This window comes from Bifidobacterium asteroides, from assembly GCF_030758775.1.
Classification (GTDB): Bacteria; Actinomycetota; Actinomycetes; order Actinomycetales; family Bifidobacteriaceae; genus Bombiscardovia; species Bombiscardovia kimbladii.
In genome coordinates, this window is the sequence record NZ_CP132384.1 from 1,782,424 (window position 1) to 1,840,094 (window position 57,671).

The 57,671-nt window shown below is 60.8% G+C and carries 49 protein-coding genes, 2 tRNA genes and 1 pseudogene (2 of these 52 only partly in view); 20 read left to right on the top strand and 32 right to left on the bottom strand.

What is annotated here, in order from left to right; genetic code table 11:
* A protein-coding gene (gene spxB / locus RAM15_RS07300) for a pyruvate oxidase (RefSeq protein WP_306221347.1) crosses the window boundary here: on the bottom strand, positions 1 to 688 show its start. 1,067 nt of this gene lie to the left of the window's left edge; 688 of the gene's 1,755 nt are visible here — the first part of the coding sequence; the start codon lies at positions 686 to 688; its stop codon lies off the left edge, out of view.
* Between the two features lie 288 nt (positions 689 to 976).
* Positions 977 to 1,052: transfer RNA gene (locus RAM15_RS07305), tRNA-Arg, on the bottom strand.
* A gap of 364 nt (positions 1,053 to 1,416) precedes the next feature.
* Here RAM15_RS07305 and RAM15_RS07310 point away from each other — a divergent pair.
* Positions 1,417 to 2,046, top strand: coding sequence for a hypothetical protein (locus tag RAM15_RS07310; protein ID WP_045925151.1), 630 nt, complete (start codon positions 1,417 to 1,419; stop codon positions 2,044 to 2,046).
* Between the two features lie 18 nt (positions 2,047 to 2,064).
* On the opposite strand, the gene RAM15_RS07315 is transcribed toward RAM15_RS07310, so the two are convergent.
* From RAM15_RS07315 to RAM15_RS07325, 3 genes are all read right to left on the bottom strand, one after another.
* Entirely contained in the window at positions 2,065 to 3,030 is a 966-nt protein-coding gene (locus tag RAM15_RS07315; protein ID WP_306221349.1) for a co-chaperone YbbN, read from the bottom strand.
* A gap of 117 nt (positions 3,031 to 3,147) precedes the next feature.
* Positions 3,148 to 4,179 carry a hypothetical protein gene (locus RAM15_RS07320; RefSeq protein WP_306221350.1) on the bottom strand — a complete coding sequence of 344 codons (1,032 nt, stop codon included), beginning with the start codon at positions 4,177 to 4,179 and terminating at the stop codon, positions 3,148 to 3,150.
* Positions 4,179 to 5,255, bottom strand: coding sequence for a hypothetical protein (locus RAM15_RS07325; protein ID WP_306221351.1), 1,077 nt, complete (start codon positions 5,253 to 5,255; stop codon positions 4,179 to 4,181). Before RAM15_RS07325 ends, RAM15_RS07320 begins: the two co-directional genes overlap by 1 nt.
* 82 nt (positions 5,256 to 5,337) lie before the next feature.
* Between RAM15_RS07325 and RAM15_RS07330 the strand changes: the two genes are divergently transcribed.
* Positions 5,338 to 6,273 carry an FKBP-type peptidyl-prolyl cis-trans isomerase gene (locus tag RAM15_RS07330; protein WP_306221352.1) on the top strand — a complete coding sequence of 312 codons (936 nt, stop codon included), beginning with the start codon at positions 5,338 to 5,340 and terminating at the stop codon, positions 6,271 to 6,273.
* Between the two features lie 88 nt (positions 6,274 to 6,361).
* Here the strand turns inward: RAM15_RS07330 and RAM15_RS07335 are convergent, their stop codons facing one another.
* The 15 genes from RAM15_RS07335 to RAM15_RS07405 form a co-directional block, all read right to left on the bottom strand.
* Positions 6,362 to 7,273, bottom strand: a complete 912-nt coding sequence (locus RAM15_RS07335; protein ID WP_306221353.1) for a cysteine ABC transporter substrate-binding protein — start codon at positions 7,271 to 7,273, stop codon at positions 6,362 to 6,364.
* Positions 7,274 to 7,359: 86 nt separating this feature from the next.
* Positions 7,360 to 8,232 (bottom strand): amino acid ABC transporter ATP-binding protein, encoded by an 873-nt coding sequence (locus RAM15_RS07340; RefSeq protein ID WP_045924876.1) that lies wholly within the window; start codon positions 8,230 to 8,232, stop codon positions 7,360 to 7,362.
* A complete protein-coding gene (locus RAM15_RS07345) occupies positions 8,225 to 8,899 on the bottom strand; it encodes an amino acid ABC transporter permease (RefSeq protein WP_306221354.1) in 675 nt (224 codons plus the stop codon). Before RAM15_RS07345 ends, RAM15_RS07340 begins: the two co-directional genes overlap by 8 nt.
* Positions 8,886 to 9,539: an amino acid ABC transporter permease gene (locus RAM15_RS07350; protein WP_306221355.1), complete on the bottom strand. Its 654-nt coding sequence runs from the start codon at positions 9,537 to 9,539 to the stop codon at positions 8,886 to 8,888. Before RAM15_RS07350 ends, RAM15_RS07345 begins: the two co-directional genes overlap by 14 nt.
* 395 nt (positions 9,540 to 9,934) lie before the next feature.
* A complete protein-coding gene (nrdH, locus tag RAM15_RS07355; RefSeq protein WP_024626874.1) occupies positions 9,935 to 10,177 on the bottom strand; it encodes a glutaredoxin-like protein NrdH in 243 nt (80 codons plus the stop codon).
* Positions 10,178 to 10,402: 225 nt separating this feature from the next.
* Positions 10,403 to 11,206 (bottom strand): endonuclease NucS, encoded by an 804-nt coding sequence (nucS, locus tag RAM15_RS07360; protein ID WP_306221356.1) that lies wholly within the window; start codon positions 11,204 to 11,206, stop codon positions 10,403 to 10,405.
* Positions 11,207 to 11,293: 87 nt separating this feature from the next.
* The gene (locus RAM15_RS07365) at positions 11,294 to 11,590 is read right to left on the bottom strand and encodes a F0F1 ATP synthase subunit epsilon (RefSeq protein WP_306221357.1); all 297 of its coding nucleotides are present in this window, start codon (positions 11,588 to 11,590) and stop codon (positions 11,294 to 11,296) included.
* 2 nt (positions 11,591 to 11,592) lie between these two features.
* A complete protein-coding gene (gene atpD / locus RAM15_RS07370; RefSeq protein ID WP_045924881.1) occupies positions 11,593 to 13,077 on the bottom strand; it encodes a F0F1 ATP synthase subunit beta in 1,485 nt (494 codons plus the stop codon).
* Positions 13,078 to 13,085: 8 nt separating this feature from the next.
* Positions 13,086 to 14,036, bottom strand: coding sequence for a F0F1 ATP synthase subunit gamma (locus tag RAM15_RS07375; protein ID WP_045924882.1), 951 nt, complete (start codon positions 14,034 to 14,036; stop codon positions 13,086 to 13,088).
* Positions 14,037 to 14,039: 3 nt separating this feature from the next.
* Positions 14,040 to 15,698: a F0F1 ATP synthase subunit alpha gene (gene atpA, locus RAM15_RS07380; protein ID WP_045924883.1), complete on the bottom strand. Its 1,659-nt coding sequence runs from the start codon at positions 15,696 to 15,698 to the stop codon at positions 14,040 to 14,042.
* Between the two features lie 46 nt (positions 15,699 to 15,744).
* Positions 15,745 to 16,572: a F0F1 ATP synthase subunit delta gene (locus tag RAM15_RS07385; protein WP_306221358.1), complete on the bottom strand. Its 828-nt coding sequence runs from the start codon at positions 16,570 to 16,572 to the stop codon at positions 15,745 to 15,747.
* A gap of 51 nt (positions 16,573 to 16,623) precedes the next feature.
* A complete protein-coding gene (locus RAM15_RS07390; protein ID WP_306221360.1) occupies positions 16,624 to 17,166 on the bottom strand; it encodes a F0F1 ATP synthase subunit B in 543 nt (180 codons plus the stop codon).
* 50 nt (positions 17,167 to 17,216) lie between these two features.
* Positions 17,217 to 17,444 (bottom strand): ATP synthase F0 subunit C, encoded by a 228-nt coding sequence (atpE, locus tag RAM15_RS07395; protein ID WP_015022486.1) that lies wholly within the window; start codon positions 17,442 to 17,444, stop codon positions 17,217 to 17,219.
* Between the two features lie 131 nt (positions 17,445 to 17,575).
* Entirely contained in the window at positions 17,576 to 18,391 is an 816-nt protein-coding gene (gene atpB, locus RAM15_RS07400) for a F0F1 ATP synthase subunit A (RefSeq protein WP_045924886.1), read from the bottom strand.
* 191 nt (positions 18,392 to 18,582) lie between these two features.
* Positions 18,583 to 19,629, bottom strand: coding sequence for a homoserine O-succinyltransferase (locus RAM15_RS07405; protein ID WP_045924887.1), 1,047 nt, complete (start codon positions 19,627 to 19,629; stop codon positions 18,583 to 18,585).
* 95 nt (positions 19,630 to 19,724) lie between these two features.
* Between RAM15_RS07405 and RAM15_RS07410 the strand changes: the two genes are divergently transcribed.
* Positions 19,725 to 19,801, top strand: a tRNA-Met gene (locus RAM15_RS07410).
* A 115-nt stretch (positions 19,802 to 19,916) separates the two neighbouring features.
* On the opposite strand, the gene RAM15_RS07415 is transcribed toward RAM15_RS07410, so the two are convergent.
* A complete protein-coding gene (locus tag RAM15_RS07415) occupies positions 19,917 to 20,312 on the bottom strand; it encodes a hypothetical protein (protein WP_306221361.1) in 396 nt (131 codons plus the stop codon).
* 1,561 nt (positions 20,313 to 21,873) lie between these two features.
* On the opposite strand from RAM15_RS07415, the gene RAM15_RS07420 reads away from it, so the two are divergent.
* Both RAM15_RS07420 and RAM15_RS07425 read left to right on the top strand, forming a co-directional pair.
* Entirely contained in the window at positions 21,874 to 22,311 is a 438-nt protein-coding gene (locus RAM15_RS07420; RefSeq protein WP_306221363.1) for an aldo/keto reductase, read from the top strand.
* Between the two features lie 278 nt (positions 22,312 to 22,589).
* On the top strand, positions 22,590 to 22,790 hold the full coding sequence (locus RAM15_RS07425; protein WP_306221364.1) for a hypothetical protein: 201 nt from the start codon (positions 22,590 to 22,592) through the stop codon (positions 22,788 to 22,790).
* Between the two features lie 347 nt (positions 22,791 to 23,137).
* Here the strand turns inward: RAM15_RS07425 and RAM15_RS07430 are convergent, their stop codons facing one another.
* A complete protein-coding gene (locus tag RAM15_RS07430; protein WP_306221365.1) occupies positions 23,138 to 27,031 on the bottom strand; it encodes an LPXTG cell wall anchor domain-containing protein in 3,894 nt (1,297 codons plus the stop codon).
* Positions 27,032 to 27,188: 157 nt separating this feature from the next.
* Between RAM15_RS07430 and RAM15_RS07435 the strand changes: the two genes are divergently transcribed.
* The 6 genes from RAM15_RS07435 (at position 27,189) to RAM15_RS07460 (ending at position 30,524) form a co-directional block, all read left to right on the top strand.
* The gene (locus RAM15_RS07435; protein WP_101432914.1) at positions 27,189 to 27,680 is read left to right on the top strand and encodes an inorganic diphosphatase; all 492 of its coding nucleotides are present in this window, start codon (positions 27,189 to 27,191) and stop codon (positions 27,678 to 27,680) included.
* Between the two features lie 148 nt (positions 27,681 to 27,828).
* The gene (locus RAM15_RS07440; protein WP_121915011.1) at positions 27,829 to 28,275 is read left to right on the top strand and encodes a DUF3290 family protein; all 447 of its coding nucleotides are present in this window, start codon (positions 27,829 to 27,831) and stop codon (positions 28,273 to 28,275) included.
* Positions 28,276 to 28,278: 3 nt separating this feature from the next.
* A complete protein-coding gene (locus RAM15_RS07445; protein ID WP_024626892.1) occupies positions 28,279 to 28,923 on the top strand; it encodes a DUF421 domain-containing protein in 645 nt (214 codons plus the stop codon).
* Positions 28,924 to 29,194: 271 nt separating this feature from the next.
* On the top strand, positions 29,195 to 29,380 hold the full coding sequence (locus tag RAM15_RS07450; RefSeq protein ID WP_306221369.1) for a type II toxin-antitoxin system RelE/ParE family toxin: 186 nt from the start codon (positions 29,195 to 29,197) through the stop codon (positions 29,378 to 29,380).
* Between the two features lie 48 nt (positions 29,381 to 29,428).
* A complete protein-coding gene (locus RAM15_RS07455) occupies positions 29,429 to 29,743 on the top strand; it encodes an addiction module antidote protein (RefSeq protein ID WP_024626894.1) in 315 nt (104 codons plus the stop codon).
* A 217-nt stretch (positions 29,744 to 29,960) separates the two neighbouring features.
* The gene (locus RAM15_RS07460) at positions 29,961 to 30,524 is read left to right on the top strand and encodes a manganese efflux pump MntP (RefSeq protein ID WP_306221370.1); all 564 of its coding nucleotides are present in this window, start codon (positions 29,961 to 29,963) and stop codon (positions 30,522 to 30,524) included.
* A 1-nt stretch (position 30,525) separates the two neighbouring features.
* Here the strand turns inward: RAM15_RS07460 and RAM15_RS07465 are convergent, their stop codons facing one another.
* Positions 30,526 to 31,188: a hypothetical protein gene (locus RAM15_RS07465; protein WP_306221371.1), complete on the bottom strand. Its 663-nt coding sequence runs from the start codon at positions 31,186 to 31,188 to the stop codon at positions 30,526 to 30,528.
* Positions 31,189 to 31,348: 160 nt separating this feature from the next.
* Between RAM15_RS07465 and RAM15_RS07470 the strand changes: the two genes are divergently transcribed.
* The 5 genes from RAM15_RS07470 (at position 31,349) to RAM15_RS07490 (ending at position 42,996) form a co-directional block, all read left to right on the top strand.
* Complete coding sequence (locus RAM15_RS07470) at positions 31,349 to 32,179, top strand: winged helix-turn-helix transcriptional regulator (protein ID WP_306221372.1); 831 nt, start codon at positions 31,349 to 31,351, stop codon at positions 32,177 to 32,179.
* Between the two features lie 61 nt (positions 32,180 to 32,240).
* A complete protein-coding gene (gene nth, locus RAM15_RS07475; RefSeq protein ID WP_306222272.1) occupies positions 32,241 to 32,888 on the top strand; it encodes an endonuclease III in 648 nt (215 codons plus the stop codon).
* Between the two features lie 10 nt (positions 32,889 to 32,898).
* The gene (locus RAM15_RS07480; RefSeq protein ID WP_306221373.1) at positions 32,899 to 34,431 is read left to right on the top strand and encodes an ABC transporter substrate-binding protein; all 1,533 of its coding nucleotides are present in this window, start codon (positions 32,899 to 32,901) and stop codon (positions 34,429 to 34,431) included.
* 44 nt (positions 34,432 to 34,475) lie between these two features.
* A complete protein-coding gene (valS, locus tag RAM15_RS07485; RefSeq protein ID WP_306221374.1) occupies positions 34,476 to 37,217 on the top strand; it encodes a valine--tRNA ligase in 2,742 nt (913 codons plus the stop codon).
* A 292-nt stretch (positions 37,218 to 37,509) separates the two neighbouring features.
* Positions 37,510 to 42,996 carry an RCC1 domain-containing protein gene (locus RAM15_RS07490; protein WP_306221375.1) on the top strand — a complete coding sequence of 1,829 codons (5,487 nt, stop codon included), beginning with the start codon at positions 37,510 to 37,512 and terminating at the stop codon, positions 42,994 to 42,996.
* Between the two features lie 65 nt (positions 42,997 to 43,061).
* Here RAM15_RS07490 and RAM15_RS07495 read toward each other — a convergent pair whose 3' ends face one another.
* A complete protein-coding gene (locus tag RAM15_RS07495) occupies positions 43,062 to 43,418 on the bottom strand; it encodes a chorismate mutase (RefSeq protein WP_306221376.1) in 357 nt (118 codons plus the stop codon).
* A 166-nt stretch (positions 43,419 to 43,584) separates the two neighbouring features.
* On the opposite strand from RAM15_RS07495, the gene RAM15_RS07500 reads away from it, so the two are divergent.
* The 3 genes and pseudogenes from RAM15_RS07500 to RAM15_RS07505 all read left to right on the top strand — a co-directional run bounded on the left by RAM15_RS07500 (position 43,585) and on the right by RAM15_RS07505 (position 47,334).
* Positions 43,585 to 45,261 carry an RCC1 domain-containing protein gene (locus tag RAM15_RS07500; RefSeq protein WP_306221377.1) on the top strand — a complete coding sequence of 559 codons (1,677 nt, stop codon included), beginning with the start codon at positions 43,585 to 43,587 and terminating at the stop codon, positions 45,259 to 45,261.
* Positions 45,262 to 45,339: 78 nt separating this feature from the next.
* Positions 45,340 to 45,420, top strand: a pseudogene (locus tag RAM15_RS08565) (hypothetical protein); the annotation flags it as partial.
* Positions 45,421 to 45,489: 69 nt separating this feature from the next.
* Positions 45,490 to 47,334 carry an RCC1 domain-containing protein gene (locus RAM15_RS07505; protein ID WP_306221378.1) on the top strand — a complete coding sequence of 615 codons (1,845 nt, stop codon included), beginning with the start codon at positions 45,490 to 45,492 and terminating at the stop codon, positions 47,332 to 47,334.
* Between the two features lie 162 nt (positions 47,335 to 47,496).
* Here the strand turns inward: RAM15_RS07505 and rho are convergent, their stop codons facing one another.
* A complete protein-coding gene (gene rho, locus RAM15_RS07510; protein WP_372338655.1) occupies positions 47,497 to 49,353 on the bottom strand; it encodes a transcription termination factor Rho in 1,857 nt (618 codons plus the stop codon).
* 221 nt (positions 49,354 to 49,574) lie between these two features.
* On the opposite strand from rho, the gene RAM15_RS07515 reads away from it, so the two are divergent.
* Complete coding sequence (locus tag RAM15_RS07515; RefSeq protein WP_306221380.1) at positions 49,575 to 50,237, top strand: TetR/AcrR family transcriptional regulator; 663 nt, start codon at positions 49,575 to 49,577, stop codon at positions 50,235 to 50,237.
* A 61-nt stretch (positions 50,238 to 50,298) separates the two neighbouring features.
* Here the strand turns inward: RAM15_RS07515 and RAM15_RS07520 are convergent, their stop codons facing one another.
* From RAM15_RS07520 to RAM15_RS07550, 7 genes are all read right to left on the bottom strand, one after another.
* Positions 50,299 to 51,888: an NAD(P)/FAD-dependent oxidoreductase gene (locus RAM15_RS07520; RefSeq protein ID WP_306221381.1), complete on the bottom strand. Its 1,590-nt coding sequence runs from the start codon at positions 51,886 to 51,888 to the stop codon at positions 50,299 to 50,301.
* 138 nt (positions 51,889 to 52,026) lie between these two features.
* Positions 52,027 to 52,341: a DUF2469 domain-containing protein gene (locus RAM15_RS07525; RefSeq protein ID WP_015022511.1), complete on the bottom strand. Its 315-nt coding sequence runs from the start codon at positions 52,339 to 52,341 to the stop codon at positions 52,027 to 52,029.
* On the bottom strand, positions 52,338 to 53,504 hold the full coding sequence (locus tag RAM15_RS07530; RefSeq protein WP_372338683.1) for a GNAT family N-acetyltransferase: 1,167 nt from the start codon (positions 53,502 to 53,504) through the stop codon (positions 52,338 to 52,340). Before RAM15_RS07530 ends, RAM15_RS07525 begins: the two co-directional genes overlap by 4 nt.
* Positions 53,505 to 53,635: 131 nt before the next feature.
* Positions 53,636 to 55,138, bottom strand: coding sequence for an Asp-tRNA(Asn)/Glu-tRNA(Gln) amidotransferase subunit GatB (gene gatB, locus RAM15_RS07535; RefSeq protein ID WP_024626926.1), 1,503 nt, complete (start codon positions 55,136 to 55,138; stop codon positions 53,636 to 53,638).
* A gap of 24 nt (positions 55,139 to 55,162) precedes the next feature.
* Positions 55,163 to 56,716, bottom strand: a complete 1,554-nt coding sequence (gatA, locus tag RAM15_RS07540) for an Asp-tRNA(Asn)/Glu-tRNA(Gln) amidotransferase subunit GatA (protein ID WP_306221383.1) — start codon at positions 56,714 to 56,716, stop codon at positions 55,163 to 55,165.
* 4 nt (positions 56,717 to 56,720) lie between these two features.
* Positions 56,721 to 57,017 carry an Asp-tRNA(Asn)/Glu-tRNA(Gln) amidotransferase subunit GatC gene (gene gatC, locus RAM15_RS07545; protein ID WP_015022515.1) on the bottom strand — a complete coding sequence of 99 codons (297 nt, stop codon included), beginning with the start codon at positions 57,015 to 57,017 and terminating at the stop codon, positions 56,721 to 56,723.
* Positions 57,018 to 57,060: 43 nt separating this feature from the next.
* Positions 57,061 to 57,671: the 3' portion of an ABC transporter permease subunit gene (locus RAM15_RS07550; protein WP_306221384.1), read on the bottom strand. 379 nt of this gene lie beyond the right edge of the window; the window shows 611 of its 990 coding nt (coding positions 380-990); the start codon falls outside the window, past its right edge — the gene reads right to left on this strand; it ends in the stop codon at positions 57,061 to 57,063.

A 57,671-nucleotide genomic window follows, 5' to 3' on the forward strand; every position in this document is an offset into this window, starting at 1 on the left:
AACGCTCGGACATGGCGACCAGCTCATCGCGAGCGCCGGCAGCGCCCTGGCCGAAGTAGAGCAGCGGGGCCTTGGCGGACTGGATGATCTCCACCGCCTTGCTGACCTGATCGGCCGCGGGCTTCAGAGGCTCCGGCTTGCGGAAGTTAGGCGCAGAAGCCACCGGGCGGTCGTCGATCTCGGCCCAGGCCAGGTCCTTGGGGATGATGACCACGGAGACCCCGTGGCTGGCATAGGCGCGGCGGATGGCCTCGTCCACCAGGGCCGGCAGCCCCTGGGCGTTGGTGGCGGCCCGGGCGAATACGGCCACATCGGTAAAGATAGGCACCTCGTCCATGGCCTGGAAGAAGTCCATGTTCATAAAGGCCTGGGGCACCTCGCCCACCAGGGCCAGCACCGGCACGCCGTCCTCACGCGCATCATAGAGGCCATTGAGCAGGTGGACCGCACCAGGGCCAGACGAACCGAAGCAGACGCCGATCCGGCCAGTCAGCTTGGCCTCGCCGGCGGCAGCCAGAGCTCCGGCCTCCTCATGACGGACCTGGATAAAGTCGATGCGCTCGCGCTCGTTGTGGATGGCGTTCATCATGGAGTCGAAGGAACCGCCGGGCAGGCCATAGATGCGCGGCACCCCCCACTGCTCCAGGACGTGAAGGACAGCATCCCCTGCATTGATTCGATTGGCCATGTGAACTCCTTTGCTTCACCGGGGAAAGGAGGCTCCGCCACAACGCGGAAGCGTCGATCCTCCCCGACGTTCGGTCTTACTCTTTCACTATGGCACCTGAAAATGAGGACACGAGCGGGCCAAGGGCCATGTTCCTCAAAAGCTTAGTGATTCACCACACATATCGTGACGCATCGCGTGCGCTTATTTCATCCAGCAAGCGCCATGATCATAATCCCTGGCGTAATGACAGACGGGAGTCGTATAAAGAAAACCCCCGCGCTCTTCCTGGCTGCAGGGATTTCATCTTGGTGGGCTCGAAGGGATTCGAACCCTCGACCTTCTGTTCCGGAGACAGACGCTCTATCCGCTGAGCTACGAACCCGACAGCCACTTTCCAGTGGACAACAGAGACCATACTAGGACACTTTGCGCATTTTCGCACCCATGCGCGTCCTGACGTGTCGGTCCGGGTCCAGTCACTCTCGGCGTGTTGCCGCAAGATTTCAGGCGTTTCGTAGTTATTGTGATGGCAAGGCTTCGTGCCACCGCCCCGGTTGCGCCATTGCATCCTCATGCGGTGGCGCGAAGCCGCCAACATTCCCGGATGATCTTCTCTCGGGATAATCTACACTCTAGTTCCTTCACCCGGCCATCACAAGCGACCTTCACATACCTGGACTCCGAAGCGGGCTGTGGACAGGAAATAGTGGCCGCAACCGGCCTACCGTACCATGGGATGCATGGCCATGAATGAGGACGAGGACGATTTCGAGTTCGAGCGCAGATTCTTCTGCCGGGACCTCCCCCGAGAGCTGCTCGGGGAGAGTCGGCCGACCCTGATTGTGCAGAGCTACTACGTGCATGAGGACAACTTCGCCCTGCGGGTTCGCCTTCAGGGGCAGGTGGACCCGGTGGTGCCCATGACGGCCCGGACCGATGCCCTCCACACCCTGCTTGAGGAAGGCGACCACTTCGAGGCTGCCTCAATGACGGCCAAGGGCCCCTCCGTCGGCGGCACCCGCTACGAGGCCGAACGGGCCATCGACCCGGGCATCGCCCTGGAGCTGATCCTGCGCGGCGGCATTCCCATCGTCAAGAACCGGTATGGAGTCTGGCTGGATGAGGACTGGTGGAACCTGGATGTCTTCGGGGACGGCAACGCCCCCCTGGTGGTGGCCGAGGTGGAGCGTACCGGGCCGGTGACCGACCTGACCATCCCTGATTTTTGCGCCACGGAGATCACCGACGACCCGCGGTTCTCCAACGATGGGCTGGCGGGCCATCCCTTCGGCGACTGGGCTGCCGACTTTGACCGGGAGCTGAAAGCCAGCGGACCGCGCTTCCTCACCAACTTCGACGAGAACCGAGATTCCTGACCCAAAGTCGGCAACTGATCAGTACATCAGTGTGGACAGACGGCGACGGGCCTTGGCCAGCCGAGGATCGGTCGGCTCAGGAATGACGAAGTACTCCAGCAGACGGCGGCGGATGGGATCGGTCTGATCCCGGTGCCCGGCCAGAAAGTCCAGCAGACGATCGAAGGCATCCTGAATCTGGCCGCCGATCATGTCCACATCGGCCACATCCAACTGGGCCTGCAGGTCGTCAGGGGCATCGGCAGCCGCCTGACGGACCCTGCGGACATCGGCCTTGGCCGAACGTGCCATCAGCAGGCACTTGGCCTGCTCACGCTTGGCCAGATCATCGGTCGCGTCAGCCTGGACCAGCTTGCCATAGGCTTCGGCCGCAGCTGCATAGTCGCCCTCCTGGGCCAGCCGGTGGGCCTCCTGATGGGCGGGGGGGATGGCATCAGCCGCTGCCTGGCCGGCCTGCTCCTCCTGCCCCTGGTCGTTGGTCTCCTGGTAGGGGGCGCTGCCGGTGATGCCGGCCTTCTGCGCCATCTGAATCACCTGTGGGATGAGCTGATCGGTGATCTGGTTCATTTCCTCATCGGTGGGCAGCCCCTGCAGGATGGGCATGGGCCGGCCCGCCAGCAGGGCAAAGAGGGCCGGTGCGCCCTGCACCTGGAAGGTCTGGGCGATCTGCGGATTGGACGCGATGTCGATGCGGGAGAGCTGAATGCGCCCCTCCTGGGCATTGACGGTCTGGGCCAGACGGGTCGCCAGAGGGAAGAGGCGGTCGTCGGTGGGCACCCAGAGCAGGATCAAAATGGGGAAGGTGGCTGAGGTCTGAACCATGGCCTGGAAACTGGCCTCCGTGGTATCGATCACGTAGCCGCCGGCAGCGGGTGCACCACCTTTCTGGCCTGGCTCGGCATCGACCTGATGCTTGAGCGCACCCAGGTCGACCGCCCCTGCCAGCGAGACGCCCGGCTGCCCCTGCCCGTTCTTGTTCGCCATGTCAGTCCTCCTAAACCTCGCGACCGCCGACTGCAGCTTCGGCCCGCCCTCGATTGCATACTCCTGGAAGCCAATCTAGTCCAAGGGCCGGGCGTTCACCCAGCGCAATCCCGCCCTTCAGACCGCTTCCACCTTGATGGGTTCACGCTCGGCACCCACGGCTCTGATGGGCTCATGCGAGTCCGCCGAAGGTATGTACAGGGCGATCACGTTGACATAGGTGACCTTCATGGTGCTGGTGGGCTTGCCCTGTCCGAAGAGGGCCTTCTCGGCATCCGAGGCCGGCGAGGACTCGCGGCCCTCACCCGCCTGCCTGGTCCAGACCGAATCAATCCGGGCCACGACCAGATCGCCTCCATCGGAGGAGTGCATGACCCGCAGCTGCCCCTGCGCCGGGGTGAAGGTCTGCGACTGGCTGCCTTTGTTGGCTTCGATCCCCTGCTGGACCACCTGGGTCAGCGTGCCCAGGGAGGTGCGGAAGTCATCCTGGGCGAACTCCTTGGCAAACTTGCTGTCCTGGGGATTCTGCAGGAGGTCGGCATAGCGGCGCACGGCCTCCACCGGCGTAGCCTTGAGACCCTGATCGTCGCCCTCCCCCATTCTGGCGCCGATGGTGGCCACCGGGAACTTGGGCAGCTGGGCCCCCTGGAAGAGCCGGGCCACCCCCCAGAGTTTGTAGTTCTCATGGGCGGACTCCTGTTCCAGAACCAAGAGGCGTTTGGACTGCTGATCCTGCGTGGTGGTGGTAATCGAAAAGACCGAGCGCGGCCAGCCCGGATCGCCGGGGATGACCGTCTGGGCGATGGTGGCAGGAATGGTTGTCTTAGGATCCAGCTGCCCGGTGGCCTGGGCAATGGTCAGCTCGCTGGTGCGGATCTCCAGCTGGGGGCCGCTGACCCGCTGGTCCAGCCCGGCCGGATCCTTGGCCTCGTTGGCCTGATCCAGAACCGCCCCGATGCTCTTGCGTATGCGGGCCTCCTGGGCAGGGGTCAGATTGGGCGCAGGAGTGGTGGTTGCGGTGCTCTGAGGCTCGGTCCGGCGAGCTTGGGGGACCTGCCCCTCGCAGGCAGACAGTCCCGGCAGGAGGGCCAGGGATAAGGCCAGAGCCGCTGCAGCCGCCACCTTGTTCATCGGCTTGTTCTTACTCATCAGCGCTCCTCCTCCCCTTCGTGGGCAAGCCTGGCCAGGTAGGAGGCCATCTCCTGACTGCTGATGACCCTGGTGGACGACACATCGTCGGCTCCCCGATCGCCGCTGACGGTGCGGCCGTCACTGTCTTCCTGTTGGTCGGCGACCAGATTCCGATTGCGCGGATCAATCACCACGGGCGGCCTGGGCGGGGGCCCTGGATCCCCCTGTCGCGCCTGGCCGCGGGCATGACGCCGACGCCGGCCCGAGGCCGAGCTGCGCCGTTGCCCCAGGCCAGGCAGAATGGCGCTTCCCAGGGCCTGGGCCACGCTGACCTCGGGGGTTTCCTCAGACTCCTGCTCGGGCTCGGTCTGCTTGCGGCGCTTGGCCGGATCCATGGCGAAGACCGTAGCCGAAAGAACGGCCAGCAGGGCCAGCAGCCCGCCGGCAAAGTAGAAGGGCATGGCAAAGTTAGGCAGCTTGTCCCGCTGCCAGAGCATCTCCAGCCCCAGGGAAGGAGAGCCCTGGGGAACCGCCACCAGCAGGACGGCCTGCGGGTCGTCGGTCTTCAGGGACATCGACACGCTGCTGTCAGAACAGGTGACCTGTTTCCACATATCCGAGTCCTGAAAGGCTACGCCCTGATCACGTTTGACGGCCTTGCCTGGGCTGGTGTCCCTGCCGACGGACAGGGTCTGCCAATCATCCAGGCCACGCACCCGGGCCACATCATGCCCGGCCGTCCAGCCAGCCGCATCTTTGGCCGTGGTCAGAGCCATGCAGATGGTCGGCTTTTGCGACTTGTGCCCTGTGGACCCGGAGGCCCCGGCAGAGGCCGCATCCACACGCATGGTCACTCTGCTGTCCACCAAGGGAAGCACACCTGGATCGGTCACTACATAAGATGCCTTCGTGCGCGCATGTGCATCCACGTGAGCCGAAGGCCTCCAGACCGTGGCGTTCATGATGCCCAGCACAATGGCCGCCACAGCCAGCAATCCGAAGATGGGGGTGACGATGCCGCGCATGATCATGCTGTGACGCGAGGGCTTGTCAGGCCGCGTCATCTCATCGGTTTCTTCGGGTACTTGCTCCATATTATCGACATTCTACCGTCGGCTCCCTATGATCTGGTTTCCGGCACCGGGAAATCACCCATAAGCCCTAAACTGGTCTTCTATGACCATCATCGCAAAGAAATCAGGCAGCAAGCGTTTGCTGGGCGCCGTGACCGCTCTGGCCCTATGTCTTGGACTGTCAGCCTGCGGCGGGAAATCCGACGGGGGCGGCCATGCGGGAGACACCATGCAGGGCGTATCAGCCAGCGGCAAACTTGGCAGCAAGCCCGACATCAGTTTCAAGACCCCCTTCAAGGTCGAGAACCAGACCCATCAGGTCATCCAGAAGGGCAACGGCGAGGTCATCCGCGACGGGGATCGTGTATGCACAAGGAGCCTGGCCCTGGATGCCAAGACCGGCAAGGTGATCAACTCCACCTGGGACAAGAGCAGCCCGGAGTGCTCCATTGTCATCAGCAAGAAATCCATTCCGGCATACTATGACACCTTCAAGGGCCTCAAGGTCAACTCCACCGTGGCCGTGGGCATCGATGAGTCAGGCTCCGGCAGCAGCAAGGCGACCGAGTCCTATATTATGGCCCTGACCTTCGTCTCCCGGTCCAAAAACCTGACCCGCGCCCAGGGTCAGAAGGTGACCGACCTGCCCAGCGACCTGCCGAAAATCAGTCTGGACGACAAGGGCAAGCCCTCCCTGGACCTCAACGGCTACCAGCCCAAGGGAGGACTGGTCGTCCAGCCCCTGATCAAGGGCAAGGGGGCCAAGGTCGGCCAGCATCAGAGCGTCAGCGCCAACTACACCGGATGGCTGGCCTCCGACGGCAAGCAGTTTGACTCCTCCTGGGACCGGGGTCAGGCCAGCGACTTCAGCCTGGACCAGGTGGTCAAGGGATGGCAGCAGGGTCTGGCCGGCCAGACGGTGGGCTCCCAGGTTCTTCTGGTAGTTCCGCCTGACCTGGGCTATGGCAGCCAGCAACAGCAGAAGATCCCAGCCAATTCGACCCTGATTTTCGTGGTCGACATCCTGGCCGCCTACTGACCCGTCAATCCACCAACAGACAGGGGCCCGTACCCATCCAGTCGCATTCGGATGGGTACGGGCCCCTGTCACAAGCCAGACGGCCAGTTCAGGCCTTGCCGCCCTCGACCACGATCTCGTCGGGGTTGGCCGCACTGCCGTAGACCGGTTCCAGGGTCTTGCGGTAGTCCTCATGGAAGAACCGCTCCTGGCCCAGCTTGTCCAGCTCCTTGTTGATGTAGTCCAGCAGGGGCTTGTTCCCCTTGCGCACGGCCGGGGCGATGACCGCCTCGTCCCCCAGTTTGGTGATACCCACCGAGAAGCCCTTGTTGGCCTTGGCCCAGGCCAGCACCTCGGTGTTGTCGGTGCTCATGGCGTCTCCGCGGTGGTCCAGCAGGGCGTTGTAGGCATCCGCGTACTGGTCGTACTTCTGCAGCTTGACCTTAGGGTAGTGCTGCTCGAAGTAAGGCTCGGCCGTTGTCCCCTTGGCGATGATCAGAGTCTTGCCCTCCAGATCCTTCACATCTTTGATCAGCGCCGAATCCGGGGAGACCACGCCCAGGAAGACCTTCATGTAGGGCTTGGCGAAGTCCACCTTGCGGGCGCGATCATCGGTAACGGTGAAGTTGGCCAGAACCACGTCCACCTTGTTGCTGGACAGCACGTCCACACGGGCGGCCGGGTCAACCGAGGTGTATTCGGGCTTGACGCCCAGATCCTTGGCCAGACGCTCGGCAAAAACGATGTCGTAGCCCTGGTTCTTGCCATCCTTGTCCACGTAGCCGAATGGGGCCTTGTCGGTGAAGACGGCCACCCTGAGCTTGCCGGACTTGGTGATCTGCTCTGGCGTGCGTGCAGACCCGGATGCTGCCGAGGAGCCGGAACCGCCCCCCGAGCCGTTTCCGGCATCACTGGGGGTGGCCGCCGAAGGACCGCAGGCTGCCATGGAAGCCATCATTGCGATCGTCGCCCCCGTGGCCAGCGCCGCCCGTATCAATCGGTTCACTACCCTTGCGGTCATGATCCCTCTTTTCCTCTTATCTTTCCTATGGCCGCCCCAGTGGGCGGTTCCGGCGAATGCCGCCGGACGAATATGCAGAGTCCCCGTCAGGACTCCTGATCCTGGTCCTGATCCCGCCTGCGCTCATAGGTGAAGGTGGACAGGAAGCGTTGCGCCCGGTCAGTGGCCGGGTGGGTGAAGAAGGCCTCCGGGTCGTCGGACTGCTCGACCAGGACGCCTCCATCCAAGAGGACGATGTGGTCGGCGATGCCCCTGGCGAAGGCCATCTCGTGGGTGACGATCATCATGGTCAGCCCCTGGTCGGCCAGTTCCAGAATGACCTGGAGGACCTCGCGAACCATCTCCGGATCCAGAGCCGCGGTCACCTCGTCGAAGAGCATGATCTCGGGATGGAGGATGAGGGCCCGGCAGATGGCCACCCTCTGCCGCTGGCCGCCCGAGAGCTGGCTGGGCCAGGCATCACGTCGGTCGGCCAGACCCACTCGGTCCAGCAGCTCCAGAGCCTCCTGCCGTGCCTGGTCCCGCTTGCGCTTCTGGACCAGGACGGGCGCCAGGGTCACATTGTCCAGAACCGTCCTGTTGGGGAAGAGGTCGTAGCTCTGGAAGACCATGCCGATCCTGGTGCGCAGGTCCGAGCTGCGGCTGCCTGACATCAGGCCGCCGGGACCTCCGCCGTGCTTGCCCAGAGGACGACCGGTCTCCACCGCCTGACCATCCAGAAGAATCCGGCCACCCTGTATGGGCTCCAGCCCGGCTATGGTCCGCAGCAGGGTGGACTTGCCTGAGCCCGAGGGGCCCAGGACCACAAAGACCTTGCCCTTGGGCACCTGGAAGGAGATGTCATTGAGCACAGGACTCTGCGCCTGCGGATACTGCTTGACCAGGTGCTCGACGGTCAGCACCGCCCCTTCCTCCTGCTCGTCCTGTGGCTGGTTCGCCGTCGTTTGCCCCTCAGTCATGGGCCCACCTCTTTTCCAGATGCCGGGCCACCAGGGACAGGGGCCAGCAGATGAAGAAATACATGAAGAAGATCACCCCGTAGATCCACAGAGTCGCCTGGGGATAGGCGAAACGGTTGGCGTCGATGATCTGCTGGCCGACCTTGATGACCTCGATGACGCCCAGCAGGGCGGCCAGGGAGGTGGTCTTGACGATCCTGGTGGCCAGGTTGACGCTGGCCGGCAACAGTCGGCGCAGGGCCTGCGGAAGGATGATCCTGGAGAAGGTCTGCCAGGAGCTCAGTCCCAGCACGTAGGCCGACTCCACCTGGGTTCGGGGAATGGACTCCAGGGCCCCGCGGACCAGGTCGCCCAGCTCGGCCCCGCCCCAGAGCACAAAGACCAGCAGGCAGGCGCCGGTGGCATCCAGATTCAGGTTCCATGCCCTGGACAGCCCGTAGAAAGCGATGAAGAGCAGTGCCAGCTGGGGCATGATGCGGATGAAGTCCAGATAGATCCTCATCAGGAAGCGGATCAAGCGGTTGCGCCGGGTCATCAGCCATCCGACCAACAACCCCAAGGGCAGGGAGAGCAGGACCGAGACGCCGGCTATCCAGACAGTCACCCAGAGCCCCTGGAAGAGCCTGGGCATGACCCCTGGCTGGAAGAGCACCTCAACGCCGTGCATAGTCGAACCTCCGCTCAAGAACGGTTCCGATGACGGAGATGGGCAGCAGAATGACCAGATAGGTGACGATGAGCAGAGTCAACGACTCGTAGGTGTCGTAGGAGGTGCCCATCAGATCCTTGGTGACGTACATGACATCGGCCAGAGCGATGGCCGAGACCACCGAGGACTCCTTGATCAGGAAGATGATGTTGGCAACCACTCCCGGTATGGCGCTGCTCAGGGCTTGGGGCAGCACGATCCTCGACAGCGTCTGCCCACGCGTGAATCCCAGGACGCGGGCTGACTCGATCTTCACCTGAGGCACGGCCTCGAACCCACCACGCATGGCCTCGGCCATGTAGGAACCGCCCAGGAAGGCCAGCCCGACGATGGCGCAGGTCTGGGCGCTCCAGTTGATCCCGAGCTTGGGCAACCCGAAATAGAGGAAGTAGAGCTGAACCAGGAGCGGGGTGTTTCTTGACAGCTCGATATATACCCTTGCCAACTGCGAGAGCAGGGGGATCCTGAAGACCTCCAACCCGGCGCAGACCAGCCCGATCAGCATGGAGAACACCACGCCAAAGAAGGAGATGAAGACCGTTACATAGGCCGCATTGACGAAAAAGTGCAGATTCTGCGCCATGAAAGTCCAATTCATGCCCTCGCCTCCCCACTTGCTCTCGTCCTGTTCATCGTCTCCTCTTCACTGCTTCTCGCCCGCTTCACGCCGACTGCGGCATTCAGTCGACAATCCTAGAGAACGCGAGCCGCTTTTCTTTGCTTTTCGATATACGAATACCGGATACCCCGTTATCATCCGCTCTCACAGCGACCCGGACGGCGATTCACCATGAGGCTGGAGCCATACAGCAACTGGACAGTACGGGCGGGGTGACCCTAGCCGGCAAAGACTGGCCGACACCTGCAGAACTTGCCTACCTGGCATCTACCAGCCAAGTAGGCGCACACTGTGTTTTCGATCAACCCTACTGCCCACCAAGCTAACAAAAAGCCCGGTCCACATATTCGTGAACCGGGCTCCGAACGCTTTGATCAGGCGAAGACCTTGGCGCTCTGTGCTGCCTTCCTGATCAGATCGGGGCGATACCCGCTCCACGTCTCCTGGTCAGTGACTACGATGGGGGTCTGCTTGAATCCCTGGGCGATGAACTGGTCGATCAAGGTCTGATCCTCGGTCAAATCCACCTGCTCGAATTCCAGCCCCTGCTTGGTCAACTGACGCTTGGTGGCATCACACTGGGGACAGTGCGCCTTGGTGTAGACCGTGATGGACATGATCGCCTCTCCCTTACATGTTGCCGTGATGTTCCAAACTCTATAGCTCTCTGCTTGGAACCTATTGATTGCACTCTACACACTCCAAGGCACAAGCACAATACCACCTGTAGTGGCGTGTCAGGCCAAAAACCCCAATATCTAGTAGCTTTTCAGGTCTTGCAGGCTCTGGGGGAAATATATGTGAGCTGCCTGACATACCGAATGCACAGGACTGAGAATGCCTTAGAAGAGGGTCAGTTCGTCACTGTCGGCGCCCTTCATGGCCTCGTAGTCCAGAATCAGGCACTCGAATCCCCTGTCCTCGGCAAGGACCCTGGCCTGGGGGGTGATGGTCTGGGCCGCAAAGATCCCGCGGACAGGGGCCAGCAGGGGGTCGCGGTTGAGCAGGCGGCAGTAGCGGGTCAGCTGTTCCACCCCATCAATGCCGCCATGCCGCTTGATCTCGATGGCCACATGCCGCCCCTGGCCGTCGACGGCCATGATGTCCACTGGGCCGATGGGCGTGGGATACTCCCGGCGCACCAAGGTGGCCCCCGGGCCGATGCGGTCGATCTGTTCGGCCAGATAACGCTGCAGGTGTGCTTCCACACCGTCCTTGACCAATCCCGGATCCGCCCCCAGGTCGTAGCTGTCGTCGGCATAGACCTGGTAGAGCCTGATGGTGAGCACATCGCTGGATTTGACGGCCGAAACACGCAGAACCTTGCGTACAGGCCGGCACTGGTCCTGATCCTGCTCCTGAGCGATCAGCGCATCGGGCGCAGCAGCTTCGGCTACCTCATCCGGCCCAGTCCCGGCCACGCAATCAGCCTTGGCGCCTGCGCCGTCTTTGCTCGTTTCCTCGGGTTCGATCTCCCTGATGGTGCAGGGAGAGCACATCCAATTCAGGGGCTTGTAGGAGCCCAGCTCCGAAAAGATCAGGCAGCTCATGTCGGCCTTGATCAGCAGGACGCGCCTGGCCGGCGGCAGGCTGGCGTTGAGACGCCCGGAGTATTCGGCGGAGCAGTCGGCAACAATGATTCGCACAGATGCCAATATATCAGCCGCCGTTCCGGGCGAAAAAGAAAAACCCGGCCGATGCAAGAGCACCGGTCGGGCGGAAGAGGAAGAAAGTCAGGACTGCTTTCCCTGATCAGCGTCTTCCAGGTAGTGGTCCACAGCCACAGTCAGCTTGTTGCTGTCGAAGGAGGCGAATCCGCTGTCCACATGGAAGGACTGACGACCGCCATCAGTGGCCTGAACCCGGATGTTGCCCTCCTGCAGCAGGGCCAGCACCGGCTCGTGGTCAGGCATGATGCCCATGGACCCCTGGGTGCCGGGCACGGTGACCGACCGCGCCTGACCCGACCAGATGGGCCTGTCCGCCGAGACGATGTTGACCTGCATGGAGGCCTTGCCTGTGTCCGCCATGACTACCGGTATTCCTTCTGCATATCGTGCCACTTGTGCTCAAGGTCGTCGATGCCGCCGATGCCGGAGAAAGCCTGCTCGGGCACGTCGTCATAGGCGCCGTCGCAGATGCGGGTGAAAGCCTCGATGGTCTCGTCCGCAGGCACATAGGAACCCTTGCGACCGGTGAACTTCTCGGCCACGTAGAAGTTCTGGCCCAGGAACTGCTCGATCTTGCGGGCACGGTTGACGGTGGTCTTGTCCTCCTCGCCCAGTTCGTCGATGCCGATCAGGGCGATGATGTCCTGGAGCTCCTTGTTCCTCTGCAGGATGGCCTTGACCCGGTTGGCGCAGTCGTAGTGGGCCTGCCCCACGTAGCGCGGATCCAGAATCCTGGAGGTGGATGCCAGCGGGTCCACAGCCGGATAGATGCCCTGGGAGGCGATGTCACGGCTGAGCTCGGTGGTGGCGTCCAAGTGGGCGAAGGTGGTAGCAGGTGCAGGGTCGGTGTAGTCGTCGGCCGGCACGTAGATGGCCTGCAGGGAGGTGATGGAGTGACCCCTGGTGGAGGTGATCCTCTCCTGCAGGGCGCCCATCTCGTCGGCCAGGTTGGGCTGGTAGCCCACAGCCGAAGGCATGCGGCCCAGTAGGGTGGAGACCTCGGAGCCTGCCTGCGTGAACCGGAAGATGTTGTCGATGAAGAGCAACACATCCTGGTTCTCCACGTCGCGGAAGTACTCCGACATGGTCAGGGCGGTCAGGGGCACGCGCAGACGGGTCCCCGGGGGCTCGTCCATCTGGCCGAAGACCAGTGCGGTCTTCTCCAGCACCCCGGCCTCGTCCATCTCGCCGATCAGATCGTTGCCCTCACGGGTACGCTCGCCTACGCCCGCGAAGACGGAGACGCCGCCGTGGTTCTGAGCCACGCGCTGGATCATCTCCTGGATGAGCACGGTCTTGCCCACGCCTGCACCGCCGAACAGGCCGATCTTGCCGCCTTCCACGTATGGGGTCAGCAGGTCGATGACCTTGATGCCGGTTTCGAACATCTGGGTCTTGGACTCCAGCTGATCGAAAGCAGGCGGGTTGCGATGGATGGGCCACCGCTCGGTGACCTTGATCTGCTCACCCTCCTTCTTGTTGAGGATGTTGCCGGCCACGTCGAAGACGTGTCCCTTGGTCACGTCGCCCACGGGTACCATGATGGGCCCGCCCGTATCGGTGACGGTAGCACCGCGGACCAGGCCGTCGGTGGGCTTCAGGGCCACGGTGCGGACTGTGGAATCGCCCAGGTGCTGCTCCACCTCCAGCATGATGGTGGTCAGCGACTCGCCCTCGGTGTTCGAGGACTGGCTCAGGTCCACGGTCAGGGCATTGTAGATGTCCGGCAGGTGACCTGCCGGGAACTCCACATCGATGACCGAACCCTGGACTCGGGTGACGCGCCCCTTGGAGGCCGAATCCGGCTTGCGGCTCGCTGTGGTCGGCTGTTCTTGCTGTGCAACCATTGGCGTTCCTACTCTTCCTCTTTGTTGAGCGCATCGGCGCTGCCGACGATCTCGGTAAGTTCCTGCGTGATGGCCGCCTGACGGCTGGCGTTGAGCCTGCGGGTCAGGTCGTCGATCAGTCCCTTGGCGTTGTCAGTGGCGGTATGCATGGCGTTCTGCCTGCTGGCGGTCTCCGATGCGGCCGAGGTGAGCAGGCATTCATGGATGCGCGACTGAATGTACTTGGGCAGAACGGCGTCCAGGACCTCCTGGGAGCTGGGCTCAAAGTCGTAGAGGGCCGCATAGCGGTCGCCCTGGCGGCCATGCTCGTCGTCCGGCACGGGGGCATCAACAGCCTCCTCAGGCTGCTCCTGGTCAGGCCTGATCAGCTCCAAGGGCAGCATGCGCAGCACCCGAACCTTCTGCACCACCATGTTGATGAATTCAGTGAAGACGATGTAGAGCTCGGAGACGCCCCCCTTGGCCGCTGGAGTCATATACGTATCCAGCAATGCCTGGGATATCTCCCTGGCCACATCCACGCCGGGCCGATCGCTGTGGCCCTCCCAGGTCTTGACGATGCTGCGGTTGCGGTAGCGGTAGTAAGAGACGCCGCGGCGACCGTAGACGAAGAGCTGGGGCTGTCGGCCCTGCTGGTCCAGTCGGGCCAGCAGAGACTCCGTCTCGCGGATGACCGAGGAGGTGTAGGCCCCGGCCATGCCGCGGTCGGCTGTCAGCGCCAGCACAGCCACGCGCGGGTTCTTCTCATCCTTCCTGACAATGGGGTGGCGGATGTCGTCCGTGTGGGCCACCAGGGCCTGGACTGCATCGAAGATCGCATCGGAGTAAGGCTTCGCTTCCAGGGCCACGGTCCTGGCCTTGGCGATATGCGAGGAGGCTATCATCTCCTGGGCATTGAAGATCTTCTCCAATGCCGAAGTGGAGGCGATCCTTGACTTGAATGCGAGTTGTGAGGCCATGGTCTACCGCTTCCCGGCCTTGCTGCCGCTCTTGCCGTCAGCCACCAGCTTCTCCTGCTGAACGGCCACCGGCTGCTCCTGCTCCTGGTCAGCCTTGTGGCCGTCCAGGGTCTGGCCCTTGTGGGTCACGAAGGTCTTGGCGAACTCGTCCACGGCCTTGTCCAGGGCCTTTTCTGTGTCGTCAGTGAAGTCCTCCGTGTCACGGATGGTCTTGAGGATGTCGGTGTTGTGGTCCAGATAGTCCAGGAGCCCGGACTCGAAGGGCAGCACGTCCTCCAGGTCCAAGTCATCCAGCTTGCCGTGGGTGCCCACCCAGACCGAGACGACCTGCTTCTCCATGGAATAGGGCGTGAACTGGGGCTGCTTGAGCAGCTCGGTCAGCCTGGCGCCACGCGTCAGCTGGGCCTTGGAGGCCGCATCCAGATCCGAGGCGAACATGGCGAAGGACTGCAGGGAGCGGTACTGGGCCAAGGAGATCTTCAAAGTCGAAGAGACCTTCTTCAGGGCCTTGGTCTGTGCGGCGCCGCCCACTCGGGATACGGAGATGCCCACGTCCACAGCAGGACGCTGGTTGGCGTTGAACAGATCGGACTGCAGGAAGATCTGGCCGTCGGTGATGGAGATCACGTTGGTCGGAATGTAGGCCGAAACGTCGTTGGCCTTGGTCTCGATGATGGGCAGACCGGTCATGGATCCGCCGCCCAGATCATCGGAGAGCTTCGCGCAGCGCTCCAGCAGACGCGAATGCAGGTAGAAGACGTCGCCAGGATAGGCCTCGCGCCCCGGCGGACGACGCAGCAGCAGGGAGATGGACCGGTAGGCCTCGGCCTGCTTGCTCAGGTCGTCAAAGACGATCAGGACGTGCTTGCCGCCATACATCCAGTGCTGGCCGATGGCCGAACCGGTGTAGGGGGCTATGTACTTGAAGCCTGCGGAGTCGGAAGCCGGGGAGGCCACGATGGTGGTGTACTCCATGGCGCCGGCCTCTTCCAGGGAGGAACGGACCGAAGCGATGGTGGTACCCTTCTGTCCGATGGCCACGTAGATGCAACGCACCTGCTTCTTGGGGTCGCCCGACTCCCAGTTCCGCTTCTGGTTGATGATGGTGTCGATAGCGATGGCCGTCTTGCCGGTCTGCCGGTCGCCGATGATCAGCTGACGCTGACCGCGGCCGATGGGTGTCATGGCGTCGATGGCCTTGATGCCAGTGGCCAGGGGCTCGTCGACAGGATGCCGGTGCATGACGTCAGGAGCCTGAGCCTCCAGGATTCTGCGGCCCTCGCTCTTGATTTCACCCAGTCCGTCGATGGGCTCGCCCAGGGGGTTGACCGTACGCCCCAGATAGCCGTCGCCGACGGGCACCGAAAGCACCTCGCCGGTCCTGTGGACTTCCTGGCCCTCTTCGACACCTGCGAAGTCGCCCAGGATGACCACGCCGATCTCGCGGGCATCCAAGTTGAAGGCCAGTCCCAGCGTGCCGTCCTCGAAGGTCAGCAGCTCGTTGGCCATGCAACCAGGCAGTCCCTCCACATGCGCAATGCCGTCACCGGCCGTACGGACGTAGCCCACCTCCTGGGTGGGGGTGTCCGTCGGCTTGTAGGACTCGACGAACTGGTCGAGTGCCTTGCGCACCACGGCGGGATCAATGGTCATTTCTGCCATGATCACTCCTTATTTCTGTTCTTGTTCAAGTCTGTCGGTACTGCGCTCATCCTGCCACGGTCATCCGCCGCTTCAGATGCTTCAGTTGCGTAGCCACCGTGCCGTCGGTGGAGACCGAGCCGTACTGGACCTTCATGCCGCCCAGGACCGTAGGATCGACCACCGAGTTGATGTGGACCGGCTTGCCCAGCTTGCGCGCGTAGACCTCCTGCAGGCGGCTGACCTGCTGGTCATTCATGGAGACTGCCGTGGTGACGGTGACCATGACCTGGTCCATATGCTCAGAAAAGCGGTTCACCAACCAAATGATGGTGTCAGGGAAGCGCCGTCCGCGCAGATCAATGGTGGCGTTCAGAGCCATCTGCTCGGTGACGGGATGCATATGCTGCCCAACCAGGAGCGCCCTGAGCAGGTCGGCTCGCGCTGTGGAATCACTGTACTCGTCCGAGAGCCGGAAGAGCACCAGCGGCATCCCGAGCAGGGCCGAATGGATCTCAGCCAGCTCGCCTGCCACCTGGTTGGTGATGCCCAGAGCATCGGCGTAATAAGCGGTGGCATCCACTGACATGTCCTCGGCTGCGTTGGCAATATGCACCACACGGCTCCACTGATGATCAGTCAAATCATGGAGGATATCCACGGTCAGCGGATCGGCCTTATCAGCCAGGATGGTGTCGATCACCTGCCACTTGTCCTCAGCTGGACGGGAGGGGTCGGTCAGCGCGCGCTCCAGGGGCCTGTTGGCGTCGAGCAGGGTCACGAAGGTATAGAGCTCCATGGCCACGCGGAGGGCATCCTTCCCCTTGCTCTTCAGCAGGGGGGCATACTTGGCCCTGGTCTCCTTATCGGAGCTCAGCGAAGTCTCTCCTCGCATGTCACCTCCCCTTTCGCGAGACGGGCGCGCCCGTCGTCCGCCGATCAGTCATCATGCCTGCCGCTTGTCAGAAGATTGCCCACCCTGGTCCGCAATGATCGAGTCGATCATGGAGGACTGCACGGCATCATCCTGAAGCTGCGAGCCCAGGATCTTGCCAGCAAGAGCCGTGGCCAGTGTGCCCACCTCGCCCTTGAGCGAGACCAGCGCCTGCTGCTGCTGGGACTTGAGGGATCGCTGGGCGTTCTCGGTGATCTGATTGGCCTCGGTCTCGGCCCGGGTCCTGGCATCCGCCACGATCCTGGAGGCCTCGGCGCGGGCGTCATCACGGATCTGGGATGCCTCAACACGGGCCTTGCCCAGTTGATCCTGATACTGCTTGCGGGCCTGATCCGCATCTTCTCTAGCCTTGGCGGCCTTCTGAATGTTGCCCTCGATCTTGGCCGAGCGCTCATCGAAGATGGCCTGGAACTTGGGCATGAAGAACTTGTAGAAGAAGACGGCCAGGATGACCAGAATGACCAGCGACCACACAATGTCATAGAGCTGGGGGATGAATAGCTGGATCCCCTTGCCTGCCGCTAGAGCGTACATTGGCTCCTCCTTTCCCTTATCGAAGCCGGATCATGCAGGAATCGCACGGCTCAGGCGATGAAGAGCGCCACGAAGCCCAGCAGGGCCAGCACCTCGATCAGAGCCAGGCCAATGAACATGGTGGTGCGCAGCTGTCCGCTGATCTCGGGCTGGCGAGCCATGCTCTCGACGGTCTTGCCGACGGCGATGCCCAGACCCAGTGCGGGGCCGAGAGCTGCAATGCCGTATCCCAGGATGCTCAGATTGCCAGAGACCTCAGCAAGTGTGATGATGTCCATTTATTTTCCTTTCCTCCACCGTTGCCGGTTCTTGGATTGTGGTTCGGCCCCGATCCCCGTCTACCGGTCGGAACCGACGAATATTTGGGCTGCGACCGCCTGAAGCGCCGACCGCGGCTTGTTCTTTTCGCTCAACCTTCTTCAGGGTAACTCATGGAGATGTAGACCGTAGTCAGGATGGCGAAGATGTAGGCCTGAAGGGCCGCCACGAAGATTTCAAAGGCCGTCAGGGCGAAGCCCAGGACGAACCAGCCCACACCAGCGAAGGCCAAAAGCTTGTTGCTGGCCTCGATGATGTAGAACTGGGTGAAGGCCAGGCTGACCGCAACCAGCAGATGGCCGGCGATCATGTTGGCAAAGAGTCGAATGGTCAGGGAGGCCGGCTTGACGATGACCATCTCCAGAAGCTGGATGGGCGTCAGAATGATGTAGAGAGGCCAAGGCACTCCAGCCGGGAAGAGCTCAGACTTGAAGTAGCCCCAGACGCCCTGCTCACGGAATCCCGTCACCATGTACTGGCAGAAAGTCCAGATGGCGAAGACCAAAGGCATGGTGATGGTCGCTGTTGCCGCGATGTTCATGCCAGGCACGATGCCGCAGAGGTTGAAGACCAGGATGGTCAGGAAGATGGTCGTGATCATGGGCACGTAGCGCTTGCCCCGAATCTCGCCCAGGGTGTCGTAGACGACCGAGTCGCGGATGAACTCGATGACCCACTCGATGGCCCCCTGCCAGCGGGATGGGATCAGCTTGGCCCTTGCAGCAGTGATTCCCAGCACCAGAAGGATGATGACCATGGCTACGAACCTGATCAGGATGATCCGGTTCATGGCGAAGGGCGTTCCCTGGAAAAGAATCTCAGGAGGCAGGAAATCTTCGATGGTGGGTAGCTCGCTTGGCTTGGCCATGGCCAGACTGAAAGCTTCACTTCCCATTGCCTCTAGCATCTATCGCCTCCTGAACGACACAGTGAACACTATAGCGCGCATGCGACTCATGGCTGCACCGTATGGGTAGTGTAGCCCACACCAAGAGCCACGGTAACCATAGATTCATCCAGTGTGTCACAGATAGGGGCCGCAAGTCGAATCCGAACCGCGGCGTGGACAGGTTGATGACGAATGTTATGCAATCGTCATCAACGCTTGACAGCGCCCGGAATAAGCCCATACCCGTCGCCGGCTAAAGGCCGATATCCGTCAGCGCGCGGGCATCCGGGAGCGTGTCTGATGGATCGGTCGGTGCCCAGCCGGCCAGCCGCCCGCAGAGTCGGCACCTGATTCAGGTCGTAGGGGGTGGTCTCGTAGACCCAGTTCAGCCAGTTGCGCCAAAGCAGGTTGGCATGGGCCCGCCAGGAGAAGACCGGCTCCAAAGTCGGATCGTCGTGAGGATAGTAGTTGACCGGGAAAGGCACCTGGTCCAGGCCCTTGGCCATGTCGCGCTGGTACTCGTGGGCCAGGGTGTCACGGTCGTACTCCCAGTGGCCCAGCACGAAGATCTCTGAGAAATCCTGGGTGCTGATAAGTCCGGGACCGGACTGTGGGCCCCAGGTCAGCACCTGCAGATCAGGACAGGCCCGCACTTGGTCCTCGTCCATCCCGGCCCAGCGGGAGTGGGGCTGCAGGGCGATCTCGTCGAAGCCATTGGTGATGAAGCAGTACTCGTCCTGCAGGTACTGGGGGAAGACCCCGAAGACCTTGCGATCCAGGTTGCGCTTGGCGATGCCGTGGCGGTAGTAGAGCCCGGCCATGGCCCCCCAGCACAGATACATAGTGGAGAAGACGTGGGTAGACGCCCAGTCCAGAATGCGGGTCAGCTCCTCCCAGTAGTCGACTTGCTCGAAGTCCATCTGCTCCACTGGGGCGCCCGTTACGACCAGACCGTCATAACAGTTGTCCTGGAATGAGTCCAGATTTTCGTAAAACTTGACCAAGTGATCCATGCTGGTGTGCACGGCCTGATGGGTGGAAGTCTTCATGAAGTCGATCTCCACCTGAAGCGGCGACTTGGAGATCAGCCGCAGCAACTGGGTCTCGGTCTCCACCTTGGTGGGCATCAGGTTGAGGATGACCAGCTTGAGCGGACGCATCTCCTGGCGCTCCGCCTCGTGGCTTTCCAGGGCGAAGATGCGCTCAGAATCCAGGATGGATCTGGCCGGCAATCCGGTGGGGATGGTGATAGGCATGGCTCCATTATCTCCCAAGTAAAGCCTGCCCACACACGGACTTGACAACTGTGATGGAATCCGTAGTATAGATAACTGCTGTGTTGAACAGCCGACGCGGGGTGGAGCAGTTCGGTAGCTCGCTGGGCTCATAACCCAGAGGTCTCAGGTTCAAATCCTGACCCCGCTACCAGTAAGGCTCGGAATCATTTAGATTCCGAGCCTTTGTTAAATTTGGTATCTTCCATTGATACACAAAACCCGCTGACGGGACTGCAGACACAACTAGATGGACAGTTTGCCTGACGCTAAACAGTTTTAGTGTTTAGGGATTCAATAATATCCGACCATTTAATAATATTCCTTATCGCGCCGCAGGCCCGTCGAAAGTCCCCTGCCTGCTTTGCAGCTTCAAAAGCTCTGGCAACAGTTAGTTCGCAAATGCCAACTGCCTCGGCAATCCAAAGTAGGGATGCAGCATTTTCCAAGTCATAATAGCAGCTTTTGGCACTGTTAGTTGTATGCTTGGCGAACCACGGCACCATAAGCTCTTGCTGCGTTTTCCCATCTGTATTCCGCGATTTGTGTACCTCTCTGTCATACTTGGCGGAATATGGATAGGGATTGCCCGATCCCTTAGCGCTCGCCTTAGTGCTCAATAAATTCGAAAAAGTAGTGCAATCCATATCGTCTTGATATGCCATATGAGCCCCCTTCATCAAGGTATATTCTGATTCATTTACAATGATATCATTAACGAACACCCCCGAACAACCGATTGAATTTCGACAAAGAATAATCGGCAGAGGCATAGCTAAACTTGAAAGACCCCGAATTCAAAAACCATCGTGTTATCACCTCAATGAGATCAGGCAACTATCAAACGGCCAAACAATTGGAGCGAATCATTGAACCCGCAAACTCACATTGACGATTATGCCGTCAGATATCGGTTTCATAACCAGAGCACGGTTGCGAGCGAGGCAAACAACCATGTCTTGTGACCGATCGATCATGCATGTTGCATCCGACAACTGCTAAAAATATGAATAAGCGCACGCATCGCAGTTGCCGGCGACATACTCATATCAGCAAGATATCAGCCAGCAGGCGCGGGCAGCCGACTAGAGCGCAACACATACTAAGACAAACGGCATTACAATGTCTCAAAAATACCGATGAACTTGACTGAATCAAAAAACCGACAGGCTTGATATTGGAATCCTGAAGTTTTATACGGACGAGACCGCGATCCTGGGGATTAGGGAGGTCTTGTCTCCTGGCGTATTTCGATTGCTTTACCTTCAATCATTAATGAGTTTGCCTTCACCGAAACGCGAAAACAAGCGAGAATCCTGATAAATCAGCCGGCTCGATAACGTAGCTTGATCAGTCCTATTTCCACAGATATCACAAGAAGTCCATAGGTGGAAGACGCGATTATCGGTCATCGCATGTTACGCCAAAGCTCTATCAAGCGAATGCTTGCAAAAAATAAGGATCAGCAGCCACTGGACTGGCAGATGGATTCGTGCTTGCTATCCTGTTTCTGATTGAGCGGGGTGGAATGTCGGCATTTTCGGCGGTGTCGTCCTCAGACAGCATACACATGGAACAATACTCTGGGTTTTGTTTTCACAGCTCCAGTAATTATCTGGTCCAATACGGGCAGCCCCAACTCCGCTTCCACGCTGGATGGCACCTATAAACTCTTCCTTGAAATAGTGGTGTATACAGTCGTTGGCCTGGCTTGCTAAGCCATCTATAGAGACAGGTTTGTTATGATTTTTCTACAATGGTATTTGTAATCCTATTACTCTATACTATTCGAGCTTTGCCTGGATTTGCCGCTGATGCGCAACTGCATTAACACACGCCTGGTATCAGTGGCAAATTCACAACATCTATCACAGCCGTGGCCACCATATCCGACCATCGGGCTGATCATGCAGATAGCCGAACCTCTATACCCATCAGCTGTAAACTTCGAATTCAAATTCGAATTTCCAGGGTCGACCGAGACGAGAACCACATGAATTCAAACCGGTGAACCCGTATCCGAACCCAAGAGCCACTCGCTCAGAGTCCTAACCGCTGCGATTATCTCGTAAGTAGACTTCCACCGACTTGAACTGGCTAGCGTGATTGCATCTGCGCCGAGGAAGGCCGAGGGGACTCAAATGCAATAGACGCAACTGGGCGAAACGGGCATCGACATATCGAAGATCTGCGCGGGGTGCATGAGCTTCGGCAAACCAAGGCACAATGCACGATTGGGCACTGGATGAGGAAGGGACTGACGCGGTCATTGCGCACGCACTGGATCTAGACATCATCTTCTTTGATACAGCCAACGGCTACTCGGCCGGGACCAGCGAAGCGTACCTGGGAAAGGCACTTAGAAAGCATGCAAGCCGCGACCGGGCGGTCATGGCCTGCGCGGTCTACGTCACGAAGGGCGACCTTTCATCCAAGGCCATCCATCGCGAGATCGATGGGATGCTCAGGCGACTGGCCACCGACTACCTGGACCTCTACATCATCCACAGGTTCGACTATGGAACGCCAATCGAGGAGACCATGGAAGCACTGAACGAGCTTGTCAAAGCAGGTAAGGTGCGAGCGCTGGGAGCCTCGGTCATGTACGCAACCAGTTTCAGGACATGCAGAAAGTCTCCCAGGACAACGGTTGGAACCCTTTAAGCGCCTTGGAGAACCATTAGCTCCACCGAGAGGACGAGAAGGACTTGATTCCCCTCTGCAAGAAGACGGACGTCTCACTCATGCCCTACAGTCCTCTGGCCGCCGACCATCTGACACGGCCCACCTGGATCCGCCGACACCCTGCGCAGCGCGACTGATAAGGTCTCGCGCGGCAAGTATGAACGGGCCGAAGACAACGATCTGTCCATCATTGACCGCGTGCAGAAAGTTGCAAAGCGGCGTAACGTTCCTACGACCCAGGTAACCATAGCCTGGCAGTGGGCCAAGGCGTCGCTTCACCGATCATTGGCGCCACGAAGGCCCAGCACCTTGACGATGCGGCGGCTGCGCTAGATTTGGAGCTCACACCTGAGGAGGGCTTCTCCAAGGAGGAGCCCTACCTGCCGCATGAGACCGTGGGAGCCATTGACAGCAATCCACCCCAGGCTGTGGTGCCACTGAAATCGGAGGAGAATTAGCACACTTCCTTATGGCTTGGTATCCATAGTCAGGAGCGCAGGTAGGTTAGACCTAATCACTTGCTGCTGAATGATCCGAATCTTCGACGACTCTCGGAACAGTCGAAACATCCGAGGCCTCAGCATCTTCAGAATCAGCCGGCGTATTCAACGCTTCCAACGGCTGCGGATACCCAGAAGTTTTTTGTCAACAAGCTCTTACTTTGGAACCGGAACAGGCCGGTATGCGCATCGCACAGCTCGACTGCCCTGCAGCTGGCCGAGAACGCCCTTGAATCTAAGACTGGCCTTGTTACATCAATCGACAGACCAAAATGCGCACACCTGACTGTGTACCTGTTCCAGGATCACTGCCTCTCGCGGTTTTTGGCGGACATCTGTCTGACCAAGCGGAATATGACAAACCCGGTCATGACCGCTGCAGTGGCGAGCGCTAATGGAAGCACCACCGCGGCTCCGGTCTTAGGCAGTGCGTCTTTCAGAGCGTTCCAGTCATCACTGTTGGATTCAACAGCTTGATCGGCGCAGAGCAGACGACCATCAACCACCGCTCCGCGAGAATCCGCCCTCCCGGTGGCTTTTTGACCATTTTCCAGTTGAGGCAGGGAGGCCTGATCCTCCACCGGACAGGGCACCAGCGGACTGCCTGTCACCCGGGCTCTGTCGGTGTGCCTACCTGATATGCCTGTCACTGTGGCATGCACGTCTACAGACTGGCCAGGCCGGAGCATCAGGGTCGACCAGTTGTCGGGATAGCGGATCCCGGTCACCCGCCCCTGACCGACGACCGTCTGATCCTCCAAATGGAGTTGCCGGGCGGGGAAGATGGCTCCGGTCCCATCGCTGGGATCGCGAGGGGAATCATTGGTGATTCGAAAGACAATAGCGACATCTTCATGAGTCCGGAGAGCCTGCTCTGGCTGATCCCGATCACCCTTGGGCATGCCGCCTGCCTGATCAAATTTCTCGATATGCAGAGCCGGGGTCATATCGGGCGTTCTAGTCCAGACTGTGTTGGAGACCAGGGTCTTGTCCTGATAGAACTCGGTGAATCGGTTCTCATGACGTTCCACGTTCTTCAGCCGCCTGCATTGCAGATAGGCCCTCCAGCCGACCGGGCGGTCGCCTGAAGCGCTGACTAGGGCCAGATATCTCGGCGTGGCCTCCACTTTGACCAGACCTGCCGGGTCTGCCGTCATCGTAAACAAGGGGCCGCCATGAATGTCTGCAGACATGTCCGAACCAGCCATAATCTGTCCATGATGAATCAGGATGTGCCCGTTCTCGTAGAGATCCTGGGTAGCGTAGACGGCCCAATGGCCAGTGAACCGATCAACTGTGGGATCCAGCCGATCCTCAATCCGCCAGGTTTTCACCTGCGGGTAGGCCCGTCCGGCAGGCAGCAGACTTGAGTCCAGGCGATAGAGGAAGAGCCGATCACGGTAGATGCTGCCGCCATGTGCGCTTTTCCCGCCCACGGCGACCACCACATCCTTGGCGGGATTGAGCAGCTTGACCGGATTAGCGACCACGTTGGTCGCTTTATGCAGGTCGTTGACGATCTGGGTCGCTTGGTTACGTACTACGTGACCTGATTCTGCGCGGATGACCGTGTAAGGCAGAACCACATCGTAGGTGCGCCCCAGCAGCCCTTGGTCAATAGCCGGCTCTCTGAGGGGATTATGACCACGAGCAGCAGCATAGGCAGCCAGATCGGTAGGCTGGGGATCCCCTTTGAGGGTGACACCCGTGGCCGGAACATAGGTATCCACGGTTTTGGCAAAGACCAGGACTACACCGTTTTTTACCTGGATATTGAAAGCCTTGGTGTAATCGCGGCCGTCGGAGCCCAAAACCTCGATATGTTTGGAATTGATATCTAAGTAGTGAGCGTCGTAGGCATCCGTCATACCCAGCCGCCAGACAGGATAGGCGGTGTCTTTGCGACGGGCGTCCAGACTGATCCGGTAGGTCCCTCGGTCGCCCACAAAAAGCACCTTGCCGTCGATACTGACTCCTGGATTATGCGCGCTGACATCGCTCTTTGAGGGATGAAAGTCGGCTGGCGGATTGCTCACTTGATTAGAAGGGGTCAGCGAGTTGTTCAGCGTCAGCACCCACTGATTGTCTACACGATGATCCGTTGGGGCCTTGGGATCAACCCTGCCCTCGAAGCGCAGGCGGATTCTGGGGTTGCCCCCGGCGCGCCACTGGCTGATCCGGGCGGGGTCGGTGATGGTCACCTGCAGGCTGTGATCCTTGTCCTTCCACTTTGTGGCGTATCCGGTCTTGGCGATGACATCGCCGCCCTGCAGGTCAGTGACTTCAAGGGTCTGCTTGTCGGGCAAAAACCAGCGGTCGTAGACATCCGTCAGGATGACTGATTTGACAGGATAGGCCAGATTGTCAGGCAGGCTGGGCTGGGTATCCAACTGATACTCCAACCGCTGGCCAGGAAAGACCACCTTGCCGTCAACACTGGCCTGCTCCCCGCCTTGGCCTGCCTCCGAGATGACATCCTTGCGCACCGGAGGCAGGTATCCACAGATGCCCGGCTTGTTGGTCTGTACGCTCTGGGTGTTGACAGTCTGGGAACCCGAGTTGGTCAGTACCGCGCCCTGGCTGCCATGGCCGTTCGGGGCCTTGCAAAAGGTCAGTTCCTGGTCAGGTGTTCCGCCCAGGTCCTTGCGAACCTTGGCTGCACCGCCGCCATTGGCAAAGCGAACCGTAAAGGGAACCAGCATGGTGACCTGCCTAGGATCCTCCATCCCCTTGAGACCCTTCAGCCATCCGCTTTTGGCCTGTGCCCGCGCCCGAGTGCCGGTCACGCTGATCTCGAAACGGTCGGTCACATCCCTGCCCTTGTCCACAATGTCCTCGATGCTGCTTCGGCGGTAGCGCCCATCTGCATCCGCCTTGGCCTTGGCCTCGAAAACGCGAATAGCCCGAGCGCCATCTGGATCAACCAGATAGTCGGCAGCGCTCCAGTCGTCAGTCAGGGCAAAAACCTTAGGAGCCTCAATCAGATGGGCTTCAACAGTGGCGTTGACCACCGATCCCACTCTGTCGCCGTCCAGAAAGGCACGTCCGTCGCCACCAGTTTTGTTGGTCCATTGAGGGTCGACGACTGCTTTCCAGAGCCCGGTGGCGGGATCGCGCAGAATCCAGGATTTGTCGGGACTGGGCTTCCATGTGGGAGTGCGGCGCTCAGGGGTCGACTGGTCAACCTGACGGACGCTGCCCTTCCAATGCACTTTTCCACAGTCCAACATGACCCCAATGTCCGGCTGCTCGACGGTCACGTCCAGCTGCCATGCCCATTGATGCTCCTCGGGCAGAGCCCCGCCCTTCCAGGTGGCTGTGGCCCTATTGCCGGGCGGTCGGCTCCCATCGGCGGTGTTGAAAGTGAATTTGCTGGTCAGATCCTCACCGCTGGTCAGGTCTTTGACCTTCTGCCCGCCGACATGGTACTGCTTGCCTTGGGGATCGAAAACATCGCTGAAGGTCAACTCGCGGCCGCCCCGACCGGTTCCTGTCTCGATGCGGGTGCGGTTGGTCATACCATCCGCGCTGGTGCCAGGATCCACTTTCTTGTCGGGCGGATTCGGCGGCAGATCGGCCGGTTTGGGCTCATAGTCATTGAGCATAAAAACCACTAGGGAGATGCTGTGCTCGTTGCCGGCATACATGTCGGCGAACTTGTCCAGGCTGTCTCCAGGCTGGTCCCAAAAAGGTTCGCCGGTCCTATAGGTCACCCCGCGGTTGCTGAAGGTGCGGTTGGCCACCTGGTTTCGCCAGTTGTCCATCCATATGCTATGGATGGCCATACTGACCCCATCGAAGACCCGCTGAGAGCCGCGATAGCCCGTGACCACACCCACGCCGGTCACCCGGCAGTGGCTTTGTCCGGATTCGTCGGCATGGGCCTCGTTAAAGCGTGCCTGGCAGTTGCCGTTGGCCTCATCCAGAGCCTGGCGTTTGACCCGAGCAGTGGTGGCATTGCCGCCATCTGCAATCCCCATCTTGGAGAAGGCCCTGTCGATGCTGCCTATCTCATAGCCACCGAAGGAGCCTTGGTCGTCATCCTTGTAGGTCCAGCCCTGCCAAAACCGGCCATTGCCTTCAGCACCGCCGCCGGAATGACCTGATCCGCCGCCAGCCATGGCGGGAGCCGCCGGGCCGACAAGGGTCGCCAGTGCAGCCAAGGCCGCCAGCAGACCCGTCCATCTGCGCTTGTTCATACTTGTCCTCACTCTTCGCCCACCCCATGAATCGAGTATGAGCGGCCGCCGAGCAGGCTTGAGCGTCAGCGAAGCACTGTGGTCGAATGTGCCCCGGGACGGTTATGCTGTGTATGAGACATACCTATGCCGTCCAGACCGAAAAGGAGACAGGACAATGGCAGAGACATTCGACGTGTTGGTCGAGATCCCCCGGGGCTCCCGCAACAAGTATGAGATGGACCACGACAGCGGCCACATCAGGCTGGACCGCACCCTCTTCACCTCCATGGGCTACCCCGATGACTATGGCTACATCGACGGCACCCTGGGCGAGGACGGGGATCCCCTGGACGCCCTGGTCATGATTCCCGATTCCGTCTTCCCGGGCTGCATCGTCGAATGCCGCGCCGTGGGTCTCTACCACATGGTCGACGAGGCCGGCGGGGATGACAAGGTCCTCTGCGTGCCCGCCGATGTGCGCTTCGACGCTATCAAGGACATCGACGACGTCTCCGACTTCCACAAGCAGGAGATCAAGCACTTCTTCGAGCAGTACAAGGCCTTGGAGCCAGGCAAGGAGGTCATGCCCGGCGACTACTGGACCAACGCGGAGGCCGCCGAGACCCAGATCAAGGCTGCACGCCAGCGCCTGGCCGAACAGCACTGACTTCTCAAGGCCGACCAGCGGTCACAACCACCCCGGCAAGGGCCCAATCGAGCGCCTGAACCGGGGTTTTGCATGCCCAAATCCTCCCAAAACGCGTCCGGCCGTCTACGATTGCCAATTGCGGGTGCGCGCAAGGGCAGGAGCGGCTATGACTTTCTATACATACCAATACCTCAAGGGCGGGCAGACCAACTGGACCATGATCAGGATCATCGTGGTCGTCGTTCTGGCCCTGGCCTTTCTCTTCTTCCTGTTCATGTACTCCCGCCACCGTTGGAACCATAAGTACAAGGATCTGTCCATCATCCTGGCCACCCTGCTCCTCTTGGCGGCGGCCATCCAGTACAGCGACTACACCAATCTGCGCACAGCCAGCCTGCAGAGCGGTCAGCTGACCACGGTCATCGACAAGTCCGCCGCCAAACTCAAGGTCAAGCCTGAGCAGATCAGCATCAACGACACCTCGCGCAACAACGACATGATCATCAAGACCCCCAAGGGCTACTACACCCTGGTATTCAACAGCTCCGGCTCCGAGTTCCTGCTGCAGCGCGCCGACCTGTACCACCCAGACATCACCGTGATCGGAGAGTGACCCATGGATATCAATTTCTACGTCAACGTGGCCCTGAAGCTGATCGTCGGACTGCTCTTCATCACCCTGCTCATCAATGTGACCGGCAAGGGGAATCTGGCGCCCACCTCGCCAATGGACCAGCTGCAGAACTACGTCCTGGGCGGCATCATCGGCGGAGTCATTTACAGCGACAGCATCTCCATGGCCCAGTACATCGTCATCCTGCTGATATGGGCGGCGCTGATCCTCATCACCCGGTATGCCAAGACCCATATCCACGCGGTGGGCAAGTACATCGACGGCGAACCGGTTACCATCATCAAGAACGGCAAACTGCTGGTTCAGAACTGCCTCAAGGTCAACCTGACGGCCAAGGAGGTGGACTTCAAGCTGCGCACCAAAGGCATCAACGACATTCGTGACGTCAAGCGGGGCATCGTCGAGCAGAACGGCAGCCTGACTATAATTTCCGAGGGTGACAAGGACGTGCGCTATCCAGTGGTCATGGACGGCCGGGTTAATCCGGACGTGCTGGATACTATGGGCCGGGACGAGGACTGGCTCAACGAGCAACTGGCCAAGCAGGGCATAGACAAGGTCAGCGATGTATACATGGCCCGCTTCCAGAACGGCGAATTCTACGCCGTTACCTACCAGGATCAGTAGTACTCGGAAACTGACTACAGAATTCGCGAATCACTCGACATTCAGTTCTCATAAGCAATTGTTGCAGTGTACACTGTAGTGTACACTTTCTTGTGGGGAATGGGACGCATCTTCTCGAAATAAGAGGGGAAAGCGACACCATGCCCTTATCCGTCATTGAGGTACTGGAGACTGAGGAATTCAGCCGGTGGATTGATGAATTGAAAGACACTCAGTCGACAGCCCGCATCCTACACCGATGGGAACAAGTAAAACGATCCGGACACCTTTTATGCGACTGGAAGACTGTGGAGAAGGCATATCTGAAATGCGTTTTCACAATGGTCCGGGTTACCGCACCTACTTCGGACTGAAGAACAAACAGGTCGTGTTGCTGCTTTGCGGCGGCAGCAAGACTCACCAGAAGAGGGACATAGACCGGGCAAAACATCTGTGGAGGTCATATCTGGAGAGCTGACGGCATCCAGATGGGCAACAAGCGGACCACATTAAGGACAGAGGTGTGATGACGTTGAAGATCAGGGAATTCCATGCAGGCGACCATATACATACCGAACAAACAGCCGTCCGCTACCTGCAGGTTGCCATGGAGGAGGCCGACAAGGCCGAAACCTCTCGGCAGGGGGCTGCAATCATCGCAGATGCACTCGGCGAGGTGGCACGAGCACAGAGGCATATGAGCGCCATCGCCTCTGATGCCGACCGATCACGGTCGGGCATCTACAAGGCCCTGAGCAATCAGGGGGATCCGGCGCTGAGCACGGTCATCAGCGCCGTCCATGCGGCAGGGGGCAGTCTGACTGTGACCATGGCTCACTAAAGGGCCGATCGAATAGCCTGTCATGCTTGATTATCACAGCGCTGATAAGTAAAATCTGTGTCCATATTGTTATGGCGTAGCATGTGAACGGCATTCAACGAATTCAAAGCCGATTCCAATCGGCAGTTCCGCGCTGGACGCTCCCGAGGCGTAGGCGGGTTTGAGGAGACCTGGTCGAGGCCCATCCCACCAGGGATGAACCCTTTCAAGGAATGCCGTGTTCTTGAGATTGTTGTTTATCGCTTTAGGTGTATCTTCTGATGCCTTCGCCGTCTCCATCAGCAAGGGGCTGTCCGTGGACCGACTGCGGGCCCGTCATCATTGGCTGGTCGGCCTTTGGTTCGGCGGATTCCAGACTCTGCTGCCCCTGCTAGGTTACTTCGCCGCTTCGATGCTGCAGGACTCCCTGGCCGCCGTGGATCACTGGATTATCTTCGGCATCCTTTCAGCCATCGGGGTCAACATGATCCGCGAGGGCGTCTATGGCGAAGAGGAGGGAGCGGACGGCGAGGAGAATTTCTCCTGGCGGCAGATGCTTCCTGCGGCCATCGCCACCAGCATCGACTCATTCGGAGTGGGCGCGGGCCTGGCTCTGCTGGGCATCAACATCTTGCTGTCCGCACTGGTCATCGGGCTGGTGACGGCCGCCGCCTCCATTCTGGGGTTGCGCATCGGATACGCGGTCGGGTCCCGCTGGCGCAAGCCTGCCAGAATCGCCGGCGGCATCATTCTGATTGTCATGGGCATCCAGATCCTTCTGGATCACCTGATGAATGCCTAGATCAGAACGTCGTCTGCAAGACCATGACGGACAGGGCCACGATGGATCCGGCCAAAAGAACCGACATCAACGCCAGCCCAACGGCCCCACGCCGATCAGCTGCCTCCTGGGCCCAGCGATAGCCCGAAGTCATCAACCCGACCAGCAGCAGCAAGGCCACAAGCACCACCAGGATCAGCATCAGGTCAGGTCGCAGGCCTCTGATCAGCTCTGGCAGGAAGACCCACCCCGAGGCAGCGACGGCGGTCACCCCGCCCATGGCAGTTGCAGAAATGCCCCGAATGACCATTCGCCGGTCCCGACGCAGCATCTGCCGAACAAACATGAACACGGCCAGGACGGCCAGCAGGAATGCCGCAGTCGACAGCCAGGCCCAGAGGGCGCCAGGCCCCTGTACGACCAGGGCCGGCGCCAGAGCGACCAAGGCCAGCAGACCGGACATGGCTCGGTCAGGACCAGGTCGGATGCCTTTGCCCACCAAGGGCCAATAGGCCAAGAGAGCCGATGCCAGCCCCAAAACCAGAACGGCCTGCACCCATCGGGCGGCCCGGGGCTCTGCCAGCAGGCCCAGCGCTGCGCCCGGCAGGATCAGAGCCGCCAGGGCCACCAACTGCGTCAGAGCGGGCGCGCGCCCATCCCGGTTTTCTTTTACGGTCTGCGCCATGGGTCCTCCTGCCTGTCCCCGTCGGGGAGCCATACGTCACATCCTAGGGCAAGGCCATCCTGTGAACTCGGAGCCCCTGTGACGGGCCGATTGTACAATGATGACGACTGTTCAAGGAATCCACCGCTATGGACGAACGGACAGGGAAGAAGGTACCCCCGTGACGGATCTGACCCTGATGACCTGCGCCGAGGACCCGGCATCGGTTCTGCCCGCCTTGGCCCTGCTCTCCCATCGAGTGCGCGTTCTTCCTCTGGATGCCGCCTCCCTGGTAAGAATGCCCGAGGACACCGTGCTGCTGATCGATGCCAGCGACGACCTGGCCGAGGCCAAGACCCTCTGCAGCCTAACCCGAGCCTCGGGCCTGTCCACGCCCATCATCCTGATTCTGAGCGAGGGCGGCTTCACCGTGGTCAACGCCAGCTGGGGTGTGGCCGACGTGATCATTCAGTCCGCATCGCCCGCCGAGGTCGAGGCCAGGCTGCGTCTGGTCTGCCAGCGCGTGACCCCGACACGCAAGCCGGATGCTCAGCCAGAAGAGGCGGAGGACCAGGTGCCCACTGGCCAGGTCCGCTCGGGTGACCTGGTTGTGGACACCGAAAGCTACACGGCCCGAATCCACGGCCGGCCCATCAACCTGGCCTACAAGGAGTTCGAGTTGCTCAAATACCTGGTTCAGCATCCAGGCAGGGTCTTCACCAGGGCACAGCTCCTCCAGGAGGTCTGGGGTTATGACTACTACGGCGGCACCAGAACGGTGGATGTACACGTGCGGCGGCTCAGGGCCAAGCTGGGCAGCGAGTACGAGCACCTGATCGGCACGGTCCGCAATGTGGGCTACCGGTTCGACCCGCCCTCATCGGTGAGAACGGCCCAGGCTCCCAAGGCCACGACAGATGCAGGAAGCTACCCGGTTAACGCCGAGCAAAACGACAGCCAGTCCAAACAATCCGAAGATGCCAAGAAGAAGAAAACCGATCATAGTGACTGATGCATCATCCAATCGAAAGCACCGCCAAGGCAGGGAGAGCAAAGCCCGGCGCCTGACCCGCATGCACGAGGAGTACCGCATCCTCTGCCAGGTCTTTCCCGAGGCGGTCTGCGCCCTGCACTTCCGCAATCCATTCGAACTGCTGGTGGCCACGGTCCTGAGCGCCCAGACCACCGACAAGCGGGTCAACTCGGTGACCCCTGAACTCTTCGAGCGCTATCCAGACCCTGCAGCCATGGCCCGGGCCCAGCCGGCCGAGCTGGAGGCCATCATCCACCCGGTGGGCTTCTACCACGCCAAGGCCCGCCACCTGCTGGGGCTCTCACTGATGCTGACCGAGGACTATGGCGGACAAGTCCCCCAGACCATGGAGGAATTGACCAGTCTGCCTGGCGTGGGGCGCAAGACCGCCAACGTGGTCCTGGGCAACGCCTTCAACATTCCAGGATTCCCTGTGGACACCCACGTCACCCGGGTCACCGGCCGCCTGCGCTGGCGGACCGACTGGCGCAGCACCCACCCCGATCCGGTGAAGATCGAGCATGAGATCTGCGACTGCTTCCCTCCCGAGGACTGGACTAATCTATCGCACAGGCTGATCCTCCACGGCCGGGCCACCTGCCACGCCCGCAAGCCCGACTGCCTGCACTGCCCGCTGGCCGAGACATGCCCCAGCGCCGAGCTCCTGGCCGGACCGGCCTCTCGGTAGAATCAAGACCATGGCACGCGGCAGACACAGAGGAATCAGCTCCGGAATCATCTTCATCCTGGTACTGGCGGTCCTGACCGCGGGCACCTACATGACCTGGCCGTTGTTGACTGGCCGAGGGGGCTGGCGGCTGCCCTGGAACCTTGGAGGTTCGGGCCAGGTAGTGCGCATCCGGGCCCGCCAGGCCCCCGTCTCCCTGGACATCCGTACCGAGCCCGGTCAGGCCACTGACCAGGCCCTGATGGGCAACGTCTACCAGACCCTGACCAGGCCTGACGCCCAAGGTCGGCCGACTCCTGGACTGGCCCAGAACTGGGAGATCTCCGCCGATGGTCTGCTCTACACCTTTCATCTGCGCAATGATGCCCGCTTCGCCGACGGACGCCAGCTGACCTCAGAGGATGCCCTCTGGTCCCTGCGGCAGATCCTCGATCATCAGTATCAGGGCCACCAGGACCTGGATGACCTGGCCAGGGTCACCAACCCGGATGAAGCCACCCTGGCGATCAGGCTGAAGAGCCCGGATGCCCATCTGCTGACCGCTTTGAGCGGTCGGGCCGGTATTGTCTACGATCGCCAGGCCCGCGTCAACTACTCCACCCAATCGGCCGGATCAGGCCCATATCAAGTGGATGACTGGCAGCCGGGAGCCAGCCTGACCCTGACCACAAACAAGTCCTACCGGGGCCCGGACAAGGCCGCCATCCACAAGGTCGTCTTCAGCTATGCCGGCAGCCCCGAGCAGACCGTAAAAGATCTGAACCAGGGACGTCTGGACGCTGTAGTGGACATGGATCCGGCTACGGCCAAGCAGGCCGGCAAGGCTCCGACAGCAACACCCAGCACAAACAATGTGGTCCTGGCCTTCAACAACGAGGCATCTAGCCTGCTGTCCGACCAACATGTGCGCGAAGCCGTTCGCTATGCACTGGACCGCCAGGCGCTGGCCGATCTGGAAGGCGGCGCAGCCAAGGCGCTAGGTGGACCACTCAACCCGCTCAGCCCAGGCTATGATCCCGGTCTGCAGGCCTTCCCCTTCGATCGTGTCCAAGCGGCTCGTCGATCCTCCTACTATGCCCAGTCCTACTATCACGGCGGCCTGCGCCTGGTCTATCCCCAGGAATTCGGCAGCCAGGTGGGCGATCTGATCAGCACGCAATTGAAGGCGGTGGGCATCCCCACCCAGGTCTCCATGGTGGATCAGGCTGCATTCCGCGACCAGGTGCTCACCCGTCACGACTACGACATGGCCCTGCTGGTCATGGACAATGACGACATCGGCCGCTTCGCCGACCCCAACGCCACCATGCTCTTCGACAACACCGAGGTCCAGGAATCCTGGAAGCAGGTCAAGGCCAGCACCGACCAGAACACCTATGCCGAGCGGCTGCGGGCTTTCGCCCGACAGGTCAGCGACCTCTCCCCCAGCGACTGGCTTTATGAGCGCACACCCTTGGTCCTGAGCGCTCCCCGACTCCAGGGTATGCCCAGCTCTCTGTTGGACCGCTACCTGCCCCTTTGGAACCTGCGCATCCAGGGCTGAAAAGGCCGGCGCCCCTTGTCACTGTTCGTCCATAAAATGCTGGTATGTCTGCTGAACACCAAGGAATCGTCAATGCCCATCTGACCCCCCTGCCCGACAGGGTGGGTGTGGATGGCCTGGAGGAAAAGTGGTGCCGCGACTGGGATGAGTCCGGCGTCTACCGCTTCCGCAACACCCGCGAGCGCTCCGGCGTCTACTCCATCGACACCCCGCCGCCCACGGTTTCAGGGCATTTGCATGTGGGGCACGTCTTCTCATACACCCATACCGATGTGATCGCCCGGTTCAAGCGGATGCAGGGCTACGACGTCTTCTACCCCATGGGCTGGGACGACAACGGCCTGCCCACCGAGCGGCGGGTCCAGAACTATTACGGGGTCCGCGTGGACACCTCGCTCAAGTATGATCCGGACTTCAAGCCCCCCTTCCACGGGACCAAGGGCAAGAAGATCAGCGCCAAGGACCAGGTGCCCGTCTCCCGGCAGAACTTCATCGAGCTGTGCGAGGAACTGACCGCCGAGGACGAGAAGCTCTTCGAGCAGCTCTGGCGGTCGCTGGGACTGTCGGTGGACTGGTCGCAGACCTACCACACCATCGGCGAGCATCCACGCCGGGTGGCACAGAAGGCTTTCCTGCGGAATCTGGCCCGGGGCGAGGCCTACCAGAAGGAGGCCCCGGGACTCTGGGATGTGACCTTCCAGACCGCCGTGGCCCAAGCCGAGCTGGAGTCGCGCGAGTATGACGGCTTCTACCACAGGGTGGCCTTCCGGTTCGCGGACGGCACGCCAATCTACATCGAGACCACCAGGCCTGAGCTCTTGGCAGCCTGTGGCGCCCTGATCGCCCATCCAGACGACAAGCGCTACCAGAAGTACTTCGGTCAGAAGGTCTACTCCCCCCTGTTCAAGGTGGAAGTCCCCATCCTGGCCCATCCCGCCGCCGAGATGGACAAGGGCGCCGGCATCGCCATGTGCTGCACCTTCGGCGACGTGACCGACGTGCAGTGGTGGCGGGATCTGAACCTGCCCACCAGGTCCATCATCCAGCGCAACGGACGAATCGTCATGGACGTGCCGGACTGGATCACCGATGAAGGCGGACGGCAAATCTTCGAACAGACCGAAGGCAAGACCACCTTCTCAGCCCGCAAGATCATCGTGGACGCTTTGCGCGAGTCCGGCGACCTGGACGGCGAGCCCAAGCCCACCAAGCGCATGACCAACTTCTATGAGAAGGGCGACAAGCCCCTGGAGATCGTCACCTCCCGCCAGTGGTACCTGCGCAACGGCGGCACCGACCAGAAACTGAACCAGGAGCTGCTGGAGCGCGGCAAGGAGCTCCACTTCCACCCGGACTTCATGCGGGTACGCTACAACAACTGGGTCGAGGGCCTGAACGGCGACTGGCTGATTTCCCGGCAGCGCTTCTTCGGAGTCCCCTTCCCACTTTGGTATCCAGTCAGGGAGAACGGCGAGACCGACTACGCCCATCCCATCACCCCGGCCGAGGACAGGCTCCCCATCGATCCCAGCAGCGATGTGCCCGAGGGCTTCGAGGAGTCCCAGCGCGACCAGCCCGGCGGCTTCACGGCCGAGAAAGACATCATGGACACCTGGGCCACCAGCTCCCTGACGCCTCAGATCGTGACCCACTGGGCCGAGCCGGGCGAACAGGACCAGGCCCTCTTCAAGGCCACCTTCCCCATGGACCTGCGCCCCCAGGGCCAGGACATCATCCGCACCTGGCTCTTCAGCTCCATGGACCGCGCCCACCTGGAAAACGGCTGCCTGCCCTGGAGCGACACCACTCTGTCGGGGTGGATCCTGGACCCGGACCACAAGAAGATGAGCAAGTCCAAGGGCAATGTGGTGGTGCCGGACGAACCAATCAAGAAGTATGGCGCTGATGCCGTGCGCTACTGGGCATCCTGCGCCCGGCTGGGTCTGGACGCGACCTACGATGCGGGGCAGATGAAGATCGGCCGCCGCCTGGCTGTCAAGCTTCTCAACGCCGCCAAATTCGCCCTGGCCATCGGGCGGGAGGATGAGAACCATAAGGTCACCCAGGCAGCGGAGGCCACCTGGAACCCCGCTGACGTCACAGTCCCGTTGGACCGGGCAGTCCTGGCCGGCCTTGCCCAAGTGATCGACCAGGCCACCAAGGCCCTGGAATCCTACGAGCACTCCAAGGCCCTGGAGGTGACTGAATCCTTCTTCTGGGACTTCTGCGACAACTACATCGAACTGGCCAAGAACCGGGCTTACGGAACTGCGGATGCCACCGGCAGAACCCCTGGCGAAGCACAGGTGCTCAGCGCCCGCACAACCCTGGGGCTGGTCCTGGACGCTCTGGATCGTCTCCTGGCCCCCTTCCTGCCCTTCGCCACCGAAGAGGCTTGGCAGTGGATGCATCAGGGGGACGGATCGGTTCACCGGGCCTCCTGGCCACGTTCGGAATCCTACCGGGCAGCTGCCCAGGGCCAGGATCCTGCTCTTTTGACTTGGGCAGGCAAGGCCTTGGCCTCCCTGCGGCGGATCAAGTCCGAGGCCAAGGTCTCCATGAAGACCCCCATTCTCTCCGCCTCCTTGAGTGTGGCGCCGGAGGGCCTCGAAGCCGTGAAGGTCGCCCTGGACGACATAGCCGAAGCGGGCAGGGTCACCGGCAATCTGGACCTGGTCGAGGAGACCGCTCAGTCCGAAGCGAAGGGAGCTAGCGAGGATGAGGCGGGCATCCGGGTGACCGCCAGCCAGCTGGGCGAGCCCCCCGCCAAGAAGCCTCGCAAGTAGGCTCCACAATTGCCAATACAACCGGGGCGGTTCGGCCATAGGCACCGCCCCGGTTTCCTATCGGCTTCACTGGTGACAAGGCCGTTATCAGTGCAACCAGCCTCGCTCATGCAAAAAGTGCTGCTTCCATAATCAAAGGCATGCCCGCAGCAACAGCCTGATCAAAACTCCGAATAGCCCGAATATTGTAATGCTACAGTAGAAGTTATAGAGGGACTTTATTTTAGTGTGCACGGACGCAGATTTTGGGGCACGAGCTGGGGAATCGGCACGCTTGGGGAGGAAGCATCGAATGGGGAATGCTCATGGCATCCGCAGACTGGTGACGTTGACAGCCATGATTGGGCTGGCGCTGATCGGAGCATCAACAGGCGCATACGCAACCACCGGCGACATGACACCTGCATCTGCCACAGAATCGCCCTCGCCCAATCCTGACAGCAGCGCAAGCCCATTGCTCAGGACGGGCAGCGAGGCAGAGGTCGGGGCCGCTGCTCCGACCGCATCACCATCACCGCTGGCCAGCGACAGCCCCTCCCCGTTCAAGTCCATCCAACCGTTCAACGAGGAAAAGACGGACAAACCCTCGGGGAGCAGCTCACCGAGAGCCAAGTCGCCACAGACCAGGGATTCATCCTCATATACCCTTACTTTCGAGCCTGACGGGGGCTCGCTGGTATCCGGCTCGCCAGCCCTGAGCCAAACAGTAACCTCAGGTCATCTGGCGTCCCCTCCTACCATCACCAAATCAGGCTACCTGTTTGACGGATGGTTCCTCAAAGGCTCCGATGTGGCCTATGACTTCGGCAAGCCGGTCACCAGCGCGCAGTCGCTGACGGCCCATTGGTCGTCGGTCAACGACGCCCAATGGACGACAGCCGACGTCAGCGGTGGCGACACCGGGGGCTCCGCAATCACCCTGACTCCCCCCAAGCCCAGAGGGGTGAGATTTGCACAGGTCAGCGCCGGCCACGACCACACCCTGGCCGTAGGTTCGGACGGCCACGTCTACGCCTGGGGCGACAACAGCAAGGGCGAGCTTGGCGACAGCACCACAATCAACAAAAACACGCCAGTGCGGATCGCTGAAAACGAGGCCATCAAGGGAAAGACCTTCATATCCGTCAGCGCGGGAACCACATTCTCCATGGCCCTAGCCTCGGACGGCACCGTCTACACCTGGGGCGACAACAGTCGCGGCGAACTCGGCAACGGGTCCACCACGAATTCTTCAGTACCCGTAAAGGCGAATCTCAACGCCACCATCACCGCCATCAGCGCCGGATACTGGCATGCCATGGCCCTGTCCTCGAGCGGTACGATCTACACATGGGGAGACAATCAATACGGCCAGCTCGGCAACGGGCACACGGGCGTCAACGTCAACGCTTCACCAGCAGCGGTCTCTTCATCCGGCGTCACCTTCACCACCATCAGTGCCGGATACGATTTTCAAACGGCGCTGGACAGCCAAGGACATGCCTACGCCTGGGGACGCAACCAGGGCGGCCAGCTCAGCATCGGCACCATGGACGGCACCAGCAGTGGTTCCAATGTCTACACTCCATCGCGCATTTACGGCGACTCGACCGGCAACCCAGACAGCACAGTCTACACCGACATCGATGCAGGGTACCTGCACGTCCTTGCACTGAGCAATACAGGCAAGGTGTACTACTGGGGTTATCCCCTGACCAAGGGCAATGACGCCAATACCGACAGCGTTCACTCCTTCTATCCCAGTCTGTTAAGCCTGCTCCCGGGAACGGCGACGCCTGTTTCAGTGAGCGCCGGGGACTACTCCTCTGCGGTGGTCGACTCTGCAGGCAGCCTGTATATGTTCGGCAGCAATTCCAGCGGCCAGCTGGGCGACGGAACCACAAGCCCCAAATCAACTATGACCAAGGTGAGCCTGACAGGCGTCACGGTCACTGCATTCGATGTCTGCCGGCACAGCCTGGCCATCGGATCGGACGGGCTCCCCTACAGCTGGGGGGAAGCGAAAAGCGGCAAGCTGGGACAAGGCAGCAAGGGACCTCAAAGCGGTTCGCAGACCAAGCCTGCAGCGGTCGGCCCACCCCAGATAGATCTGGCCAAGGTGACCTTCGGCAGGACGGATGTAGCCAAGACCGACAGCAACAGCCCGATTAGCCGAACTTCAGCAGGCGACGACACCTGGAGTTCAAATACCCCATGGACGGTCACTACCCCGCACCACACTTACGGAACCACCAAGATCAGGATCAACGACGGTCAATGGTCCATTGGCGGCGCCGCACAGCAGGGGCAAAGCATCGGCAACTATACATTCACACCCACTGCCCAGAAGATCACTTTTGATTCGGACGGAGGCTCATCAGCCTCGGACCAGTTCGTCACCGCAGGCAAGCAGGCTTCGCGCCCCACCGTCACCAAGGCAGGTTTCCTCTTCGACGGCTGGTTCATCAAGGAGGCAGACGGCAGCTCCAATGTGGCCTACGACTTCAGCAGTCCTGTCACCGGGCCGCTGAATCTGAAAGCGCATTGGTCTTCGTCAGACATGAAATGGAAGACCTCGGATACCCTCCATGGCGATGACACCGGGGGCTCCACGATTACTCTGACTCCTCCCAAACCCAGAGCAGTAAGGTTCACCCAGGCCAGCGCCGGGCGCTACCACACCCTGGCTGTGGGTTCGGACGGATACGTCTACGCTTGGGGAAATCAGGCCAGCGGCGGACTGGGCAACAGCAAAGACTCAGGCACGGCGACTACACCAGTACGGATTACTGAAAATGACGCCATAAAAGGAAAGATCTTCATAGCCGTCAGCGCCGGCGACACCTATTCCATGGCCCTGGCATCGGACGGCACCGTCTACACCTGGGGCAACAACGACAAAGGCCAGCTCGGCAACGGCACCACAGGAGGCTACTCAGCCGAACCAGTAAAGGCACAGACAGGCAATGCCAAAATCACCGCCATCAGCGCCGGACGGTCATACGCCATGGCCCTGGCATCGGACGGCACGGTCTACACCTGGGGCAACAACCAGTACGGTCAGCTAGGCAACGGCGGCTCAGACAACAGCAGCCATTCCTCCCCTGCCAAGGTCACGACGCTGTCCGGGATCACCGCCATCAGCGCAGGGTTCACTACAGGTACTGCCCTGGACAGTCAAGGCCACGCCTGGGCCTGGGGCCACAACGACAAGGCACAGCTCGGCAACGGCACCCTTAATGACAATCCGACACCGGCACGCGTCCAAGACCTGAACACCGGACAGCCTGATACGCGGTTCTATATCGCCATCAGCGCGGGCTATCAGCATGTGCTGGCGCTCGATACGGATCATAACGTCTATGGATGGGGTTCCAGCACCGCCGTCGGCTCCTCGACTGATACCAATGTCAGCACGAAAGGATCCACTAAGATCAGCTTCGGAGACGACGCTGTCAACATCACCGCCATCAGCGCGGGCGACGATGGATCCGAAGCCATAGACGACAACGGAAAGCTCTACACCTGGGGCAATCAGGGTTACGGCCAGCTAGGCAACGGCAATAGTGATGCATGGCAGACCAATCCGAAAGCCATCACTCTGGCCCAATCGGTGAAGGCCTGCGCGGTAGCCACCTCCGGCCATCACCAGACGGCCATCGGGTCTGACGGATTGCTCTACACCTGGGGATACAACTACTACAACCAGCTGGGGCAGAGCATATCGGCATCAAGGCCCGGCACCACACAGCCACCACAGATCACCCTGACCAAGGTGACCTTCGGCACCATGGCCAGCAGCACCAAGCCAGCCACGAACCTGACCCAGACAAGCAAAGACACCTGGGATGAAAACCGGGATTGGACCTTCGTGACGCCCGCGTACCCGTACGGCCCGTCCAGTTTCACCATCACATGGAACATTGCCGGCGATGCCGGGGACTCAAGGCAGACACAGCAGTTCGACTACACCTTCGATCGGACCAAGAAACGCATAACGCTTGACCCCGAGGGAGGTACTGGAGCTGCATGGACAAGCAAAGACATCGAGGAAGGCGAATTGGTACCCCGACAGACCCTGGCCAAAACGGGCTTCCTCTTTGACGGGTGGTTCGTCAAAGCGGATGACGGCAGTTCCAATGTGGCCTACGACTTCGGCAAGCCAGTCACGGACCCGTTGACCCTGGTCGCGCACTGGACGCTTTCGACTCAAATGACCGTCGACCCAACCGTCAGTCCGTCCACTGGCGGATACCAGGTCACCATCACTCCGCCCTCGCAGCGCGGCATCCGCTTCGCCCAGGTCAGTACAGGCAAAAACCATACCCTGGCTGTCGGCAGTGACGGCAATGCCTACGCCTGGGGAAACAACAGCACGGGACAGCTCGGCAACGGCAGCAAGGACAGTAGCAAGACACCCGTCCAGGTGAAGAAACCCTCCGGTGCAGGTACCGACTTCGCCTACACCCAGGTAAGCGCAGGATATGGATTCTCGTTGGCCCTCGGCAGTGACGGCAATGCCTACGCCTGGGGAGACAACGGCAGGGGGCAGCTCGGCAAGGGCACCCCAGGCGGCACCAACACGACACCCGTCCAAGTGAAGAAACCCTCCGGTGCAGGCACTGACTTCGCCTATACCCAGGTAAGCGCAGGAGGCTATCATTCCCTGGCCGTCGGCAAGGATCATCAGGCCTATGCCTGGGGGGACAGGAGCAACGGCGGACAGGTGGGCGACGGTAACACGACCGGGAACGCCCCTGCTCCTGTAGCCGTCAACGCAAGCGCCACCAGTCCTGGGTTCCAAGTCAGGCAGGTCAGTGCGGGATACCAGCACTCTCTGATCATCGGCATAAGCGGAAAAACCTACGCCTGGGGATATGGCGACAGCGGCAGGCTGGGCAACAATGCCAAATCCTCACAGGCCACTCCTGTGTCGGTGTCGTCACCCGTGAGATACGAGGACGGATCGATAGGATTCTTCGCCACCCAGGTCAGCGCAGGAGGCTCGCACTCCCTGGCCATTGGCAGAGACGGCAAAGCGTACGCCTGGGGTGCGAATACCGACGGACGACTGGGCACCGGAGACACCAATGATGCCGCAATACCAACCTTGGTGGCCGATCCCGACGGAGGCAGCGATGGATTCAAACCCACCGAGATCAGCGCCGGAGGATGGTTCTGCGCAGGAATCGACGACAAAGGGAAGATATACACCTGGGGAAACAACGGTCAAAACGCCCTGGGCAATGTCTCCATCACGGGATCCATCAGCACATCCCCCGTTCTGGTGAGCAAGAACGGCAGCACCATACAGATCAGTGCAGGCGAGCGCCAAGTCCTGGTCATCGACTCCAATGACATGGCCTATGGCTGGGGCGACAACAGCAGCAGACAGCTAGGAACCAATTTGGACAGCACTTCCGTCAAGGCAGCCACCTTGGTCTGCCCGCCGCAATTGACCATCAGCTCGGTCACAGTCGGCACGGATCCGGATACTGCCGCAGTTCTTGAACTGACCCGGAGCGGCACAGCCGACGCATGGGGATCGTGGAATACCTGGACCTTCTATACCCCAGCCTTCAAGGCGGGCCGGACAACAGTCAACATCAACTGGAATGTGGGCCAAGGCAACCCTCAAACCGAGAATCTGCCCTTTACCTACAAGGATATTCTGCCTCTAACCGGTAGCCAGGGTCTGCTCATCGTGCTGCTTGTCGGACTTTTCATAACGGTGACTGTCCTGGCAGCAAGACAGCATTACCTGGAAATGGCTCGTCAGACTCTAACCAGCACTCGCTGATACCTTGTGGCCGATGGCACAGGAATTGATCCGAGCCGTCGGCCATGACCATACGATGGATTTCCTCAGTGTGAGTTGGCCTGATCGGCCAGCCGTTCATGGTCGCGCTTGGCGGCATCGGCCACCAGATGCAGATAGGCCTCAGCCAGATCCGGGTCCAGCCCGTAATCATCAGCCTTGTTTCGCAAGGTAGCTATTTGTGTGCTCTCCCGGTGCATATCCGCCGAGGCGAATCCTGCCTGAGCCTTGAGCAGCCCGATGCGGTGGGTCACCCTGAACCGTTCGGCCAGCATGGCGACAACGGCGGCATCGATGGTGTCCACATCGGCACGCAGTTCCTCCACCTGGCGGGCAGCCTGGGCCTGTGGACCCCCGCTCTGCACCTGGTCATCGATCACTGTTTCCATCTTCGCATCGCTCATAAAATACCAGTCTAATCAAGCGCCATAGGCGACTACGACAAGCCCTGCCACCACTGTGACACTGGTGTTATTGTAGTGGATGGGATTATTGACTCTTGGGGAGAGAGTCTCGTTCGTCTACACCTGCCTATACAAGTGCCGGACGCATGGGGGAGGATGCCTTCACATGAAGATGGTACGTATTCGTCGCGTCACACTGCTCATCAGCCTCTGCTGCGTCTTGGTTGTCTGCAGCATGCTCGGCCTGCAATTCGGTCAAGCAGCGCCGGAATCCAATGAGACCGCAGTCGGAACTCAGGGAACTGGAGCAATTGGTGCTGGAACCAATACTCCCGGACAGATTCCTTCGGTTTCCCCCGGTCCGTCATCGTCGCCGTCGGGCGTGCCCACCCTGTCCAATGGCTCTGGTGCGGCGGCAACAGGAAAATCGGCGCCTGCCGCCAGCACATCGCCCACCTCACCGTCTTCGCCCGGCACAGCAGGTTCCTCGGAGCCGACCTCAACCGCCTCTTCCCCATCGAATACCACTAACCACACAGTCACTTTCGACTACAACATGCAGTCTGCAACTCCGACAACTTCGACTGTGGCTGATGGCGCCCAGGTTGCGCGCCCCAGTCCTGAACCCACCCGCCGAGGATTCGTTCTCGAAGGATGGTTCGCAGGCAAGGTAGCCTATGACTTCTCCGCACCTGTGCATGCGAACCTAACCCTGAAAGCCAAGTGGGCCCGCGCCGACCAGACCTGGACCATGCAACCGCAAGAGGGACCAGAATCAGGAGGCACCGGAGTGACCCTTACCCCGCCTCCACCCTCCGGTGTCCGTTTCAGCCAGGTCAGTGCAGGCATCCGGCTTTCACTGGCCTTAGGGTCGGATGGCAACGTCTACGCCTGGGGCTTTAACCGTGCTGGTCAGCTGGGCGATGGCACTATTGTCAACAGGTCGACACCCATAAGGGTGCCTAGGCCCGAAGAGGCCCGCAATGACAAGGATTTTCGGTTCGTCAGCGTCAACGCTGGTCAGTTCTTCAGCATGGCCCTGGACAACCATGGCACCCTCTGGTCCTGGGGGTACAACTATCTGAAGACCTTGGGCAACCCCAATGTGGCTGACAGCGGTATGCATGACTACTCAGAATATCTGGTCAAGGTGATGCTGCCTGAAGGGGCGCCGGCCGGATTCACCTACAAGGCCGTCAACGGTAATTACAACCACACCCTGGCCTTAGGATCAGATGGCAACGTCTATGGCTGGGGCTCCTGCAGCGAAGGAGAGACCGGCCACCACGATTGCGACGACACATGCGACTACAAGCCCAGCCTCATCCAGGGATTCGACAAGAAACACAAAATCGTCGCCCTACAGACCGGACTGAACTACTCCACGGCTCTGGACGACGCTGGCACGGTATGGTCATGGGGAAGCAACCTTGACCACCAGTTGGACCCATCCGCCGGCGCGGTCGTTGGTAACGATAAGCCGATCAAGATTTACGGCCTTGACAAGGTCCATGTGGTGGCCATTGCAAACGGCTTCGCAAACACCCTGGCCCTGGATGACCAGGGAAGGGTTTGGACCTGGGGTATGAATAAAGCCGGCCAAATCGGCAACGGATCAAGCCCCAGCAAGACCGATATATTCAAAGACCCGGTCCAGGTCAGCTTCCCGCAGGGGACCAGAATCACTGCCATCACTAGCGGCGGCAATTTCTATCTTAGCCACGCCATGGCTCTGGATTCCGACGGCAATATCTGGGCCTGGGGCGACAACAGCTACGGACAAATGGGCGACGGCAAAACCTCTGCAGCAGACAGCCCTCAGACCACTCCGGAACGCTTGTAGGATCCGAAACTTGCCGGCCGACACTGGATCAGCATCGACGCTGGCGAGGAGTATAACCTGGCTATCTGCGACGACGGCCTGACCTACAGCTGGGGACGTGACGACGAGGGCCAGCTGGGTCAGGGCACCAGCGGCGATGCCGGCCATAACCGGCCCTCCGCGGTCGCCTTCCCCTGGCCGGCAAAACTGACCGGACTCAAATTCGACACAACGGATATCACCACCGGGATGAAGGCGCAAAAGAACGGGACCTGGACGGCTACCACCCCGCCGCACGCACCAGGGCTGGTGGATGTGGCCCTGGCGTGGACTTTGAACGATCAAGAACAGACCCAGGTCCACCTGCCCTTCCGCTACCTGGCGCGCCGGGTGACCGTAACCTTCCAGTCGGAGAGCGATTCACCGGCACCACCCAGCCAGAGTCTGGAAGCGGGAGAGCGGGCAGTCCGCCCCAGCGCTGATCCAACCAAGGCCGGCTGCCGCTTCGACGGCTGGTTCCTAGGCAAAACCGCCTACGACTTCTCCAAGCCAGTCACCAGCTCCATGACGCTCAAGGCCCACTGGAGCCCTGAGAATCAGAACTGGAGCATGACCCCGGACCATGGAACCGAGATGGGCGGGACGAAGGTCACCCTGACGCCGCCAGCCCTGCGGGGCATTCGCTTCAGCCAGGTCAGTGCCGGTTCCCACTGGTCCCTGGCCTTAGGGTCCGATGGGAAGGCCTACGCCTGGGGCAAGAACAACAGCGGCCAGCTGGGCAATGCGAACATCGCCAAGGGCGGCACCAGCACCATGCCGGTCCGAGTGGACATGCCTGAGAAGGCGGAGGCCAACTTCGTCTTCACCCAGGTCAGCGCGGGCCGGGATTATGGCCTTGCTCTAGGTTCCGATGGAAAGGCCTACGCTTGGGGCAACAACGACATTGGCCAGCTGGGCGACTCCACCCTGAATGCCCAGGGCCGGCCCCATCTGGTACCTGGTCTGCCTGACAAGATCCGGTCCATCAGCGCCGGCGGCGGACATGCCTTGGCTCTGGATTCCCAGGGACGAGTCTGGTCCTGGGGCGCCAACCAATACGGTCAGCTGGGCCTGGATAACGCCGGCGGCGATACCGTCTCGCCAGACGGGCGAACCAGCCCTGCCATGGTGACCGGAATCCCGGCTACTACAACGGCAATAAGCGCCGGAAGCCGGTATTCACTAGCCATGACCGTGGATGGACAAGTCTACGCCTGGGGCACCAATGATTCCGGCCAGCTGGGCGACGCCTCCCTGCCAGTGAGCGCTGGCGGCGCCAACCCCACGCCGTCTGCCGTTCAGGGATTGACGGGCGAGATGAGCGCCATCAGCGCCGGAGACCACCAGGCTCTGGCCCTGGATTCCCAAGGACGCATCTGGACCTGGGGACAGGTCAAGGGCGAGAACAAGAAAACCCCTGCCCTATTGACCCTTCCCGACGGACTGCCGACGGGATTTGCCATTACACAGATCAGCGCCGGCACCGGAGCATCCTCCGCCCTGGGCTCCGATGGACAGATCCTGACCTGGAGCAATGCCGCAGAAGGCACAGATCCCGCATTCTTGGCCAAACCCGAGGACGTGTCTGCAGATTTCAGCTTCACTGCCGTCAGCACGGGCGACCCGAGCTCATTGGCCCTAGGCTCCGACGGCCTGGCCTACGGATGGGGTGCCGACGATTCCGGCCAGCTGGGCGACGACCAGTCCGGACCGGACCTGAACAGCAAGACGCCACAGGCTGTTGTGATCAGAAGCCTGGTTAAGACGGTCACCTTCGCCGGACTGGCTACAGAGGGAACCCCGCAGTACCAGAACGGCACCTGGTTGGCAATCACTCCTCGTTACAGGCCCGGGCAGGTGGATACCGTCATTCAATGGAGCCTGGTAGGCGTGGATCAAAAGGATCAGACCCTGCCCTACACCTACGACCAGTTGGCTGTCCTGCCCCTGACCGGCAGCACTGGCGTGATTCTGCTGATCATAGCTGGCCTGCTGGGCATGGGAGCCGCCATGGCTGCCAGATTCCATCGGCGGGAGAACAAAATGGCAGCATGACAGGGGCAGGGACGACACTATGAAAAAACCTGGGCTGACAGGCTTCGAGTAGATCATCGCCCTAAACAACTGTCTTGTTTCGCCACTGCTTATGCATTGGGCCCTATCCACGAACTGAATCGCGGATAGGGCCCAATAAACATGTCAGGCGTCAGGCCCGAGTCACTTCTGAGCCAGCATGGACTGGTTGATAGCCGACAGGAAGTCCCGGTTGGTGGCCGTCTTCTTCAGCCTGGGTACCAGAGTCTGGTAGGCCTGCTCGGTCTCCATGCCGCCCAGGAGGCGACGCAGCCGGTAGACCACAGCCAACTCTTCGGGCGCGGTGATCAGCTCCTCGCGCCGGGTGCCGGAAGCGTTGATGTCGATGGCGGGGAACATACGCTTGTCGGCCAGGTCCCTGGTCAGCCTCAGCTCCATGTTGCCGGTGCCCTTGAACTCCTCGAAGATGACCTCGTCCATCTTGGACCCGGTTTCCACCAAGGCCGATGAGATGATGGTCAGGGAGCCGCCGTTCTCGATGTTGCGGGCGGCGCCGAAGAAGCGCTTGGGCGGGTAGAGGGCCTGAGCGTCCACGCCGCCGGAGAGGATGCGGCCGGAGGCGGGAGCCGAGATGTTGTAGGCGCGGGCCAGACGGGTCATGGAGTCCAGCAGGACCACCACATCCTGCCCCAGCTCCACCAGGCGCTTGGCCCGTTCGATGGCCAGCTCGGCCACGGTGGTGTGATCGCTGGCTGGGCGGTCGAAGGTGGAGGAGATGACCTCGCCCTGAACCGTGCGCTCCATGTCGGTGACCTCCTCGGGCCGTTCATCCACCAGGACCACCATCAGATGAACCTCGGGGTTGTTGGCGGTGATGGAGTTGGCGATGGACTGCAGGGTCAGGGTCTTGCCGGCCTTGGGCGGCGAAACGATCAGACCGCGCTGGCCCTTGCCGATGGGGGCGACGATGTCGATCAGGCGACCGGTGATGTTCTTGGGCTGGGTCTCCATCCGCATACGCTCCTGCGGGTAGAGGGGGGTCAGCTTGTTGAAGTGAGGGCGTCCTGCTGCATCCTCCACGCTCATGCCGTTAATGGTGTCGATGGCCTGCAGAGGAACGAATTTCTGGCGCTGATTGCGATGCTCGCCCTCGCGAGGAGGACGGATGGATCCGTGCACGGCATCGCCCTTGCGCAAGCCGTACTTCTTGACCTGACCCATGGAGATGTAAACGTCGTTGGGACCAGGCAGGTAACCGGAGGTGCGCACGAAGGCGTAAGAGTCCAGCACATCCACAATGCCTGCCACGGGGACCAGATCCTCGGGCTTGAAGTTCTCCCTGGGCTCATAGTCACGATCCCGGTTGCTGCTGCGGTGGTTGTTGCGATTGCGTCGATCGTTGCGGTCATTGCGATCGCCCCGGTTTCGACGATCATAGCCGTTGTGCCGGTAGTCACGCCCTTCATCGCCGCGATCCTCGTAGCTGCGCCGACGAGGACGGTCATTACGTGAGGGCAGTGCTGCCAGAATGTCGTCCAAATTTCGCACTGAACCGGAGCCGGAGCCTTCGCGCTCCTCGCCATGCTCACGCTCGTTCCGGCCACGGTTGGTATGGGAGCCCCGGGATGAATCCGTGTTGCGGTGACGCCGCCGGGATATGACCACGTTCTCCTCGTCGGCCACGGTATGGGGGAAGCGGTTCCGGTGCTCGCTATGGCCGCTCTTATGATCGTCAATGCCCAAAACATCGAAGAGGTCTCCGACAGGACGATCATCCTTGGATTCCTTGGTCTCCGTGGACTCCTGTCCGCCTTCCGCGGAGGACTTCGCCTCCTGGTTTGTCGGCTGCTGCTGATCGGCGGCCTGGCCTCCCTTGGCCACGGCGGCCGCAGCCTTGGGCTTGCCAACGGTTACTCCCTCAGGGGCCTTGCCGCCCGAGCGTGCCGCCTCGATCGTCTCGATCAGGACCGGCTTGCGCATGCCGGAAATACCGCGCAACCCCAGCTGCCTGGCCAATTCCTTGAGTTCGGGCAGCTTCATGGAATGAATATCTTGGCTTGTTGCCACTGTTGTAATGCCTTTCCTTCGCTATGCCTAATTCGGCTAGGCAAATAGCTTGAGAATAGTGCGGGGGTACCGCTCATGAAAATTCGATGCCGACTCGGCTTATCGAACTTCCATAAGCCTACAACGAGTGCCCGACCGGTGCAAGGAACAGCCTGCGTGTCCAAAATTTATGGATAAGCCTCTAGACTGGGCATATGAATGACCGATCATCTCTGCGTGAACAACGGCGGAGCGAATTCGTAACCACCGCCATGCGGGTCTTTGACCGGAAAGGTGCTGCAAACACCTCCCTGCGCGACGTAATCCACGCCATGAACCACGGCAAGGGCGTGGGCATGAGCGTTTTCTATTACTATTTCAAATCCAAGGACGACCTGATAGATGCCTGCGTGCGCACCTATCTGGCCTCCTACGTGGACCATGTGGTTGACATTCTGCAGGATTCTGACCTGAGCGTCCAAGAGGCGCTGGACGACATCTGCCCGCATCTGATACGGGCCATCTGGAAGATGGACGTCATCTTCGCGGACAAGGCCAACTGGTACAGCTACCTGAGCACCAACAGCAACGTGATGGAGGGCTTCGTCAGGCAGATCATCGACCCTTTGACCAAGGCTCTGGACCGCTGGCTGGATCGGGGCGACCTGCCGCAGACCCAGCTGATCCAAACAGCCAGCACCCGCACTGTAGCCTGGCTGATGGCCGACGGGCTCTCGTCCATCGTCAGCAACGGCAGAGGACCCGCCGGACACCCGCAGATCAGAGAGGTGGTCCGCCAACGTGTCCGCGAGAGCGTAGCCTTCTTCTCGCAGCTTCTCGGCCTGCCACTGAAGCCCCCAGCCATCGCCCTGTCATAAAATGACCAAGCCCCCGACACTGCAGTCGGAGGCTTGGAAGAAAACGAAGGCTGAGGTTTGCCTACTTCTCCTCGTGGTAGGACTTCTCGGTGTTGACATTCCAGACGTTGGTCTTGTCAGTACGCCCCGATTTGATGTTGGCCACAGCTTCCATGGATGTGGCCATGGAGTGATCCTGGTTGTTGTAGTGGTGCTGACCGTTGCGGCCCACGCAGTAGAGGTTGCCGAAGGAATCCAGCCATTTGACCAGCTCCGGCATCTGGGCATAGGTGTCGAAGTAGGCCGGATAAGCTTTGACCACCCGCTCCCGGTGCGAGTCCAGCACGTCGGCAGGACCGTTGATGATGCCCATCCGGGTCAGCTCCTTGATGGCGAAATCAGTGGTCTCCTGATCGCTCATGCTCCAGAAGTCGTCGCCCTCCTTGCAGAAGTACTCCAGACCGATCCAGACAGTGCCGTCCACATTCTTGACCATGTAGGGACTCCAGTTGTTGAAGATCTGGATGCGGCCCATTTTGTAGCCAGGGTCCTGCACATAGATCCAGCAGTCGGGGACGATGGGCGGATCGCCCAAGGTCTTGATGGAGGTGGTGTTGCGGATGCGCAGGTGGCGGACCAAAAGGCCAACGGTCACGAAGTCGCGGTAGGGCAGGCCCTGAGCCACCCTGACCATTTCCTTGTCGGTGGAGGGCTCCTCGTGGGCGATGGCCTCGACCAGGTCCTTGATGGGCATGGAGGAGATGATCTGGTCAGCTTGCAGAGTCACTTCCTTGCCATCAGCGTTGCGATAGATCACTCCGGTCATGTGGCCTTCGCTCTGGGTCAGTCCGATCACACGCGCATCGGTGATCACGTGGACCCCGTGCTCGACATTGCGACGCTCCACGGTCTCCCAAAGCTGGCCTGGACCCAGCTTGGGGTACCAGAACTCCTCGATCAGGCTTGTCTCGACCTGATGGGCGTCGCGCTTCTTGGGCAGCAGCTTTTGGAAGGCGTTCTTGAGCACGCCCATGATGCTGAGCCCCTTGACCCGCTGGGCGCCCCAGTCGGCGCTGATCTCACGGGGGTGGCGGCCCCAAAGCTTTTCGGTGTAGCCCTCGAAGAACATGGAATAGAGCTTGCGACCGAAGCGGTTGATATAGAAGTTCTCCAGGTTGTCCTCAGGCAGCTTGTGGACGACGGACTTCAGATAGCTGAACCCGGCCTGCATGGTCAGCTTGAAGCCCATGGCCTTGAGTGTGTTGGGCGTCAAGGAGATGGGATAGTCGAAGAAGTGGTGGTTCCAGTAAATCCTGGAGACGCGATGACGCTTGAGCATGACCCGGTCCGTCTTCTCCGGGTCGGGGCCGCCGGGCTCCAGATCGTGGTGGCGGCCCAGTTTTTTATCGTCATAGGAGGGCGCGCCCTGCAGGGGCAGGACCTCCTTCCACCAGTCCATGATCCGGTCATCCTTGGAGAAGAACCGGTGGCCGCCGATATCCATGCGGTTGCCGTTGTGCCGAACCGTGCGTGAGATGCCGCCAAAGGCGTTAGTGGCCTCCAGCACAGTGACGTCATAGCGCTCGTCACCGCCGTCCTTGACCAGTTCCCATGCCGCTGTCAAGCCGGCGGGCCCTCCGCCGATGACGATCACGGACTGCTTGCGCTCCATGCCAACCTCCTGAAAACCATATAAAATCATCACCACTGTATCCGGATCGTCCCCAGTCAGAAGCTGCTGAAGGACTTCCCTCACGAATTCCCGCCATTGCGTGGAACAAACGTGATGATGCTCGCCCTTACGCGACGCTTAACCCAGTGAATCAGGGATATCGATGTCTGTCTTCTGCACTTCCTCCACATTGACATCCTTGAAGGTGACGATCCGGACGTTCTTGACGAACCGGCTGGACCGGTAGACATCCCAGACCCAGGCATCGGTCAGCCGGACATCGAAGTAGACGTCCTGCCCCGCGGATCGGACGTTGAAGTCCACCTTGTTGGCCAGGTAGAACCGCCTCTCAGTCTCGACTACGTAGGTGAACAGCTTGATCACGTCCCGGTACTCGCGGTACAAGGCCAGTTCGGCGTTGGTCTCGTAGTTGTCGAGATCCTCAGCACTCATCGACTACCTCCATTCGCGCGATCACGGCCATGGCCAAGCGTACGCCACCAGGCGCGTTTGGATCTCTTGGCCTCAGACGACCCATAGGCCCAATCCGATGCCGTATGCTCCTCGCCAGACTGCCCGGCAACAGACTCTTTGGAACCGGACTCCTCCCCCGCATCCTCAGCGTCCGTCTGACCAGGACCCGCCTTCTCATCATTCCTGCCATCAGGTCCTGCATGGCCATCAGCAGATTTTCCTGAATGCAAACCACTCTTCGGGGCCAGACTGATCTGTTCGCTTGATGTCCGCGAATCCTGAGATGCCGAGGTGGACTCTTTAAACTTGGCTTCGCTTATGCCGCCATCCTCATCCGCTGCGTATCCGTGTGCAACAAGGGCTTCGGCCACACCAGGATTTTCACGGATGACATGCATGCCGAAAGCATTCAGAGAACGAATGGGATCATACTCGTCAACCAAGGCGTCCATGACGATCTGATCCTGGTACTTGCCGTTCTCGGCGTCCCAGAGCGCATCACGGGAGGTGCCCGAGATCATGAATCCCAGGGACTGGTAGACGGAGATGGAGCGTGTGTTTTTCTCTGGCACAGCCACCCAGATCCGGTGCAGGCCCAGACCCGTAGGAGCGGCAGCGTACCCGTAGGTCATGATTCTGGGCATGGCATCCCGGGAGTAGCCGCGCCCGCGGAAGTGCCTGCCCAGGACCACCTGGATCCTGGCTGAGCGCGACCAGCCGTCCACGTCGATCAGGAAGATCATGCCGATGACTCCCTTGGTGGCATCGGCATCGGGCGAGCCATCCTGGTCGGTGTCCGCGTCAGTGACCATGGCCCAGGCCAAGGTGCGGCGGGACTCGGGGTCGCCCACACCGGAATCACGGGCAGCCAGACCCTTGGACCAGGCCACCGACCTACGCACCCAGGCGTTGACGACGGCTCGCTCGGCGTTCGGTCCCTTACCGGTGATGCCAGTGGAATTGTAGAAGGCCTCCAGCTGATCCATTGCCGTCAGATCGGCGATGACCGCCGGACGCAGGTGCAACATCTCGCCCCGGATATAGGGGATCTCGATTCGGTCGGGCAGCTGTCGGCTCGCCACATCGTCAGGTCTCTCAGCTTGCGTTTGCGGTCGGTCATTGCCCCTGCCGCTCATAGACATCACGTCACCTCCATGATCGCCACCTTGCGATGGCAATCAATTGTAATCCCTCGCCCCTGGGAAAACCATGAGAAGCCGGGCAGGTCCGCCGGTCTGAGCCCGATGGAATCAGGCCGGCGGACCGGGCCTGATCAGGACTTAGCGATGCGCTCCATGACGATCTTGCTGACTGCCTTGGCATCGGCCTGACCTTTGGTAGCCCGCATGACCGCTCCGATAATAGCGCCCATGGGCTTCATATTGCCGCCCTTGAGCTTGGCCACGATGTCCGGATTGTCCTTGAGGGCCTGATCGACGGCTGCATCCAAAGCCCCGTCATCCGAAACCACCTGGTAACCGTGCTTCTTGACGACCTCGGCCGGCTTGCCCTCGCCTGCCAACACGCCGGAGACGGTCTGCTTGGCCAGCTTGTCATTGAGCTTGCCGTCAGCAATCAGCTGCTCCACCTCAGCGACATCCTGAGCCGAGATGGGCAGCTCCTGCAGACTGACCCCACGGGCGTTGGCTTCGCGCGAAATCTCGCCCAGCCACCATTTGCGGGCTCCGGCAGCCGTGGCGCCGGCCTTGACCGTATCCTCGATCAGATCCACGGCATCGGCGTTGACCGCATCCTGCATTTGCCGGTCGGTGAAGTCCCACTCCTTCTTGAGACGGGCGCGGCGTTCGCGCGGCATCTCAGGCATCTGGGCCTTGAGCTCTTCAATATGATCCTTGGTCACATGAACCATGACCAGGTCAGGGTCGGGGAAGTACCGGTAATCGTTGGCATCGGTCTTGACCCGGCCGCCGGCAGTGGTCTGCGTGGACTCATCCCAGTGGCGGGTCTCCTGCAGCACCTCCCCGCCGGACTCCAGCAGGGCGGCCTGACGGCGGATCTCGTAGGTCAGCGTCTTCTCGATGCCCTTGAAGGTGTTGACATTCTTGGTCTCCGACCGGGTTCCCAGAGGGGCGTCCGGCCCGGCGTGCAGGGAAACGTTGACATCAGCGCGCATGTTGCCCTGCTCCATCCGGGCGTGGGAGATGCCCAGGGCCCGGACAATGTCTCTGATGGCCCTCACGTAGGCCCCGGCCACCTCGGGGGTACGTGCCCCGGCGCCCTCGATGGGCTTGGTCACGATCTCGACCAGGGGGACACCGGCACGGTTGTAGTCCACCAGGGAGTGGTCGGCGCCTTCGATGCGGCCGTCTGCCCCGCCTACGTGGGTATTCTTGCCGGCGTCGTCCTCCACATGGGCCCGCTCGATGGGCACACGGAAAATGCTGCCGTCGTCCAGCTCCACGTCCAGATAACCCTCGCCATTCAGGGGCTTGTCATACTGGGAGATCTGATAGTCGCGGGGCATGTCCGGGTAGAAGTAGTTCTTCCTGGCGAACTGGCTCCACTCGTTGACCTTGCAGTGCAGAGCCAGGCCCAGCTTGACCGCATAGTCGATGGCGGTCTTGTTGACCACCGGCAGGCTGCCAGGCAGGCCTAGGGAGACCGGGGTCAGCTGGGTGTTGGGCTCGCCGCCGAACTCAATATGAGCCGGGCAGAAGAGCTTGGTGTTGGTGCAGAGCTCGACATGGACCTCCAGGCCGAACACCGGGTCGTACTTGGCCACGGCATCGGCGTACTTCATCAGTTTTTCAGCCATTATGATTCCGTTTCCTTCCGATGCCTACTTGGTCGAATCCTGAGCCAGGCCATCCAGCCAGGGGGTGGACAGCTTCTTGGAGATGGGTCCGCCCCACTGCTCCTCCAGGGCCGCCTCAAGAGCGGCGGCAGGCCGGTACATGACCTCGTCGCGCATCTGGGGGGCGAAGAACTGGAAGCCTACAGGCAGCCCGTCGTCGCTGAGCCCGGCGGGAATCGACATGGCTGGAGTGCCAGCCAGATTGGCCGGAATGGTGGCCACGTCGTTCAGGTACATGGCCAACGGGTCGTCCATCTTCTCGCCAAAGCGGAAGGCCGTGGTCGGCGACGTGGGCGAGACCAGGACATCGGCCTGCTCGAAGGCCTTCTCAAAGTCGCGGATGACCAGGGTGCGGACCTTCTGGGCCGAGCCGTACCAAGCGTCATAGTAGCCAGCAGACAGGGCGTAGATGCCCAGGATGATCCTGCGCTTGACCTCGTCGCCGAACCCGGCTTCACGGGTGGCAGCCATCATGTTGGCAGCCGTCTGGGGGACGCCCTCGGGGGGCATGACCCGCAGGCCGTAGCGCATGCCGTCGTAACGGGCCAGGTTGGAGGAGACCTCGGAAGGCATAATGATGTAGTAGGCGGCCAGCGCGTAGGGGAAGTGCGGGCAAGAGACCTGGACCACCTCGGCGCCCATGGATTCCAGCAGCGAAACGGCCTCGTTGAAGCGAGCCTCGACGCCGGGCTGATAGCCCTCGCCGCCCAGCTCCTTGACCAGACCCACCTTGAGGCCCTTCAGATCGCGCTTCTGACCCTGACGAGCAGCCTGTGCCAGAGGGGGAACCGGCTTGGGAATGGAGGTGGAGTCTCGGCGGTCATAGCCACCGATGACCTCCTGCAGCAGGGCTGCGTCCAGCACTGACCGGGAAACCGGGCCAATCTGATCCAGAGAGGAGGCCATGGCGATGGCCCCGAACCTGGAGACGCCGCCGTAGGTGGGTTTGACACCCACGGTGCCGGTCAGGGATCCGGGCTGGCGAATGGATCCACCGGTGTCGGTGCCCAGGGCCAGCGGAGCCTCGAAAGCGCCGACAGCCGAGGCAGAGCCGCCGCCTGAACCGCCCGGGACCCGCTCGGTGTCCCAGGGGTTGTGCGTGGTCTTGAATGCTGAGTGCTCAGTGGAGGAACCCTGGGCGAACTCATCCAGGTTGGTCTTGCCCAGAATGGGCATCCCCGCGGCCTTGAGCTTCTTGATGACGGTGGCATCGTAAGGCGGCACCCACCCCTCAAGGATCCTGGAGGCGGCCGTAGTGGGGATGCCCTCGGTGACGATCATGTCCTTGATGGCAATGGGAACGCCAGCCAACTCCGGCAACCCCTCGGTGCCTTCACGAGCCAGACGCTGGTCAAAGGCATCGGCCTGCTCCAGGGCCCGATCGGCGCTGACCTGCAGAAATGCATCAATGCTGGGCTCGGCAGCCTCGATCACATCCAGATGAGCCTGGACCAGTTCACGGCTGGAGACCTGCCCAGACCGCAGCTGTGCGGCCATGTCGGAGGCGGATTGCTTGACCAAATCTTCCTGTGCGCTCATCGTCTCACTCCTCACCCAGAATGCGCGGGGCCACAAACATGCCCGACTCGGTGACCGGGGCCCCCGAAAGGGCAGCCTCCTGGGTCAACGGCTCTTCAGCCTCATCGGGGCGCAGGTAGGCTTCCAGAGGAATGGGATTGGCAGTGGGGGGCACATCATCGCCGGCCACCTCCTGGACCTTGGTAATGGAATCGGCGATCACATTGAGCTCGCCCTTGAGGCGGTCGGCCTCCTGATCGGTCAAGGCGATTCGGGCCAGATCGCCCAAGTGCTTGATCTCTTCACGTGTAAAAGTTGGCATACCACTTATCATATGGGTGCTCTATGACACGCAGAAGACAGGGTCAAACGATGTCTGCGCGCCGGAAGACCAGGGTTCCCAGAGCACAGCACAGGGCTGTCCAGACCATCATGATCAGGCCCGCCTGCCACCAGGTCGGCCACCATCCGATGCCTGCTTCTGGCGCCCAGCCCAGACCTGAGAGGAAGGTGCCCAGCAGACTGGCGGGGGTCAGCCTGAAGAGGGTCTGCAGCCGGCCGGCATGAGGGATTAAACCCCGCAGAAGGCACAGAATCAGCGGCAGGACCACAGTCAGCCCCAAGAACAAGCCGATCCCGCCGGCCTTGGATCGACTCAAGGCTCCCAGACCCAGGCCTATCAAGGCAAAGAGGACCAGCATGAGCGGACCACCCAGCAGATCAATCAGCGCAAGCCCAGGCTTGCAGGCGGGCAAGGCGCCGGATTTGCCTGGCAGAAGCAGGGTTGCCAGGATCCAGCCAAACAGCAGGCCCACCTGTGCCGCCAGCCAAGTCAGCAATGCCAAGGCAAGACCCTTGGCCATCAGGACCATGCCTCGACGAGGGTTGGCCGTCAGCGTGCTCTCAATGGTGTCGCCGGAAAACTCGCGCGTAAGGACCAGAACCCCCAGAATGCCCGCCATGATCATGGCCGGAA

Excerpts from the sequence above, each read along its gene's own strand:
- nrdH (WP_024626874.1), bottom strand. The coding sequence starts at position 10,177 with ATGTCCATCACGGTCTACACCAAGGCGCACTGTCCCCAGTGTGATGCC.
- RAM15_RS07450 (WP_306221369.1), top strand. The coding sequence starts at position 29,195 with ATGCGACTGGAAGACTGTGGAGAAGGCATATCTGAAATGCGTTTTCAC.
- RAM15_RS07515 (WP_306221380.1), top strand. The coding sequence starts at position 49,575 with ATGAATGACCGATCATCTCTGCGTGAACAACGGCGGAGCGAATTCGTA.
- RAM15_RS07500 (WP_306221377.1), top strand. The coding sequence starts at position 43,585 with ATGAAGATGGTACGTATTCGTCGCGTCACACTGCTCATCAGCCTCTGC.
- RAM15_RS07340 (WP_045924876.1), bottom strand. The coding sequence starts at position 8,232 with ATGACTGAGGGGCAAACGACGGCGAACCAGCCACAGGACGAGCAGGAG.
- gatB (WP_024626926.1), bottom strand. The coding sequence starts at position 55,138 with ATGGCTGAAAAACTGATGAAGTACGCCGATGCCGTGGCCAAGTACGAC.
- RAM15_RS07440 (WP_121915011.1), top strand. The coding sequence starts at position 27,829 with ATGACTTTCTATACATACCAATACCTCAAGGGCGGGCAGACCAACTGG.
- RAM15_RS07405 (WP_045924887.1), bottom strand. The coding sequence starts at position 19,629 with ATGCCTATCACCATCCCCACCGGATTGCCGGCCAGATCCATCCTGGAT.
- RAM15_RS07465 (WP_306221371.1), bottom strand. The coding sequence starts at position 31,188 with ATGGCGCAGACCGTAAAAGAAAACCGGGATGGGCGCGCGCCCGCTCTG.
- RAM15_RS07505 (WP_306221378.1), top strand. The coding sequence starts at position 45,490 with ATGAAGGCGCAAAAGAACGGGACCTGGACGGCTACCACCCCGCCGCAC.
- RAM15_RS07445 (WP_024626892.1), top strand. The coding sequence starts at position 28,279 with ATGGATATCAATTTCTACGTCAACGTGGCCCTGAAGCTGATCGTCGGA.
- RAM15_RS07375 (WP_045924882.1), bottom strand. The coding sequence starts at position 14,036 with ATGGCCTCACAACTCGCATTCAAGTCAAGGATCGCCTCCACTTCGGCA.
- valS (WP_306221374.1), top strand. The coding sequence starts at position 34,476 with ATGTCTGCTGAACACCAAGGAATCGTCAATGCCCATCTGACCCCCCTG.
- RAM15_RS07495 (WP_306221376.1), bottom strand. The coding sequence starts at position 43,418 with ATGAGCGATGCGAAGATGGAAACAGTGATCGATGACCAGGTGCAGAGC.
- RAM15_RS07480 (WP_306221373.1), top strand. The coding sequence starts at position 32,899 with ATGGCACGCGGCAGACACAGAGGAATCAGCTCCGGAATCATCTTCATC.
- RAM15_RS07345 (WP_306221354.1), bottom strand. The coding sequence starts at position 8,899 with ATGCACGGCGTTGAGGTGCTCTTCCAGCCAGGGGTCATGCCCAGGCTC.
- RAM15_RS07315 (WP_306221349.1), bottom strand. The coding sequence starts at position 3,030 with ATGGCGAACAAGAACGGGCAGGGGCAGCCGGGCGTCTCGCTGGCAGGG.
- RAM15_RS07335 (WP_306221353.1), bottom strand. The coding sequence starts at position 7,273 with ATGACCGCAAGGGTAGTGAACCGATTGATACGGGCGGCGCTGGCCACG.
- RAM15_RS07430 (WP_306221365.1), bottom strand. The coding sequence starts at position 27,031 with ATGAACAAGCGCAGATGGACGGGTCTGCTGGCGGCCTTGGCTGCACTG.
- RAM15_RS07420 (WP_306221363.1), top strand. The coding sequence starts at position 21,874 with ATGCACGATTGGGCACTGGATGAGGAAGGGACTGACGCGGTCATTGCG.
- RAM15_RS07330 (WP_306221352.1), top strand. The coding sequence starts at position 5,338 with ATGACCATCATCGCAAAGAAATCAGGCAGCAAGCGTTTGCTGGGCGCC.
- gatA (WP_306221383.1), bottom strand. The coding sequence starts at position 56,716 with ATGAGCGCACAGGAAGATTTGGTCAAGCAATCCGCCTCCGACATGGCC.
- RAM15_RS07385 (WP_306221358.1), bottom strand. The coding sequence starts at position 16,572 with ATGCGAGGAGAGACTTCGCTGAGCTCCGATAAGGAGACCAGGGCCAAG.
- RAM15_RS07455 (WP_024626894.1), top strand. The coding sequence starts at position 29,429 with ATGACGTTGAAGATCAGGGAATTCCATGCAGGCGACCATATACATACC.
- gatC (WP_015022515.1), bottom strand. The coding sequence starts at position 57,017 with ATGCCAACTTTTACACGTGAAGAGATCAAGCACTTGGGCGATCTGGCC.
- RAM15_RS07520 (WP_306221381.1), bottom strand. The coding sequence starts at position 51,888 with ATGGAGCGCAAGCAGTCCGTGATCGTCATCGGCGGAGGGCCCGCCGGC.
- RAM15_RS07390 (WP_306221360.1), bottom strand. The coding sequence starts at position 17,166 with ATGTACGCTCTAGCGGCAGGCAAGGGGATCCAGCTATTCATCCCCCAG.
- RAM15_RS07415 (WP_306221361.1), bottom strand. The coding sequence starts at position 20,312 with ATGGCATATCAAGACGATATGGATTGCACTACTTTTTCGAATTTATTG.
- atpE (WP_015022486.1), bottom strand. The coding sequence starts at position 17,444 with ATGGACATCATCACACTTGCTGAGGTCTCTGGCAATCTGAGCATCCTG.
- rho (WP_372338655.1), bottom strand. The coding sequence starts at position 49,353 with ATGAAGCTGCCCGAACTCAAGGAATTGGCCAGGCAGCTGGGGTTGCGC.
- RAM15_RS07530 (WP_372338683.1), bottom strand. The coding sequence starts at position 53,504 with ATGTCTATGAGCGGCAGGGGCAATGACCGACCGCAAACGCAAGCTGAG.
- RAM15_RS07350 (WP_306221355.1), bottom strand. The coding sequence starts at position 9,539 with ATGAATTGGACTTTCATGGCGCAGAATCTGCACTTTTTCGTCAATGCG.
- RAM15_RS07320 (WP_306221350.1), bottom strand. The coding sequence starts at position 4,179 with ATGAGTAAGAACAAGCCGATGAACAAGGTGGCGGCTGCAGCGGCTCTG.
- nth (WP_306222272.1), top strand. The coding sequence starts at position 32,241 with ATGCACGAGGAGTACCGCATCCTCTGCCAGGTCTTTCCCGAGGCGGTC.
- RAM15_RS07365 (WP_306221357.1), bottom strand. The coding sequence starts at position 11,590 with ATGGCGGACACAGGCAAGGCCTCCATGCAGGTCAACATCGTCTCGGCG.
- RAM15_RS07490 (WP_306221375.1), top strand. The coding sequence starts at position 37,510 with ATGGGGAATGCTCATGGCATCCGCAGACTGGTGACGTTGACAGCCATG.
- RAM15_RS07525 (WP_015022511.1), bottom strand. The coding sequence starts at position 52,341 with ATGAGTGCTGAGGATCTCGACAACTACGAGACCAACGCCGAACTGGCC.
- RAM15_RS07310 (WP_045925151.1), top strand. The coding sequence starts at position 1,417 with ATGAATGAGGACGAGGACGATTTCGAGTTCGAGCGCAGATTCTTCTGC.
- atpD (WP_045924881.1), bottom strand. The coding sequence starts at position 13,077 with ATGGTTGCACAGCAAGAACAGCCGACCACAGCGAGCCGCAAGCCGGAT.
- atpB (WP_045924886.1), bottom strand. The coding sequence starts at position 18,391 with ATGCTAGAGGCAATGGGAAGTGAAGCTTTCAGTCTGGCCATGGCCAAG.
- RAM15_RS07435 (WP_101432914.1), top strand. The coding sequence starts at position 27,189 with ATGGCAGAGACATTCGACGTGTTGGTCGAGATCCCCCGGGGCTCCCGC.
- RAM15_RS07325 (WP_306221351.1), bottom strand. The coding sequence starts at position 5,255 with ATGGAGCAAGTACCCGAAGAAACCGATGAGATGACGCGGCCTGACAAG.
- atpA (WP_045924883.1), bottom strand. The coding sequence starts at position 15,698 with ATGGCAGAAATGACCATTGATCCCGCCGTGGTGCGCAAGGCACTCGAC.